Source organism: Dyadobacter sp. LHD-138, assembly GCF_030929615.1.
GTDB lineage: Bacteria > Bacteroidota > Bacteroidia > Cytophagales > Spirosomataceae > Dyadobacter.
The window spans coordinates 1-57,671 of sequence record NZ_JAVFVU010000038.1 but is presented as its reverse complement, the minus strand read 5'-3'; the positions used below and the strand labels follow the sequence as shown (position 1 = coordinate 57,671).

The window sequence follows — 57,671 nt, the reverse complement described above, 5'->3', positions numbered from 1 at the left end:
TGGGTTCGTCTGGCTGACCTGATTTCTCCTTCTCCCCAGCAGCGCAATGTAGTCCTGCACCCGGAGTTTATCAATGGAAAATATGCCTTTTACACGCGTCCGCAAGATGGATTTATTGATGCAGGTACCAGTGGCGGTATTGGTCTGGGTTTTGCCGATACCATGGAAAATGCAGTCATTGAAAAAGAGATACAGGTGGATGCAAAAGCTTATCACACCATTTATGAAGCGAAAAACGGGCAGGGGCCGACGCCGATTAAAACCGAAAAGGGGTGGCTGCATCTGGCCCACGGCGTCAGAAATACGGCTGCCGGGCTTCGTTATGTATTGTACATGTTTATGACCGATCTCCATGATTTGAGTAGAGTTACGCACAAGCCCGGCGGATATTTCCTGGCGCCGGAAGGAGAGGAAAGGGTGGGAGACGTGTCCAATGTCGTCTTTTCCAATGGCTGGATTTTGGATGAGAACGGAACCGTCTTTATTTATTATGCATCCGCCGACACGCGTTTGCATGTGGCAACGTCAACGGTGGAAAAGCTGGTCGATTATGTGACGAATACCCCCGCAGATGGTTTTGGTGCTGCCCGGTCGGTCAAAACGCTGATTAAGCTGATTGACAAAAATCTTTCTTTATCCGGCAAGTAGGATATTTTTCGGTTTTATTGTTTTTTACAAGTTTAATTTATGATCAAATCCCTTATTTTGACAGCCTCGGCTATGTTTTTAAGTCAGTTAGGTTTTTCCCAGATCGATCCAAAGGCCACCAGAGAGACCAAGGCATTGTATCGTAACCTGGGCGAATTATCCAAAACCAATATCCTTTTTGGACATCAGCATGCGACCGAATATGGTCATGGCTGGGCGGGAGATGCAGACCGATCGGATGTGAAATCGGTAAGCGGGTCGCATCCGGCGGTTATCGGTGTGGATTTAAGCGGGCTTTCCGGAAGGCCTGCGGAAGATATTCAAAAAACGAGTGAAGCACTTCGGCAGCATGTTGTCGATACTTATAACCGCGGCGGGATTACCACTGTTGCCTGGCATTTTTCAAATCCGGCTTCCGGTGGCGGGTTTTACTGGAAAGATTCTGTTTCGGTGCCCGCCATCGCGCTAATCAAACCGGGTGGGTCACATCATGAAAAGTATAAGGAAATTTTAAAAACCGTTGCGGATTTTGCAAAATCGGCCAGGGGTAAAGACGGAACCCTGGCACCAATGCTGTTTCGTCCTTATCATGAATTCGACGGTGACTGGTTCTGGTGGGGAAAGGGGCACTGCTCACGTGAGGACTTTATCGCGGTTTGGCAGTTCACCGTTACTTATTTGCGGGATACGCTTGGCGCGCACAATTTTATCTATGTTTTCTCTCCCGACTGCAAGTTTAACACGGAGCAGGAATTTCTTGAAAGATATCCCGGTGATCAGTATGTGGACATGGTGGGGATGGATAACTATGCCGACTTTGGCCGGGGAGGCAAATACAATCTGCAGGCGGGTGTCAGGAAGCTGAAGATTGTTTCTGACTATGCCAAAAAGGCGGGCAAGCTTGCGGCATTTACGGAAACAGGACTTGAATCAATTCCGGATAAAAACTGGTGGACAGAATCCCTTTTGAAATCATTGAAAGCGGAAAAAGTGAACCTGGCCTATGTGCTGGTTTGGCGGAATGATACACAAAGTCCGACGCATTATTACGCACCGTTTCCGGGCCAGGTAAGTGTTCCCGATTTTATAAATTTCTTCAACGATCCCTACACTTTGTTCGAAAAGGATTTGAAAAATGTGTATCGTTAAGGAACGTTTGTATAGAATTCTGTGTAGGCATACATACGTTTGAAGTCACTTATGATGTTATGATTTTAGCATCATAGGTGACTTTTTCGATTCATATTTTTTCTGCAATGTATGGGACGGATGAGCCAAGCCTGAATGGAATGGTCAGTCAAAAAATGTAAATTGCAGCATTGATGCAAAAGTATAAGATTTATGGAATCCAGGTCACCAATTAATGTATATCTAATTACCGGGTTTTTAGGCGCTGGTAAAACCACTTTGCTTAACCATCTGCTTAAAAATATGGCAGATAGCAGAAATGTGGTGATTGAAAATGAGTTCGGGAAAGCGTCTATCGACGGAAGTTTGATTGCCCGGCAATTCAGTGATTTGTATGAGCTCAACAATGGCTGTATTTGCTGCTCGCTCGATGAAGAATTGTATGATGTGCTAACGATTTTGGCGCAAAGTGAAGAGCGGCCAGATAATCTTTTTATCGAAACCACGGGTGTTGCCGACGCCGGAACAGTTGCCGAAATTTTCAAAAGAGAAGATGTTGGCAAGGTTTTCAAGTTGCGGAAAGTGTTATGCGTCACGGATGCTGAAACGGTTGAAGACTATATTTCGGAAACGGAGGAAACAATCCGGCAGATCGTGATTTCAGATTTGATCATTATCAATAAAACTGGTTTTGTAACGCCGGATTATGTCGCAAAACTGGAAAACATCATTTCTTCGCTGAATCCTTTTGCGGAAATTATTCTATCCGCGGATGGCAAAATTTCTCTGGACGTTTTGGAAGGAGAAAGAAAGGAAGAAACGGGTACGATGCCGGAGATAAACCAAAATTTTACCCATACCAATGTCCATACAATCAAAACGGTAACTTATAAAACCGAAAATGTGTTTTACCGGGATTATCTGATGCACACGCTGAATGTCTCGCTGATGCTGCATTACAAGCAGATTTACCGCATCAAAGGATTTGTGAAATTTGAGGGAAGTGATGAAAGGGTTTTGGTGCAGTCGACCGGCAAGCGGCTGACTTTTGAAAATTACGGAACCTGGGATGATTCCGACCCGGTTTCAGAACTGGTATTTATTGGCGTAGGTTTGGAAATGGCCACAATCCAAAGGCTGTTGAGGCCCGCGATCAAAAAAACGGCCAATGACAAACTAAAGTCGATGCGGCTGGCTATTTCAAAAGGAACAATATGAGTTTTTTTTGCCACGAATACACAAATTTTCAGGAATCACTTTGCGGTAATTATTGAAAAGCGATCTCAGGATTGTAGCGGTGTGTATTTGTGGCAGATTTTTATAATTTCAAATTTCTTTTTTCAAAACAGTGATATTCATTAAATTGGCTTTTGAGAACTCACAAAGCTATTTAATTTTGAAAACAATCACCTTTTCGCAACACGTGCCGGACTTGAAACACCGCATCATTTTTATTATTTTTCAGTTCATATTTCTTCTCATTTTCCTTTCTGCCCCACGGACTTTGTTTGCACAAATTGGCAAACCAAATGTGGACTCTGTGTACATCCGGGAGCATTATACGAAAATTGAGCGTATGATCCCGATGCGGGACGGTATCAAATTATTTACGTCGATTTACGTTCCCAAGGATATCTCGCCTTCAAAAAAATATCCGATTTTACTCAATCGAACGCCTTATAGTTCAGTACCTTATGGAGAAAATCTGTTTAAAACATCCCTGGGGCCGTCGATGAGCTTTGCAAGAGACGGATATATTGTTGTTTATCAGGATGTTCGGGGTAAATATATGTCGGAAGGGGATTTTGAGGCTTACCGTCCTTTTATTCCCAATAAAAAAAGCAATAATGACATCGACGAAAGCGCTGATACTTTTGATACGATCGACTGGCTGATTAAAAATATCACCGATAATAATGGAAAAGTGGGGAGCTGGGGAATTTCCGCTCCGGGTTATTATGCTACCATGAGTGCCGTGGATGCGCATCCTGCCTTGAAAGTGGCATCACCACAGGCACCCGTCACCGACTGGTATATGGGTGACGACCGTCATCACAACGGCGCTTTTTTCCTGATGGGTACTTTTGCTTTCATTTCGTCTTATGGGGCTCCGCGCCCGGTTCCTTCGCCAAAAGGCGCGCCTGGTTTCTCGGCCTATGGAACGCCGGATTCTTATGAATTTTACAAAAATCTTGGTCCGCTAAAAAATGTAAATGAGAAAATTTTCAAGAATCAAAACCGTATCTGGAACCAGTTGATGGAGCATGAAGTGTACGATGAATTCTGGCAGTCACGTACCCCGGTTCCACATCTGAAAAACATCAAACCGGCGGTTATGGTCGTGGGTGGATGGTTTGATCAGGAGGATTTGTACGGACCTTTGAAAACCTATGCGGGTATTGAAAACAATAAACCAAAATCTCCGAATTTGCTTGTGATGGGGCCGTGGATACATGGCGGTTGGTCGCGTGGGACGGGCGAATCGCTGGGGAATATTCGTTTTGGGGCTAAAACAAGTGCTTTTTACCAAACAGAGATCGAGCTTCCTTATTTTAACCATTTTCTGAAAGACCAGCAGGATCCTGCGCTGCCGAAGGCTTATATATTTGAAACGGGTTCTAACGAATGGAAGAAATATGATCAGTGGCCTCCGAAGAATACGGTTGAAAAGAAATTGTATCTGCATCCGAACGGGAAGTTATCCTTTGAACCGACGGTCCGTAAATCTGCTCCGACGTTTGATGAATACATAAGTGATCCTGCGAAACCGGTACCTTATACTTCCGAAATACGGATTATCCGGGGCAGCGACTATATGTACGAAGACCAGCGTTTTGCTTCCACCAGGCCCGACGTCCTGGTTTATGAGTCGGATGTTTTGAAGGAGGACGTGGCGATTTCCGGAAATGTTTTTGCCAATCTTTTTGTGTCAACAACAGGAACTGACGCAGATTTTGTCGTTAAACTGATCGATGTTTATCCAGGTGATGCGCCGAATGACAGTCCTGTTAATCCCAACATGAAAATGGGCGGTTTTCAGCTTTTGATCAGGGGAGAGGTGATGCGCGCCAAATTTCGGAAGAGTTTTTCAAAGCCGGAAGCGATGGTGCCGGGCAAGGTGGAACACGTGAAATTCGATATGCAGGATGCTGCGCATTGTTTTAAGAAGGGACATAAAATAATGATACAGGTGCAAAGTTCCTGGTTTCCTTTGGTGGACCGCAACCCGCAGAAATTTGTCAATATTTACAAGGCAACCGAAGCTGATTTCCAATCGGCGAAGCATAGAATTTATACGTCCGGAGCAAACGCATCATACGTAGGCGTTCGGGTTATTGAATAGGCTGACGTGGCGGTTGGGAATATCTCAGGCCGGGATATTTTCAATCGTCCTTGTTAAGCTTATGCAGTTTGTCGATCAAACGGATCAGATCTTCTTCTGCCTCACTCAATTCTTTAAGTTCACCTTTTTCGATCACGTGGCCAGCCGGGTCGTAAAGATTTTTGTGTTCTTTATGGATATCGGGGTTTTGCCGGTTATCAGGTGAAAATTCCGTTTTTATAGCCATGTTGGTCCGCTCAAATTCTATCTGTTGTCTTTTGGCCATAATTTTCTCTTCAAGCTCCTTCCTTTCCCGCTCTTTTAAATCTTCCATTTTCTCGTTGTTTGAATCACAATATTCTTTGCTCAAAAACTGCGCCAGCGTTTTTCGGATATTGTGAACGGTATCCAACCTTTGGAATGATTGATGTAAAACCTGCTCATTTTGGTAAGCTGGTTATCGTTTTGATACCCTGTTTCCACAGATCTGATTTTTGCTCGCGGGTTATTTTATTGATATAGAATTGATTATGTATTTGTGTCCGACTTGGAATGAAATTAGTAGCATTGTAGCATGACTTTAAAGCTACCATGATGATTACACAATATCAGATTATCGGTTTATTAAAACAGGAATTGCCAAGGATGAAGGGGAAGGCTTATTTTTCAGAAATTCCGAGGGCTTTTTCTTCTATCCACGCTTCAATTCATTGTTTGTCTGACTTCACCAGACGTAATCTTGAATTGAAACATTTCCGGACCGCACGAAAGTGTTTTGCTTTGGCTGAGAAAATTTATGTGGAAGGCGACATCATGGTACAACTTTTGATCGAACGTGTTTTTATTGATTCCTTAATTTTGGTTGAGACGGTGAAAGGGAAAAATCGCCTGGAAGTGCTGATTCCTCCTATACTTCATAAAATTTACCTCAGGCAGCGGGAGCCGCAAATACCTCCCAGCCATATTTGAAAATCATAATAACGACGACGACCAAAAAGATCAATCTGACAAAATCGTTTCCTTTTTTTAGCGCAAGTTTGCTGCCAGCAACATTTCCGGTCATGTTCAGTGCGGCCATCAGCAGTGCGAGTTCCAGCATGTAATTTCCCTGACGGACAAATACGATCAGTGCGGAAATGTTGGTGATGCAGTTTACAATTTTGGCATAGGCCGACGCTTGTACAAATTCAAAACCAAGAACGACGACAAAGGCCAGAACAAAAAAACTACCGGTGCCCGGGCCGAAAAATCCGTCATAAAATCCGATGGAAAGCCCAATGAAGGCTCCATAGAACAGCTGTTTCTTAAAGGATAATTCTTTTGATTGATATGTGCCCAGATCTTTTTTGAGAAAGGTGTAAACAGCGATGGCAATAAGAATAAAGAGTATCAGCGGTTTAAGTAAATTTACGTTAATGAGGCTGACGATTCGGGCGCCTGCAAAAGACGAAATAAAACAGGAGAAGGAAATGACGAATAGCAGCCTGAAATCGAAAACGATCTTTTTTGCATAATGATAAGCTGCAACCGATGTTCCGGCCAGCGCAGCAATTTTGTTTGTACCAAACAACGTGGCAATGGGCGTGGAAGGAAAAGAGATAAGCAACGCAGGAATCTGGATCAATCCACCGCCACCAACGACTGAGTCAATAAATCCGGCTATGAACGCCAGGATTCCCATGATGAGCAAAGTAGAAAAAGTGCAATCGGCAAAAAAATCAGAAATCATTGGCGGCATTTCAAACGTGGGGAGATGCCGCGAAACTAAACATCTCTATTTTAAGAAAAAAGCAGGCCAGGTTATTACCCGTTAAATTATAAAAGGTTCATCGGGAGATCATATTATCATCGGTAACAATGGGTTAATGGCAAGGAGACGGTCGCAAATGAGGTTCCAAAAAGAAGAATGTATGAAATTTTGCACCGTTGAAAAATTTGTTCTTAATCATGAATAAATTTTATTTATTTTAGTCGGGTAAATGCGCTATTTCTCAGCAGGTAAGACTGGGTAGTGACATGATTTAACAATCAAAACAACTTGTAGGACAACATGAAAAAGGAATTGAACAGAAAAGGATTTATGCTGACGCTGGCAGTCGCGTTGATGTCGACAGTGGCATGGGCGCAGGGAACGAAGCCAAGTCCGCCGCAAACTGCTTCGGGGAAAGTAGGGGCGGCAACCATTACCATCAATTATTCAAGTCCTTCGGTTAAGGGGCGTAAAATATTTGGAGGCCTGGTGCCTTTTGACAAGGTATGGAGAGCAGGTGCCAACGAGGCAACTATTTTTGAAACGGATAAACCGATTAAGGTAGAAGGAAAGACTTTGGCAGCGGGGAAATACAGTCTTTACGCCACACCCGGTGAAAAAGAATGGACGATCATTTTTAACTCGGAAACGGGGCAGTGGGGTATCAAACGCTCTGGTGAAACATCCAAGGACCCCGCAAAAGACGTGCTGAGTGTGAAAGTGAAACCTGCGAAAAGTGCTTCCATGAACGAGAAATTGAAGTATGAAGTAACTTCAAAAGGTTTTGCCCTGCTTTGGGATAATACCCAGGTACCAGTGGCGGTAAAATAATTGGAGCGAAATAATAAAAAGCCTGGCAAGGATTTCCATAAACGGGATCTTTACCAGGCTTTTCTATTTTAATACCATTTTAAGTTAAATCAGAATCACTTTGTGTGGCTCCGGATAACTCTCTACCGGTGCTGCCGGATACTCCAGCGCAACACGTTTTCCCGTTTTTTCGGCTTCTTCCAAAAGCTGAAAAATTTTCTCTTCCCCTTCAATTTTCAATGCCTGATACAAAAGGTTTCCGTACTGGAATTCATTGGAACCAAAACCGTTGATCTGTGCAACGAATTGGTATTGATCAAATAACTGTTTTCCTGTCATGGCCGTGCAATATTTTTTGGAGTGTTTCTTTGCCTGAACAACAGATGCAATTAATAAATCAAAGGTTGCATGATAAATTTTGATCCGAAATAAAATTATGATTAACGGTAAGTCGTTTAATTACTTCCTCCACCCAGGGCCCGATAAAGCGAGATCGCAGCCTGCCATTGCTGTAACCGGTCATTAACACCTTCCATCTGTGCGGCCAGCAGATTTTGTTCCGAGGTTAAAACGTCGGTGTAATTGGTGGCAGCGCTATACCGCAGTAACTTTTTGTTGAAATCAACCGATTTTTCCAGCGATTCCAGCTGTTTTGTACGGATAACTTGCTGGTCTATGGCAGTCTGATAAGAAAACAGCGCATCGGAAACTTCCTGTCCCGCCATGAGTAAGGACTTTTGAAGCGCCAGTGCTGCCTGTTCCTGACGCGCCTGTGCTGTTGCCAGCCGGGTTTTATTCAGTCCTTTGTTGAAGATAGGCTGGGTGATACCGGCCGCGATATTGCCAAACAATCCGAGGGAAGTAAGCCAGTCTTTAAAATTGAAACTGGTAAAGCCACCGGCGGCGGTCAGTTGCAGCGCCGGATAAAACATGGTTTTCGCGATGTTTGTATTTTCAAAAGCCATCATCAAACCATATTCGGCCATTTTTACATCAGGCCGGTTTTGTAAAAGCTGTGAAGGGATACCTGTTTGCAGATCAATGTACACTTGCTGACCGATGATTGAGGATCTTTTGATAGTTCCTGATGGTTGGGCAAGCAAAAGACTGAGCACATTTTCGGTTTCCCGGATTTGTTTTTTGATCCGGGGAATGGCTACTTCAGCAGCGTATTGATTGGCTTCACTTTGCACGACGGCGGCTCCGTTTACCACGTTCGCTTCTTTTAATGCCTTCACTGCACGGACATCGGAGATTCTGTTATCCTTTGTTTTTTCTAAAATTAACAGTTGTTCATCCAGCGCCAGCAGATAGTAATAATAACCGGAAATGTCGGCGATAAGTCTGGTTTTTACTGCTTTTGGAGCCTGCTCACTTTGCAACAAACCGGCCAGTGCGCCGCGCTTGGCACTGCGCAGTTTCCCCCAGATATCCGCTTCCCAGCTCGTCGTTAACCCAAGATCATATTGTGTTGTTGCACTTATGATGCCGTAGCCTTGTGGAAATGCGAGTTTGGATTGCTTGATCGATGTACTGGCGTTCAGATCAGGCAAGAATGCCGACTTGCTTTGCTGCCAGGATGCGTGGGCGGCATTGATGTTTTGAACGGCTATTTTTAAATCAATATTATTGGTTAAGCCTGTTGATATGAGGTTAAGCAACAAAGTGTCAGCAAAGAAGTTTTGCCATGAAATAGCAGCGATGTTTATCGTATCTCCGCCAACTTTACTCCTGTACAGATTTTCTGTAATCAATTCAGGTCTCTGATATTGTTTGGTGACCTGGCATGCCGAGGTAAGAACCGCGAGCATGATTAGCCATTTATATCTTCTTATCATGATTTTTTTAGTTAAAAGTCAATTCTTCTTCCTGTATTTTCTTCGGTGCACCACTAATTTTCTCGTGCAGTTTTTGGAAAATGATGAACAACACCGGGATAATGAACACGCCGAAAATAGTTCCGATCAGCATACCGCCAACGGCCGCCGTCCCAATCGAGCGGTTGCTGATGGCTCCCGCTCCGGTGGCAACCATCAGCGGAAATAGCCCGAAAATGAAGGCGAAGGAGGTCATTAGAATAGGGCGTAACCTGGCCGTTGCCCCTGAAACGGCGGATTGAATCAGGCTTTCACCATTGGTCCTGTGCAAGAGTGCAAACTCTACGATCAGGATTGCATTTTTTGCCAAAAGCCCGATGAGCATGATCAAACTGATTTGCAGGAAAATGTTGTTGTCCAATCCAAAGATGCGCGCGAATAAAAACGCACCCGCCAAACCGACCGGTAGAGAAAGTAAAACGGAAAATGGCAGGATGTAACTTTTGTACTGTGCACTTAATAAAAAGTAAATAAACACCAGGCTGAGCATGAAGATCAGAAGCGTCTGATTCCCGCTGGACAGTTCTTCTAGGCTCAGTCCCGAAAATTCAAAGGTATAGCCTTGAGGCAGGGTTTGTGTCGCTGTTTCCTGAATAGCGCGGATCGCGTCACCCGAGCTGAAACCAGGTTTCGGTGCTCCGTTGACGGCCGCCGCTGTAAACAGGTTGAAGCGGTTGACGAATTCTGGCCCGTATACTTTTTTCAGGGTTATAAATTCAGAAATTGGAGCCATCGCGCCCTTGTCGTTCCGGACATAGATTTTATCCAGTGCCTCTTTGTTGGTTCGTTGTGCAGCTTCCGCCTGAATCATTACCCGGTATTGTTTTCCAAACCGGTTAAAGTCTGAAGCATAAATTCCTCCCAGATAACCCTGTAAGGTAGACAGGACTGCATTCACGGGGACACCGGCTTCCTTAGCTTTGGCTACATTAACCTGAACCTGATACTGCGGAAAGTTTGTGTTGTAGGACGTAGCGGCGTACATGATTTCCGGGCGCTGGTTAAGCGCTCCCATAAACTTGCCGATCGCCGCGTCGAAAGCTTTGTAAGTTCCACCGGTTTTATCCTGTAACTGAAACTCGAAGCCATCGTTGTTGCCAAAACCCTGTAACGTAGGTGCGGCAAAGAAAATAATACTGGCACCTTTGATTCCGGCTGTTTGGGTAAACAGTTTTCCGACAATACTCTTGATATCCTGCCCCGCTTTCGTTCTTTCCTTCCAGGGTTTTAGTTTAATGAAAATTGCCGCATAGGAACTGCCGACGCCGCTCATTAAATCCATTCCTGCAAGTCGGGAAGATAATTCCACCTCGGGGATACTTCTGGCTATGCTGTCGATCTGGTTTGCGATTTTTTCCGTGCGCTCCAAGGAGGTTGCCGGTGGTAGAATCACGTTGCCATAAATGGAACCGCTGTCTTCGTTTGGGACAAAACCTGTGGGCGTAGTTTTCACCAAAAACCAGAACAACAAGGTAAATGCGCCGACTCCGGCAATGGCGATCCATTTTTTACCGATCAGAAAATGGACAGATTTTTTATACCGTAAAGTCATAACGTGGAACGAAGCGTTGAAAGCAGCATAAAACCTTTGCAGGAATCCTTTTTTGACCTGCTTGTTTGGATCATGGGGTTTCAGCAGAATGGCGCATAAAGCAGGGCTCAAAGTCAATGCGTTAACGGCTGAGATAATGATGGCAACGGCCAGTGTTAAACCAAATTGCTTGTAAAATATACCCACAGAGCCTGTCACAAAGGTCACCGGGACAAAAACAGCAGCCATGATCAGGGTGATGGAAATAATGGCCCCGCTGATCTCACTCATGGCATGGAGGGTTGCTTTTTTAGCAGATTTAATGCCTTGGTCCAATTTGGCATGGACTGCTTCAACGACCACAATGGCATCGTCCACCACAATTCCAATGGCCAGCACCAGTGCGAAAAGCGTCAGCAGGTTAATGGTAAAACCGAAAAGTTTAAGGAAAAAGAATGTCCCGATGATGGCAACCGGAACCGCGATGGCCGGTATCAGCGTCGAGCGGAAATCCTGTAAAAAGATAAACACGACAATAAAAACAAGTACAAATGCTTCAACCAATGTCCAGATCAGTTTCGAAATCGATGCATCTAAAAATTCATTGGCGTTGGAGAAGACGCTGTATTTTATTCCTTTTGGAAAATTTTCAGAAGCTTCTTTCAGTACCTTTTCACATGCTTTGATAATCTCATGTGCATTGGAACCTGCTGTTTGGTTGATCGCCACATAAGGCGACTGGCGGCCTTGTGCTGTAATCGTGCTGGAATAGTTAAATGCACCCATATCCACCTCGGCAACATCTTTTAATCTCAACATCTTTCCGTTTCCGTTGGAACGCAGGATTATGTCGGAAAACTGTTCCGGTTTTTCGAGACGGCCGGTGTATTTGAGTGTATACTGAAAAGTCTGATTGCTGTTTTCTCCCACTTTTCCGGGTGCCGCTTCAATATTTTGCTCAGCCAATGCCGTGATAATATCCTGCGGAACCAGCCCGTAAATGGCCATGACATCGGGTTTTAGCCAGATCCGCATGCTGTAATCCATGCTACCGTACACAGAAGCTTGTCCAATGCCTTCAATCCGTTTGATCTGCGGCATGACATTTATTTTCAGATAATTATCCAGAAATTTTTGGTCGTATTTGCCGTCTTCGCTGTATAACAAAAAGCTGAAAACCTCACTGTTCAGGCGTTTGGTTGTCGTTATCCCGACTTTGATCACTTCCGCCGGCATCAGGCTGGTGGCTTTGGTGATCCGGTTTTGCACATTGATAGCCGCCATATCGGGATCCGTTCCCTGTTTGAAATTGATCGTGATCGTCGCGCTGCCGTCGTTACTGGCTTTGGAGGTCATGTAGGTCATGTGCTCCACGCCGTTAATCTCCTCTTCAAGCGGGGTTATGACCGTTTTCATAACTACTTCCGCGCTTGCCCCCTGGTAGGTTGCGGATACCTCAACAGCTGGAGGGGCAATGTCCGGGTACTGCGAAATAGGCAGGGAATATAGTCCCAGCAGCCCCAGCAGGACAATGATAATCGATATTACCGTTGATAATACCGGATTTTCTATGAATTTTTTTAACATGATTATTGCATATTTTTGACAATGGGTGACAGAAAAGAGCATAGCTTTCCTGTGTCAGTCATGACTGATTTTTTCTGGTAAAGGATTTGAATTCGGAGAGCGAACACCTCAAATCATAGGAATGATCTGAACTTTGTTACCTGGACGTGGCTGAAATTTTAGGTTTGATAATCATTCCGTCTTTTAGCGAACCCATGCCTTCGGATACAATATGCTCGCCCGCGCTTAACCCTCTTTTAACAACATAAAATTCCCCCGCAGGGATATCCTCAACCTCTATTTCTGTATTTTTCACCGCGCCATTGTTCCCCATCACGTATACAAAAAGCTTCTCCTGCATCTCGTACGTGGCTTTTGATGGAATAATGACGACATCCTTCAAAGTAACCGGGACACGGATCACGGCACTGGAACCGCTCCTGATCAGCCCGTTGGTGTTCGGGAAAAGTGCGCGCATCTGAATGGAGCCTGTTTGGGTATCAATCAACCCGCCGACGGTTTCCAGGCGGCCTTTGTTTTCATACTCCTGCTTGTTTGCGAGCAATAAAGTAACCTCAGGGAACTTGATTAATTTTTCTTTAATATTTTTACCTTCCTGGTTATACGTAAAGTCCAGAAATTGTTTTTCATTCCAGGAAAAATAAGCGAAAATTTTACTGATATTCGATACGGTCGTGAGCGGTTGCGGCGACGAACTGCTGACCAGACTACCTGTTTTGTACGGAATGCTACCGACAACGCCGTCCGCAGGGCTCGTTATCTGCGTATACCCCAGGTTGTTCCGCGCGTTGATGAGGCTGGCCTTTGCTTGTGCCAGGGCTGCTTCTCTGGATTGCAAAACCAGTTCGGCAGATTTAAGCTCATACGCGCTGATGATTTCTTCTTTTACCAGCGGTATGGTCTTTTCAACCTGGATTTTAGCCGTATTGACTTCCGCCTCCGCATGTTTTATCGCTGCCGTTGCGGTCCTTACTTCCTGTTCGTATTGCGGCGCATTGATTTTGAAGAGCAATTGGCCTTTCTTGACTTCGGCGCCTTCATCGACCAGTATTTTCTCAATAAAACCATCCACTTTTGGGCGAATCTCAACGTTTTGCTGTCCTTGTAAATTGGCCGGATAGTCTATATGTACAACCGTTGTTTTAGAAACGACGGTTTCAACAGGGTATTCTTGTGGCTTATCGGCAGTTACGGCCTGGGAAGGATTACTGCCGCAAGAATATAAAAATGGCAGAATAGCCATACTGGCAAGCGTGCTTGTAAATGTTAAATTTTTCATGGTAATAGATTTTTGTTTGGGTATATATTTCCTCGCTACCTGGTGATTATCAATAGGTAGTGCTAGTTTTTTGAAAGATGTGAAATTTTGAAAAAATGTTACAGCATATGGTTTAGCTGATCAGGTTTGCTTTTAATTTTTCATAGGCTGGCTTATTAATTTGTCTGGCAAAAGTACTATCTTTGTTTATTAAACCAAATAAATACTTTGTTTATTATGAAAAATAATTTGGCCGGTAATGACAGGGTGATCTGGATGCTGAAAACGCGGGGGCCTCAGCCGTTGACGGCGATAGCAACGGAGATGAAAGTGACCACTGAGGGAGCCCGTTTTCAACTGTTAAAACTGGCGAATGAAGGTTTGGTGGAGTCGGCAACGGAATCAAAGGGGAGGGGGCGTCCGCAGCAGATCTGGTCGCTGACGAGTACCGGGCAGGCACGTTTTCCGGACACACATGCGGAGCTCACCGTTAAGCTGATCAGGACGATCCGGGAGACTTTGGGACAAAAAGCGCTCGACACGATCATCGAAGCAAACGGTCAAAGCGGCGTTGATAAATATTTACAGGAGCTGAAAGGGATTCAGGGACTTGAAAATAAAGTGGCACAGCTGGCGGGGATCAGAGATCGGGAAGGGTATATGGCCGAATACGAAAAGGACGGGGAAGGGTATCTGTTAATTGAAAATCATTGCCCGATTTGCGCCGCCGCCACGGAATGTCAGAATTTTTGCCTTTCAGAATTAAATACATTCCGTACCGTTTTGGGTGAAAATGTGATGATCAAACGTGTGGATCATATTTTGTCGGGTTCGCGCCGGTGTGCTTACAGGATACAGGAAAAATAGTTTTAGCAGGTCTGAATGCAGTTTTGTGACGGGTGTAACTAAAAAATTAAATTAGTTATGCCCATGGTGAACGGAGCTTTATGGTAAACTGTTTACCTGTGACACCCGGCAGCCACCCGAACAATAGCGTAAGAATGACAGATTATGGTTCAAAGAATTATACAAAACTACAAGGTCTCATTTAGTGGTCTAAGCAGGGAAACATGGTTGCTGAGTTTGGTTATTCTGATAAATCGTTGCGGTTATATGGCCGTGCCCTTTATGAGTATGTACATCACGCAAAGCATGCACCGAAGTATTGCTGACGCCGGGTTAATCATTACGCTTTTTGGCGTGGGTTCGGTAGTTGGGGCTATGGCCGGTGGTTATTTTACCGACCGGATCGGATTTCGGACGGTACAGGTAATCAGTCTGGTTGTGAGTGGACTGATGTTTGTTCTGTTCGGGCAAATCGATGATTTTAATGGGCTATGCGCGCTCACGGTTGTTTTGAGTTTTTTTGTGGAAGGTTTTAAGCCTGCCAATAATACGGCCGTCGCGTCCTATTCTTCACCCCAAAATTTAACACGTTCTTATGCACTTAACCGTCTGGCGCAAAATGTCGGTTTTGGTTTCGGGACTTCCGTAGGTGGATTATTGGCTGCCATTAACTATCATTTATTGTTCTGGGTCGACGGCGTGGTTTACACCTTTGCCGGGATATTGATTCTGGTTTTGCTGCCTAAAGGCCGAAGTATTCAGAAAAAATCCGAAGAAAACAGCGACGAGATTCCAACGCTTTCTCCCTGGAGAGACCCATTTTTCGTCCGCTTTATCTTTTTGGTTACCATATACATGGTCAGTTTTGTCCTGCTGTTCAGGCTGGTTCCGGTTTACTGGAAGGAGCAGTTGCATATCGGAGAATCTACCATCGGAATTTTGCTTGGCATGAATGGCGTCATCATCGCACTTTTTGAAATGGTGCTGATACAAAACCTTAATGGGCGAAAGCCTGAGACTTTTTATATTGTTGTTGGTGTCGTGTTTACGGCTTTTGCCTACTTGTTTCTCGTGGTGCCTGGCGTTGGGCCGATCATGATCGCGGCGGCAACGGTATTGTTTTTTACGACGGGAGAAATGCTTACGCTGCCCTACATCAGCACCATGATCATGAGCCGGGCTACTGAGCTGAACCGCGGGAAATATTCAGCGGCTTATTCCATGTCCTGGGCCGTCGCGCAGATCATCGGACCAGCTGTCGGCGGGTTTATTGCAGGACATTGGGGATATGACACGCTTTGGCTCGTCCTGGTGGCTTTGAGCAGTATTTGTGCATTGGGTTTCAGATTTCTTTTCCAAAAGAGGGTACGTCTGGGATGAAAATCCGAACCCAATGAACAGTTGTGGTTTTTGAGGAAACTGTTTTAACTCGGTCATGATAAATTCAATGATCCAGTCACCTGTATTTTCAAGATCGTGGATTGCACTTCCGTTGGCCAGAATATTCTGGAATGAAATACTGTTTGGGCGTTCGGTTTAGCATCCTGTGCGGGTTTATCGGGATACCCATTGCCGTTTATTTTGTCAGATTTTCCAGTGCTTTTTTCAATTCATCAAACGCATAGCCCTCAATATAAGCAGCCACATTTTCTGATTTGTCTATGACGATAAAGGAAGGAATCGCCGTAATTGCGAATTTTTCATTGAATCCGTAGGAGTTAGGCACTGGAATAAAGGGTAATGGCTGAGAAACGATGAATTTTTCAAGGTTTTCTCTGGATTCATCCAAAGTGCCCAGAGAAATAAAATCGCCCGCCCCGAGATAAGGTTTGAGAATGTCCTGCATTTTCTGGGTTATACCGACATCCCAGAATGGTCTTTTCAATTGAAGCCAGAAGCTTAATACAACAATATTTCCCTTTAAATCGGAAGAGCGGTATGTTTTTCCATCCAACCCCTTCATGACAAACAGCGGCATTACCTCCCCGATCTTTGGTCGCAGGGTTAAATCCTTTTCGTAAGTGCGATTGTCGCCACGCTCCTCCGTTGTAGCCGGACGAAGTCTAAAACTGTCTATTTCACCAAACTCATTGTAAAGATTTTCGAGACGATAGGCGTTCATATCGTTTTTAGTAAGTGTCCGATATTCGTCATAGGAAATTTTTCGCCCCGTTGCTTTGTCAATAATCAGGGCATTTTTATCAATTGTAACTTTTTTTACAATCGCGCCTGAGCTGATGTGCAGTTCCTGTGAGAAAACGGGAGTATGTGAGATCGCAGCGAGTAGTAAAAACAGGTTTAACTTTTGCATAGCTATTGCATTTAGATCAAGAAACGGGTGTATATAAAAAGCGGCGTCAAAATACGAAATTGACGCCGCTTTGGCAGACTTAACTATTACTGTTTTATTATTTTATAAGTAGCCTGTTTTTCCTGGCTTTCAATTTTTAAAATGTAAATGCCGGGGGATAAATTTCGACATTTCACTTGAACTTAATGTATTGAGTTTAATTGGCAGGTCATCTCCGGCATTGATCGTGTCTGAGTTGACAGACGACAGCTCGATGGTCCCTTTGGAATAAATTTGAAAGGAGTACCAGTTGCTCTCTGTTTTAGGCGAAGAAGTGACTATTCTTAGCTGCAAATAAATGGATGAAGTCAGGGCCGGATCGGTATATCTGACTTCCAGTTTGCCGTCTTTCAGTGTCGCAGGAACCTCAGCGAGGATTTGTGTCTCGTTGGACTTTCTGACCTGGACTGTAAATTTGTTGTCGGACTTAACTTCCCCGGCCATTGTAAACTGAATCTTCTGAAGGGCTTCGAGGCAAATATTATCTACGTTGTAGATTGAAATGGTTGGGGTTTGGGCAGTAGTAATGAAGGGTAAATATACTAGCAATAGGATAACGAAATAAACTTTTTTCATAGGGAGTCGGTTTTTACCCCCAAACTTAACAGAAAAAGCAGTCTATGTCACCATATTGAAATTTATCCGTTTTGCTCTTCTGCCATATCATTGCGCATAAACATATTTCGCTCTGGCATCAGCGAATTTGTTTTGAACTAACCGTGAGCATGCGATGGTGGATTGGAAGGAAATAGTCACGATGTGATGAGATATCTATGGAAAGATGCTTTTGTATACAAAAGGAATCTTAAATCTCGGTTTAAATAAGTTGGGAAGGATAAAAAGTTTGTTTGCAGCAGCATTCCCGGTCATCAATAACGATCAGTTCCTGTTTTTACGGCGGCTGACGAAAAGATAGAATTCATTGTAGTCTGAGTAAAAGGAGAAGCAACTTGTTTCTCTTTTTCTTTTAATTAGATTGAAGGATTCTTGAAAGCAAAAAAATCAAAATCATTTATTTACTTTTCGGTGAAGCAATCCATCACACATTTTAGTCGCTTCTTGCAGATGCTATTATTTTGTAAAACCATTGTAAAAAAGCGGCTTCTCTTTATCTTCTTTTTATTATCCTTAACGGGTTCTGCACAAGCCATTTTATCCGGTCAGGCCGAGATTGCTGTGATAACCTGCGGGCCGTCGCAGGAGGAACTTTATTCGGCATTCGGGCATAGCGCTATTCGTGTTCGGGACTCTGAGTCGGGGTTGGACCTGGCCTATAACTATGGTGTTTTTAAGTTTGACACAAAATTCTATTTCAACTTTACCCGCGGAAACTTGCTATACAACCTCGGTGTCTATCCGTATACCAGATTTCGTGACGATTATATCCGGCAAAACCGATACATAAATGAGCAGATACTAAATCTAACGCCTGCGCAGAAGCAGCAGGTTATGGATTATTTGCCGAATAATACCAGGCCTGAAAATGCGACCTACCGCTATGATTATTTTTACTACAATTGTGCTACGAAAGTTCGGGACGTATTGGTGACGTTGTTCGGGGATCGCATGCAATTTAATGATTCATATGCTGGCGTAGGCCATACAATCCGGGATCTTACAGCTATGTACCTGACCCGCCAGCCATGGGGGAAACTGGGCATTGATATTTGTCTGGGGTTGCCTATGGACAAAAAACTAACAGCGTTAGAATGTATGTTCCTTCCCGACTTTATAGAATCCGGGTTTGACCATGCTACACTTAACGGAGTCCCGATCGTGAAAAAGAAAATTTTAATTTATAAGAGCAGGCCGGAAGTTCCCGACATAAGCATGTTTCATCCCTGGGCGGTTTTTGGTCTGTTTCTGTTGATTACCACATGGCTGTCTTATCACGACTGGAAAAAGAAAAGGCTTACAAAATGGTTTGATTGCATCTTATTTTCAATTTTGGGATGGGTGGGAGTTTGTCTTGCCATGTTATGGGTTGCCACCGACCATCAGGCCGCTGCCAAAAACTTTAATTTACTCTGGGCTTTCCCCTTTCATGCAATCGCTGGCATTTGGTTGGTCGGAAACCGGAATTATCCGTTTTTGGTGAAATATTTTATGGTTGTGACGATCCTTTCAGCGCTTACTTTATTACTTTGGTCCATCCTGCCACAGCATCTCAATGTATTTTTAATTCCGCTTGTCCTGGCTTCAGGAATCCGGGCATTTGTTATATCCGCAGTGTTAAAGCCTTGAGACGGACCGATTCCTATCTTTGAATTTGCCAAAATTGATTTATATTACGGTATAAGCGCATCTATGATTGACAGAAATACCATAAAGCTCCTGAGAATTCCGTTCTCTTTTTTTTTAATGCCGCTGTTTCTGTTTGCCCTCAGCCAGGCAGAAACAATTTTATTTCCCGGGGCAATACTTTCATTTTTAGTTATTCATTTCCTGGTTTATCCGGCCAGCAATGGTTATAACAGTTATATCGACCGGGATGAGGATAGTATTGGTGGCATTGAAAAACCGCCGATGCCTACCAAAAAGTTATTTTATCTAACGATTTTTATGGACAGTCTTGCGCTGATATTAGCTTCGGTTTTTGTCAGTTTGTTGTTCGCTTTTTGCCTTGCCTTGTACATCGCCGCCTCACGGGCTTACAGTTCCCGGCTCATTAGACTGAAAAAATATGCCATTCCCGGTTTCCTCGTTGTCACGATTTTTCAGGGCGCATTTACGTATTACATGTCGATTGTCGGCATAACCGGTGGTACGTTGCCATGGGATAAACCAACGATGTACATCCTCTTAGGTTGTTCATTTCAGATCGCCGGCGCCTATCCGCTCACCCAGATTTACCAGCATCAGCAGGATCTACGCGACGGGGTGGTTACGCTAAGTTATAAGCTCGGCTATCGCGGAACATTCTTTTTTACTGGCCTGATGTTTATTTTATGTAATATTTTTTACTATTTATACTTTGAAAGCATCGATTCTGGAACGGTTTTTTTTATTATCCAATTGTTCTTTTTGCCTGTTGTCGCCTATTTCGGCTATTGGTTTTATCTTGTAAATCAGGATACTCGTAACGCCAGTTTTAAGAACACGATGCGGATGAACTGGATTGCAGGGTTGTGTATGAACAGTTGTTTTTTAGTACTCATTATTATAAATTATTTCCGTTGAGTTATATCACCGCTATTGAAACCGCAGTTCCTGGAAATTGTTTTTCGCAAGACACACTGGCCGCATTTTATATGGCCACCACAGATGATGAAGCAGACAAACGCAAGATAAAGATCGTGTCTGCCAAGACCGGAATTCAAAAAAGATATTCGGTCGTGAATGATTTTGGAGAGAAATCATCCGAATTTGAATTGTTTGACAGGAGCCGGGATAGGGAAGCAGGGCTTTCTGAGCGCATGCAGGTTTACAAAAAATATGCAACGCAGCTTTCCCTGGACGCGATAAGGCAGATCAGGGATTTTGATGAAAAGAAGCAAAGTATTACCCACCTGATCACGGTAACCTGCACGGGGTTGTTCGCCCCCGGGCTGGATATTGAGCTGATCCGGGAACTTAACCTGAACCCCGAAATACAACGCAGCAGCGTCAACTTCATGGGCTGTAATGCTGCGATTATCGCGTTGAAAAACGCTGACGCCATATGCCGAAGTCAGCCCAATGCGAACGTGCTTGTGATTTGCACGGAGCTCTGCACGATTCACTTTCAGAAAAGATACAATGACGATTACCTTCTTTCCAATCTGATATTTGGAGACGGCGCCGCGGCCGTTTTGGTAAGTTCAGGACCTGATGCGACGTATTTTGGAAAGAAAATAGAGATCAACCGGTTCAATTCGATGGTGCTCCATCACGGATACCGCGATATGGCCTGGCAATTGTCTGAAACAGGGTTCATCATGAGCCTGACCTCTTATGTGCCGGGGTTAATCAAGGAAAATATTCTACCACTGTTAGGTAATATAGGCCTTGTGTCCTCTGATATAGCACATTGGGCGATTCATCCGGGTGGAAAGAAGATCGTTGACGATTTTGCGGCTGCGCTGCAACTGGATAAGACCTTACTTGCCGAAGCCTATGATGTGTTGAAAAACTACGGAAATATGTCGTCGCCAACGGTATTGTTTGTGCTGAAACAGGTTTTGAAAAAAGCTGAGTCGGCTGCCTTTGGAGAAAAGCTTTTTGCCGCTGCTTTCGGTCCCGGACTGAGTATAGAAACCATGCAGCTTCAGTATGTTTAAAAACAGAAGTCAAAAAAAGGAGCTGCTCGACCAGGAAAATATCCCGGAGCAGGATTTATTTCAAAATCTGCGCGAACTGGATTTTATAAATCACTGGCTGGGTGGATATGATATCTCTTTTGCAGGATTGAAAAAACTGATCGAACCTGAACGAAAGTATACCTTTGTTGACATTGGCTGTGGGGGAGGGGATACGTTAAAGCGGATTAAAAAGTGGCGAGCGAAAAAGGGTTATCATATTGATTTACATGGTGTTGATTTGAAATTGGTTTGTATCCGGTACGCCGAAAATAATCCTGAAAATGACGGAATTAATTTCATTTGTGATGATTACAAAAACATTTTCAATCACATTCCCCAAATCGATATCATCCACGCCTGTCTGTTTTGTCATCATTTGTCAAATGATGCATTGATCAGGTTGATCAGGTTTGCTATGGAACGCAAATCTATTTTACTGATCAATGATCTGGAACGTAACCGTTTTGCTTATTATGCCATAAAACTGCTGACGGGATTGTTCTCAAAATCTTATCTCGTAAAAAATGATGCACCGCTTTCAGTATTAAGAGGTTTTAAAAAGAGAGAATGGCTTGCGATCCTGGGAGAAGCCGGTGCGAAAAAATATACCGTGAAAAATAAATGGGCGTTCAGGCATGAAGTCATCGTATATGGAGCCGGGCATGAAAACCTATGATTGCGCGATTATCGGAGGCGGGTTGGCCGGGCTTTGCCTGGCTATCCAGCTTGCCGAGAAGGATATTGATGTGGTGTTGTTCGAGAAAAATGAGTATCCGTTTCACAAGGTTTGCGGCGAGTATATTTCAATGGAAAGTCTGGATTTTCTGAAACGGCTAGGCCTGCCATTTGAAGCGCTGAACCTCCCTGTGATCAATGAACTTGGCATAAGTTCTGAAAAAGGGTTTATACTCGATCATACGATGAAAATGGGCGGTTTTGGTATTAGCCGGTATAGTCTGGATCATCATTTAAGTCGGATAGCCATCTTAAAGCATGTGACGCTTTTGCAAAATTGCAAGGTGAATGCCGTTGAGAAAAAAGACGGGCAGGACTACGAAATATATACCTCGCAGGGCATTTTTAGCGCCGGCATTGTATGCGGGAGTTACGGAAAGTATACGCCCTCATTTATTCAAAAGGACGAGGATTACGCTGCCGTGGAAAATAAGGACGGGGTAAATTACATCGGTGTTAAATATCATATCAAAACGGATCTTGCACAAAACCGTATCGAGCTGCACAATTTTAGTGACGGTTATTGCGGTATTTCCAAAGTAGATAACGGCTGGTATTGTTTGTGCTACCTGACGACGTCAAGAAATCTTCAAAACCATGGCAAGGATATTAAGGCCATGGAAGCACAGGTACTTTACAAAAATCCTTACTTAAAGCGTTATTTTTCTGAATCCGAATTTGTTCATTCTGCACCGCTCGCCATCAGTAATATTCATTTCAGCAAAAAGCAGACGCATGTAAGAGACATGTTTCTGTTGGGCGATGCTGCCGGGACCATTACGCCCTTATGCGGGAATGGCATGAGCATGGGCATGCGCGCTTCGTTTTTGCTTGCGACGGAGCTCGTCCGGTATTTTCAAAAGCAAAGTTCATTGGAGGAGGCGCTGGCAGGATATAGTTTGGCCTGGAATAGAAATTTCCGGCAGCGAATTACAGCCGGACATTACCTGCAAAGTCTTTTTGGGAAGAAAAACACAACGCATTTTGCTTTAAAGACACTGGCACAAGTTCCGGTGGTCATGGATAAGCTGGTCGCCTTAACGCACGGCCAGGCGTTTTAAAGTTTAATTTTACTTAATACATCATCCAGACAGATTTTGAACCATTCGGTGTACAAATCTGGCCTTTGCTTCATGTCCAGACGCAAATCATCCGGCGAAATATATTTATAATCCAACACTTCTTCGGGATTGATACGCGGTGTTTCATCAGAAACCGCCCAAAAAATGTGATCGAGTTCGTGTTCGATAAGTCCGTTATCCACGGCGGCTTCATACCGGAAGGAGTACAGGAAATAAAGTGGAGAATGGATGCCCATTTCCTCCTTGAGCCGCCTTTTTGCGCCCGTTAACGCGCCTTCATTTGGGAATGGGTGGCTGCAACAAGTATTGGACCAAAGTCCTTCTGAGTGATATTTTCCGTAAGCTCTTTGCTGTAATAACAGTTCGCCGTTCGTATTGAAAATAAAAACAGAAAATGCACGGTGCAACGCCCCTTTCTGATGCGCCTCCAGCTTGGGCATTAAACCGATTTCGTCATCATTCTCATTTACTAAAACAACCTGATTTTTCATTGCTAACCTGAATTTAGGGTTTGGCCGGGAAATATTATTCCCCTGATTTATAAGTAGCTGTTGGCAATTAGCTATATGCGATTAGCTCAGTAACCGGGTGATAAATAGCTTATTATAAAAATCAATAATATGAACTCATTTTTCACTACTACTTACTACGGATATTGATAACAAAATATTGCCATAAAAGATCAATTTGATGGATTATTATTGCATAAAAAGGTTAGTTGACCCCCTTTATGCATCCAGGTATGGTCTGGCTTTCATTATTTTAGATAAAAAAAATTTGATGTAAAAAGTAGGATGTATTAAAAATATTCCTACATTTGATATTGAAAATATCTATTGATTGATTTCAAAAGTATCTGATACGTTATGGCAACTCAGCAATTATTTTGGTCAGGAAACATCAGGCATCTCCGGCTTAGGAAAAAAATGAGTCAGGAGACATTGGCTGAAAAACTGGGAATTTCCCGTGTGAAGCTCAATGCGCATGAAAGTGGAAGAACGGTGAATCCGACGGTGGAGGATCTGGTGAACACTTCAGAGTTTTTTAAAATGAGTATCGATTGCCTTCTTAAAATTGACCTGTCGAAGCTCAGCGAGCAAAAGATTCAGGACCTTGAAGAAGGAAGTGAAGCGTACATGTCCGGAAGCAAGATCAGGGTACTGGCGATTACGGTAGATAAGGACGAAGCGGAAAACATTGAGTATGTGCCCGTGAAAGCGAAGGCAGGTTACCGGTCGGGGTATAACGATCCCGAATTCCTTGCGGGGCTTCCTAAATTTAATCTGCCGAACCTTCCCAAAAACGGGACATTCAGAATGTTCCCGACGATCGGTGATTCGATGTTGCCGGTGCCGGAAGGTAGTGATATTGTTACGCGGTATGTTCAGGATTGGCGGATACTCAAAAAAGGAACACCCTGTATCGTGATTCTGAAAGGCGATCAGGACTTTGTATTTAAGCAGGTGACGATCAATGCTGACGGAACCATGCTGCTGCAATCTTTTAATAAACAGTATTTTGCCTATACGGTGCCATCATCCGAGGTGCTTGAATTATGGGAGTATTATAGTTTTCACAGCAAGCAACTTCCTGAACCGCAGACAGATATGCAGCAATTGCTGAAAATGTTGCAGGAAGTTCAGTTAGAGATTAAAGATTTGAAAAAATAATTGAGATTGGGTGTAGTAAGGAATAAAGGCTCCGGGTTTTGGTTCAACCTGAGAGCCTTTATTTTTATGTTACCGGCCAGTTTTTCCGTTAAATTGTTAATCATTTCAAACAGTGCACCACCAAACAAATAGTAGGCAATCGCGTTCGTCCTGTCTGTAAGCTTTTTACAGGATTAAAATTAAATAAACAATACTAAATGTTACCATTTGGCACTTTTGCAGTCTAATATTCGTTGTATAGGATTAATGGTGTAACGTTAAATAACTTTTTGTGCATAAAGCATTAGAAATATACCGTTATTTTTTTTAATTAAACTATTTTTAGGTCTGTAAAAAATAAAGACAAAGAAGCCATGGTACATGAAAAAGTTTTCATACTGAAAAACAGGAGAGAGGTAAAGGTAATTTTCAAATCGATACAGAATTCTATCGCTCAAAAATTGAAATTCGATTACGAAATATTGATAAGAGAACCGGGCGAAAAAGCATTCCGTCTTCCTATTGGCGTCAGTCACCCCAAATATTGGAAATTGCAGAAGGTAAGTAAGGAACAGGGGCGTGAACTTATTTTAATGTACAGCGGAATAACGCGGAGGCATTTGCAGGAAGCAGAGCAGGAGTTTAATAATCTGGTTTTGGTATCGGCCTGATCGGCAAGCTGTCATTTTATTGCACCAGCTTCTTTTCTTACGAAAGGAAGCTGGTTTTTTATTGCTAATAAATACGTTTCACAACAACTTTACTGTTGGTCAGCTGTGCGGCATAGGCACGGGCATTTTCATTGGGCTGCGAAATAAAAGTTTGTTTCTTTTTCTTCCCGTCCGTTGTAACCCAGTTGGCAGAATAAATCTCAAAGGGAGGTGCCCCTGCATAAATCGGACGGTTATCGGAATGAACAAAATTGTCTTCTTCTTCGTAGGCCAGTTCCAGGTCGCTTCCTTCTATCACTTCACAAATAATTCTCAATTTTCCAAATTCATCATCTGCCAGACCTTTGATCCGGGCCTTTCCGAAAAAAGGTTCTTCTCCAAACTCCCAACGGTCGTAGTATTCTATCACATTTCCTATCTGAGAATCAATATAATCTGCACTTAACTTTGTGTCCTGGTCCATGGTAGTAACGGCTTTGTTTAACAATTCTTTTTCGGGCAATCTTATCACTGATTTTAGTGATTTAGACTTATGGGCAATCCTGTATATTCATGTCATTAAGCTCAAAACGGTGACTTTATTTTTACGAATATTTGCAAATATAGGAACGCCCGTATATCTATAACACAAAGCGTAAGTTTTATTAATCTTTTTGCAGGTAAAATAGAAATAAATTTTATTATTAGGTGTGTAATTCAATAAAATTCAGCGCTAGTAAGTTAACGACAGATCTGTAAATTATTTTATTTCAATACTTTATATTGATTAACGGGTAATAAAAATATTTTTGAAAAAGTAAGATTTGATTGAATCTAAATTAGCTTGCCGAAGCAAAAAAATCCCGCCGATGTCAGTATTGCGCTGAGATCGGCGGGAAGAGCAGTTTTTATTGATTTTCAGGATGATCTTTTATTAGAAAATAAACTTGGTGCTCAGGAAATTAGAAGTATCATTTTTAACCACTTCATTGATCAGATTTGTGTTGCTCTCATTCATTTTAAAAGCAACCAGTGAACGGATCGAGAACGAGCGGATGGCATCAGGAATGGAAAGTGTGCCTTCTGCGCTGTCCTTACGCCCGGTGAAAGGAAAGGCATCCGGTCCGCGCTGCGATTGCGTGTTAATATTCACACGACTCACAAGGTTCACCAACGGATCGATAAGCCAGGCGACTTCCTCAGCATTATTGCTGAAAATACTTACCTGCTGGCCATGCGTTGATTCGATCAAAAAGTCGATGGTTTCTTCCAGATCATCAAAAGGAACGATCGGAATGATTGGCCCGAATTGCTCCTCGCGATACAGTTTCATTTTATCATTTACCGGGTAAACAACCGCAGGATAGAAGAAAGACGCCGCTGAAACACCGCCGTTTTCGTTCATAACTTTGGCGCCATGCGCTTCGGCATCAGCAAGGCACTCATTCAGGTAATCCACTTTATTAGGTTCTGGCAGGGGCGTCAGCGATACACCTTTTTCCCATGGCATGCCATATTTCAGCTGCCCGACAGCTTCATTGAATTGTTTAATGAATTCGTCTGCAATGCTTCTGTGTACCCATACAATTTTCAGGGCAGTACAGCGCTGACCGTTGAATGACAACGAACCGGTAATGGTTTCTTTTACTGCCAGGCTGATATCCGCATGAGCGGTCACGATCGCGGCATTTTTTGCATCAAGCCCCAAAACTGCCCGGAGACGGTTCACTTTCGGGTGCTGCTTTTTCAGTTCATTAGCCACTTTACTTGAACCGATCAAAGTAAGCACGTTGATCTTCCCGGATTGCATCAGGCCAGGGACAATCACGTTTCCACGGCCGTAAATGACGTTTACGACACCTTTGGGGAAACAATCCCGGAATGCTTCCTGCAATGGATAATGCAGCAATGTTCCGAATTTCGGAGGTTTGAACAGAATCGTGTTCCCCATGATCAGCGCGGGGATAAGCGTCGTGAAGGTTTCGTTCAATGGATAGTTAAACGGCCCCATACACAATACGACACCCAGCGGAGACCGGCGGATCTGGGCTGCAATGCCATCCACAATTTTAAAACCCGACGAATCCCGGTCCAGATGTTTCAGTGAATCGATGGTCGCATAGATATATTCGACAGTACGGTCAAATTCTTTGGTCGAGTCGGCAAAAGATTTACCGATTTCCCACATGATGAGTTTGACAATAATTTCCTTTTGTTCGATCATTTTACCTGTGAACTGCTCAACGCGTTTGATACGCTCTGCAACGTCCATGGTTGGCCATTCGCCGCGGCCGTTATCGTAGGCCTGCACAGCCGCGTCCAGTGATTCCTGCGCCTCCTTTTCAGTACTTACCGGATAGCTGCCTATCAGCTTTCTTTCGAGTCCGTTTTCAGTTTTAACGCAGATCGGAGAATATACTTCATGAACCTGTCCGTTCCACTGTTTCATTTCGCCATTGCTCAAATACTCGCGCTGATGAATTTCCCCGGGAAGAGAAAACTCAGCAGGCACGTCTTTGGCTTCAACAAAGAGGTTTTCTAATGTTGTTTTGAAATCCATTGTTAAGATTTTGAAAAAATAAATACAAATTGAAAATGCAATATTACATGTCTAAATGACAATTAAAAATCAGGGCACAAAAATCTAAACTCAATTTAAGCCGATAATTTTCCTGATTGTTAATTTGTTCCAAAACTATTTTTAAATATTAACTATTCCAATGTTTAATATGTATTTATAAATAATTTTAGCTTAAATGACTGTAACAGAGAATAATAAAGTCGCATCGGTTACATGTGATTTTTGCATCAAATTCTAGTTAATCATATAACAGTTGAATAAGTAAATGAAGTTGTTTGAACTCATCGGTAATCCCGAAGAGATGATATTATTGTAGAAAATCCGATCAAACATTCAGCTCATGACCCTGAAAGGGTTACATAACGATTTCAAAAATCAAAATTACAGCGCCGCCAAAAATTCTTATACCGCAACGAATCACAAATAGAAGCGTGTTTCATGTAGTTTTGATGTGAAAAAAATAGTATTATATTTACAATAATTACTAATTAAACACAGTGGAGGTATGGCCAGAGCAAATAATCTTAGCGGCCTTGACACAATTGCAAGGCGAAAAACATCCAACCGGGCCTTTGAGGACATGAAAGCGGGAAAAGTTGATGCGGCCAAAATTCATACGCAGGAAGTTCCGGAAAAGCGAACGGAAGTAAAAACGAAGCAGGCAGATAAGGTCAGTATCATGGAAGCGCCAACTTTTAGGGCCAGGCTTACCGTCCGTGCACGTAAGGTGAGGCCGGTGAAAACGGGTGTGAGCATTGCGGAGGAATAACATCTTGATGGTATCTGACGATTAAAAAAACGGATAGTTGATTTTTCAGCTGTCCGTTTCTTTTACAATATGGAACAGGGAAAGCTGTTAAGATTCCCGGAAAGCTGTTGGTGTGGCGCCTGTTTTCTTTTTGAAGATTCGGGAAAAGTAAAATTCCGATTCAAATCCGGTTTTATAGGCAATTTCAGAAACCGATAAAGTGGTTTCTTTTAACATCTGGCCCGCTTTATCGAGCTTTAATTTTAAATGGTACTGGCCGGGGGAAATGCCAATCACTTCTTTAAATGCTTTGCGAAACCACACATAACTGACATGATGCTGCGAGGCAAGTTTTTCCATATTCAGGGGCTCAACCCAGTTTTCATGAAGCTGATAACGGATGTGGTGGACAATTTGTTCTTTCCGCGATCTGACGTTATCAGCCATTAATGCTGATGCATAAATCAGGCCGAGAAGCTGGATGACCAGGCAAGATGAGATTTGCTTAAAGGCAATTCCTTCAAATTTAAGCGTGTCGATCAGTCTGATAAACACATTCAAAAGTTCGGCATCAAAACCGATGTTGATGATGGGATTATCCGCTTTGAAACAGTCCTGACGCATTAGATATTCGGAATAATGGCCTCCGAAACCAACCCAAAACTCTTCCCATCCTGTTTCCTGGGAGGGGCGGTAGCGATGCCAGACACCGGGGAAAAGTAAAAAGGCCGTACCGGCTTCTACGATGGTTGGCGGAACATGCTCGCTTTCAAAAATACCGCCGCCATTGGAAATATAAACCAGTTGAAATTCGTGGATAACTCTTCCCTTTTCCCAGTTAAAACAGTATCCGTCCGGATGATTTCCGTCCGGATAATTCCGTTTCGCCTGATGCACATTATGCCCTATATTGAGAATAGACACACCCCAATTCGGTTCCGATTCGACCAATTGCTGCAACTGCTGTGGACTGAAGTACTTTCTATATAGTTCCATATCAATAAGTGTAAACAAAGCATCAAAATCTCTATTGATAACAAGACTGACTTTATCCTATTTTTGCGAGGTAAATTACTAAAATAAAGTATTTTATAAAGAATTATACTGCTATACTGATTTTTTTTAATTATTTCAACAGCGCACACCTCACGCTGTATATGTATTTTTTGATATGGCCAAAAGAAATAATTACTCGTTAAAAGTGGGTTTGTTTGGGATTGGTTTGGAGGCATACTGGGACCAGTTTGAAGGACTCGAAAGTCGTTTGAAAGGCTATGTTGGTATCGTGGAAAATAACCTTGCCGGATTTGGAGCCGAAATTATAAATCTGGGGTTAATAGATACCCCGGAGAAGGCGGTTGAAGCCGGACATCAATTCAGACAGGAGGACGTGGACCTGATTTTTTTATACGTTACAACCTATGCTTTGTCTGCGACGGTATTGCCCGTTGTGCGTCGTGCAAAGGTTCCGGTGATCGTGCTGAATCTTGTCCCGGAGGCAGCGATTGATTACGAGTGGTTTAATCGGTTGGATGATCGTACACGCATGACAGGTGAGTGGCTGGCTTATTGCTCAGCTTGTCCGGTTCCTGAAATTGCCAATGTTTTCAAGAGGGCCAGCGTACCGTTTTATCAGGTCACGGGTATGTTACATCATGATCCCGTGGCGTGGGATCAGATCAGGGAGTGGATTGAGGCCGCAAATGTCGCGCATAAGATGGCACATAACAGGCTGGGGGTGATGGGTAATTATTATAGCGGGATGCTGGATATTTATTCGGATCTGACTTTGCAGTGTGCAACCTTTGGAGGCCATGTCGAAGTTATTGAAGTGGACGAATTGTCGGCCCTGAAACAGCTGGTGGAGGATTCGGAAGTGGAAACCATGCTTGCTGAATTTCATTCAATTTTTGACATTCAATCTGACTGTTCTCAGGAAGAACTGGTTCGCGCGGCGAAAACGGCCGTGGCACTTAATAAACTCGTAGCGCAGCATGATCTGGGATCGATGGCTTATTATCACAAGGGAACGGGCAATCCCCTTAATGAAGATACCATGAGTGCTGTAATCCTGGGTAATTCCTTGCTGACTGCGCGAGGGATTCCGGTTGCAGGGGAGTATGAAATTAAAAATGCTCAGGCCATGAAAATTATGGATTTGTTTGGATCAGGAGGTTCATTTACAGAATATTATGCGATGGATTTTAACGATGATGTTGTGCTGATGGGGCATGATGGCCCGGGGCATATTGCAATCTCGGAAGGAAAAACGAAGGTTCGCCCGCTGTACGTATATCATGGAAAGGTAGGGAACGGGCTTTCCGTAGAAATGTCGGTCCGGCTTGGAGCCGTTACACTTTTGTCGGTGGTAGAAACTTTCGAGGGGAAGGTATTATTTCTGGTCGCCGAGGGGGAGTCCGTGGCGGGTCCAATCCTTGAAATTGGTAATACCAACAGCCGTTATAAATTTTCAATAGGGGCGCGGCGTTTTGTTGAAGAATGGAATAATCAGGGTCCTGCACATCACTGTGCCGTTGGTGTTGGCCATATTGCCTCAAAAATTAAGAAACTGGCTGAACTTTTGCACATCAAAACGGTTCAGATTTGCTGATCTTGAAAGTAAGCAACGGGAAGTTGTGGTTACCCTTGTGCGTGAGTGAGTGAGTGAGTGAGTGAGTGAGTGAGTGAGTGAGTGAGTGAGTGAGTGCGTGAGTGCGTGAGTGCGTGAGTGAGTGAGTGAGTGAGTGAGTGAGTGAGTGAGTGAGTGAGTGAGTGAGTGAGTGAGTGAGTGAGTGAGTGAGTGAGTGAGTGAGTGAGTGAGTGAGTGCGTGCGTGAGTGAGTGAGTGAGTGAGTGAGTGAGTGAGTGAGTGAGTGAGTGAGTGAGTGAGTGAGTGAGTGAATTTCTTTAATACTGAAAGTTACTTTACTCAATATTCCGGATCTTTATTTTGATGTCGTGCGGAGCAACTTCGTCTCCGCCAAAAAATGGAAGCAATTTATAGGCTATTCCCAATCCTCCCGAGCAATGTCTGGGCATGATGGTCGTGTTGTCATTAAACACAAAGACATAGGTATGATTGAGCGTACTCAGTCTGAAACTTGCTGTTTTGCCAAGTTCGACAGTGCCAAGTTCTTTTTCCTGCCGCTGGCCGGCTACATAAATATAAGCATAGATATGTAAGGCATTTTCCTTCCAGTTCCAGCCAAACCGGGCACTGTTTTCATGATGCTGCGAGCTGCAATCCGAAAAACCCAGCAGTTTGTTAATATCAGACTGATTGCCCGGATCCGTGGTCTGATAGATGCACGTGCTGTCAAAGATCGCCTGAAATTTCAACGCATTGCCCGTGAAAAGTCCATTGGAATTGTTGTCGATTTCATGATTGCCTTTACTGATCTTGTAAGTAATGTAATCATCACCGAAACTGGGTGTATTTCCCAGCCATTGGCAGGAAGCACACCCAAGCAAAATGAACAGAAATCCACAAATGATTCTCATCCGATGTTATTAAAGTCTGATAATTGAAACAGGCATAAAGCCGTAAATGAATACTTCAACCAAACTTTATAGTAACGACGGCGCGGAAGAAATAATACATAGCTTTCCATGATCATGATGAAAATGACATTATTTCACGGCTCTTGTTCCCTCATAAAGTTCATATTCGAGCAAACGGCAATCAATCGTGCTGGTGTAAAACTCTATTCTGCGCTTGGCTTTCAGCCCGATTTTTTTGGCCAGTTCAAGATTTCCAGTAAATACATAACCGAAATAACCCTTGCACTTTTGCTTCATGAAATCACCGATGCGGGCATAGGTTTCTTCCAGTTCTGCAACCTCACCCAATCGATCGCCATATTCAGGGTTTACAAAAAAAACACCTTTGGCTCCTTCCGGCACTTCGGTATCGGCAAAATCGCAAACGGCAAATTCGATCATATCAGCAACACCAGCGGCTATTGCATTTTTACGTGCGTTGTTGACGGCCATTTCGCTTAGATCTGTCGCCAGAATCCGCAAGCCGGGCACTTCAATAATCTGATCTTCCAGTTTATACATTTCGTTGTAATAAACCTCCTTATCGTATCCCTGAATATGCATAAAAGCAAAATTATCCTTGAAAAGCCCCGGGCGTGTATTACTTGCGATCAGCGCTGCTTCAATAGCCAGTGTTCCCGACCCGCACATCGGATTCACAAACGGGGATTTCTTATCCCATTGGCTGGCCAGAATCGTAGCCGAAGCGAGTGCTTCGAGCATTGGCGCACGTCCCGGTATTTTCCGATAGCCATGTCTGGCCAGAGAATCTCCGGAGGTATCCATGAATATCTCGGCGTTTTCATGTTTCCAGAAAAGGTGAACAACCGCGCCGCTAAGCTCAGAGCCTGTGGATGGACGCGTGCCGCGTTTTTCTCTCAATCGGTCAACAATGGCGTCTTTAACCCGGAGGTTGGCAAACATACCGTTGTTGATGGTCGGGTGCTGTACGTTGCTGGTTACCGAAAAATATCCCGGATCATGCAGAATATTTTCCCATTCCATTTTTAACAAATGGTTGTAAACATCGTCCGGATTGTTTGCGTAAAATTTTTCAAGACTGTATAAAACCTGGCTTGCACAGTACAAATTCAGGTTTAAGGTAATACAATCATTCAGGGTTCCTTTAACCCTTACGCCGGTGATAAAAGCCTCTTCAATCGTATAACCCAGATCCTTCACCTCCTGTTCAAGATAAGGCGCCAGGCGCTTGTTGCAGGTGATGATGATCGGGGCTTCGGTGGTATATAATGACATAATTCTGTTTTAGCAATGCAAAAGTAAAGCGGCAAAGGTAACGGTTCGCAGCGGAGTATTAATGCCCGACGGCTAAATGTTTGGCAGGAAGCCCTTGAAATACCTGTGAAAATGCGGTAGGTTTAGCTAAATTTTAACCAGATCGTCTTCTGCTCGTTCATGAACCTACTTTTTGTATGCAGCCGAAATCAATGGAGAAGCCCTACTGCCGAAGAAATATATAAAAACAATTCCGAGCATCAGGTGCGCTCTGCCGGAACAGAATCAGGTGCCAGAATTAAACTGACCGCCAGACTGGTCAGTTGGGCTGATATTATTTTTGTGATGGAGAAAAAACACAAACAGCGGATCACTGAGAAATTTCCGGATAAAGCCTGGCAATCAGAAATTGTTGTGCTTGATACCATGGATCACTATCAGTTTATGGATCCGGAACTGATGGATATGATTCAGATTTCAGTCGCTCCCTACCTGGATGACCATAACAATTAGAATATAATTCTTATTGTTATCACTTGGTTGTGTGATTTCAAGTAATTTTTGTCTATTTTTCGACCTGAACGAAACAATCTTCTGATGACACAGGAAATTAACAACCCTTTACCTTATGCCTATCAGGCTATCGACCTGGCTACCAAAGCTTCGGGCTTTAACATGGCGTCTGATATTCAGACCTGTTCACTTTTAAAAACGCTGGCTGCTTCAAAACCGGCAGGGAAATTTCTCGAACTCGGTACAGGCACAGGACTATCTACTTCATGGATTCTGGAAGGGATGGATAGCAATTCAACGCTGATCTCGATCGATAACGATGAAAAATTTCTGGATATCGCAGAAAATCATCTGGCTGGTGATTCGCGACTGACGCTGGTGCTTGCGGATGGTGAGGATTGGGTTGAAAATAACCTGGAAATGAAGTTTGATTATATTTTCGCGGACACCTGGCATGGGAAATATCTGATGCTGGACGAAGTGATTGAAATGTTGAACAAAGGTGGATTGTACATCATTGACGATATGCTGCCACAGCCCAACTGGCCCGAAGGACATGATCAAAAGGCCAAAAATCTTATCAAGGATCTGGAAGCCAGGAGGGATCTCGTTCTTACGAAACAGGTTTGGGCAACAGGAATTGTGATAGCGGTTAAAGTGTAACAACATATAAAAAAGCAAAAAGCCTGAGAAGGAATTACTCCGGTTCTCAGGCTTTTTGTTTATAATCGGATGTTGATTACATCCCGTCTAACTCTTCAACGGTAAATGCTTTCTGACGATTGTTTAATTTTTGTCTGGTTGCAGCGACTTCTGCTGTTGTGATTTTATCGCCGTTATTCCGCCATGATTTACGAATAAAGCTCAGTAACTCTGCCACGTCCTCGCTCGGCATGTCTTTGTCGTAACCAATACCCGGCATATCGCCACTCACTTCCGGTGTTTTGTAAACATGGCCATTAACTTTTACAGGACCTGTCAAACCGAAAAGAACAATGGAGATAAGTTTTCCTTTGCTACCAGTCACCCATTCCGATTGGTTTAGAGGCGGCCCCAATGATTTCACCCCGTTGCCATCAGGTCCGTGACAAGTCTGACAAATGGAATTAAACAGTGCCGCACCTTTTGGATATTCTTTTAACAACATCTGGGGATCACGGTTCCCGCGGGTATTGGCCGCCTGGGCAATCGCACGGTTTAGTTGTTTCTGAATGACAAGGGTTGTGTCCGGCAGTGAAGCAGTCAATTCATGTTTGAAAGTTTCTTCACGGTCTTGCAGATTGCTGATAACAGCGTCCGTTACGTAGCGGTTTTTAGGGTATTTTTTCGAAAGATCCAACAAAAGCCCGTTGGCAGCAGATTTGTCAAAAGGCTCAATATGACTGGCTAAAAATGCCACGTACGGAGCCGCCAGTGTATCGTTTTGCACCACCAGTTGATTTAACGCAGATGCATATTGTTTGTAAGTATCTTTGCTGATCACGGAAGGTAAAACGGACAAAGCTTCCATTCTTACCGGCCATGATGTTTGTTTTAACAGCGTCAGTACATCATCGGTTTTTAATGCATGAAGTCCTTCCAGTGTCCACAAGGCGTGAATGGCCAGCAATACGTTCGTAGTTTGTTTTGAAGCAGCTTCCAAAGCAGGGATTACCTGAGTCATTTTACCGTCAATCAGCTTTTGCTGGGCATAATCACGGATCCATCCGTTGTTGTTGCTTAACAATTTTACCAGTCCGTGCGCGTCCGTTGCAAGTGCCGGAGCCTTTGGATTAGAATTTTTTGGTACAACTTTATAAATACGTCCGGCAGAAAGTGGCTGCGTCAGGTTTCTTTTACCGATCTCACCTTTCAAATAAGGCGTCAGATACGTTTTGTGCTGAATAATACCGCGGTACATATCAACAATGTACATCGCACCATCCGGGGCATTGTACAAGCTTACGGGACGAAACCGCTCATCCGTACTGGCCAGAAATTCCTTATCCTTGTAAGCCTGCTCACCTTTTACGACATAGCCTTTGTCATTAAGAATATTACGTTTGATCAAATTGGCAGACGGTTCGGCCACAAACGCATTGGATTCATAAGCTTTACCGAATAGGTCGCCGCGATAGACGATAGGGCCGCAGGCAGCAGTAAAATCCACCAGACGAAGACTGGAGTCCACCACACCTTTCATATAGGCACGGTTGATCCCCGGTGTCGGGCGTATCGGATATACGTGGTTGTTAGCGACTGATTTTTCATTAAAACCTGCAATGCTGCGCTGGTTTTTGTTGGTCGCGCCAAGGCCCGGAGTGAAAAAATCACTTAGCAAATTCTGCGAGTTGTTGTTATAATAAAGTCTCCCGTAGTTATCCTGTGAAATTCCCCATTGTCCGCGGAAATGCGTTTGTTCAATCAGCCATTTGTCTCCCTGTTTACGGTAACGTTTGCTGGATTTGGCATTATAAATCCAGTTGTCCATGGCACGAAGCAATCCGTTCGGCTGGTGTTCCACATTGCCACCCTCCGTATAGGCCCCATCAACAAGTGTTTTGCTGACCGGTTTGTCATTTTTGATTTCGTAAAACCATAAATTCGTAGGCTCTCCGATCAATACTCCGTTTTCAATCAGACATAAGGCACGTGGCAACACGAGTGAATCCAGAAAAACCTTGCGGTCGTCCATAACGCCGTCTTTGTTTTTATCTTCCAGGATCACAATTTTTCCGTTCGGTATATCTTCGCCCGTTCCAACCGTGTCGGGCATATACCCCGTCATTTCAATCACCCACATCCGCCCTTTGGCATCGAAAGAAAAAGCAACCGGCGTGCTGATCAAAGGTTCAGAAGCAACAAGTTTAACTTCAAAACCGTCTTCGATCTGGATTTTTTTCAGAGATTCTTCTGCCGAAAGGAAAGGAGATTTACTGAAATCCGGTTTTTCTGAGTCTTTTGAAACTTGCGCCGTTGTTGCAGATAACTGTGTTCCACGCTGCTTGTTTGACTTGCAATAGAACATGGTTCCGGCCAGAGCCAACAACAGAACGGGGTAACGTAACTTTTTCATTTTTAATATTATACAGGTTAATGGCACCGGCAGATTCCCGAAAATAATCTGCCTGAACTAATACGTTTATTTTTTACGAATAGTATGCAAATCAGTCTTTCAACAAATCTTCTACCGGCTTCAGATTTTTTGTCAGCAAATGTATGCACAACCAGGCTATCAGATAAGTGCAGCCACAAATAATAAACAAAATGTTGTATCCCGCACCGATGTTGCCTGCTGCTTTGTAATAGTCCAGCAATGACCCAACGACCAATGGGAAGAGGGTAGAACCCATAGAACCGACAAATCCACCTATCCCAACGACCGAGCTAACGGCACGTTTTGGGAAAAGGTCTGAAACCACAGTGAAAATATTGGAACTCCATGCCTGGTGCGCGGCGGCGGCAACGCTGATAATGGCAACGGCAGTCCAGATATCGGTTGCATATTTCGCCAGCACAATCGGCATTACGACGATGGCGGCAATCAGCAGGGAAGTTTTTCTTGCCTTGAAAGGTGTCCAGCCTTTTCTGATTAAATAAGACGATAAATAGCCGCCACCAATACTGCCAAAGGTTGTAGCCGTATAAATAACCACCAGATGGATGCTTGGCTTTTTCAGATCAAGTGCAAATGTTGTTGAAAAATAGGAAGGCAGCCAGAAAAGGAAGAACCACCAGATTGGATCGGTAAGGAACTTTCCAATGATGAAAACCCAGGTTTGCTTGATTTTTAGAAGTGCAGCCCATTTAATCGGTTTAGCGGTTTCATCTTCAACGACTTCGTTGTCGCTATGGATAAATTCATATTCCTCAGCAGACAATCTCTTTTGTTTAGAAGGGATTTCATAAAAAAACCACCAGAAAATGAGCCAGACAAAGCCAAGCGCACCAGTAATTATAAAAGCCTGCTGCCAGCCATAGGCGCCCAAAAGCCAGGGTACCAGGATGGGGGCAACCACGGCCCCGATACTCGTACCGGAGTTAAATATTCCGGTGGCCAATGCACGTTCTTTTTTTGGAAACCACTCGGCTACGGCTTTTACGGCAGCAGGAAAGTTCCCGGCTTCACCCAGACCTAAAACCGCCCGTGCGGCGCCAAATCCAAAAGTACTTTTTACGAAGGCATGGGCAACAGCTGCCACACTCCAGATAATGATTGAGACGGAGTAACCAAGTTTAGATCCGATCCGGTCTATGAAATTTCCAAAGATAACGTACCCGAACGCATAACACGCAGCGAATACCATGACGATATTGGCGTAGTCGGTTTCGGTCCAGTTGAACTCTACTTCAAGCGTTGGTTTAAGGTAGCCAAGTATTTGTCTGTCAACGTAGTTAATGGTTGTTGCAAAGAAAAGCAGGGCGCAAATTACCCAGCGGTAATTACCGGTTTTGGTTTTGTCCATGATGTGAATTAAATGGAATTACTAGTTTTTAAGGGTTGGGGTATAATGATCTTCTTTGGTGTAAGACGCCGAAACGGCATTTCTACCCCTTATTTTTTTCACAAGTCTTTTGCGGATACAAAATCAATCGTCTGGACAAATAAAAAACCTGCACTGATCAGATTGTCTGAAAGTGCAGGTTTTTATAGCTATAATTGTCTTATTAACAATTTAATAGTAGAAAGAAAACGTGTTTTCTTAACCTATGAAATCGGGTATTTCAGTTGGGCCTTGACCAGTTCTGCCTCGTTTGTCAGATCAAGCCTTAAGGGTGTAATCGATACAAAATCATTTTCGATGGCCCAGCGGTCGGAGCCTTCTTCGGCTGCTTCGAGCGGTATGACGGTGAACCAGTAGCTTTTTCGTCCCATCGGATCCAGTGCGGGTACGATTTGATTATCATACAATCTTACCGATTGTCGTGTCCATCTTACACCTTTCGGGTTTTTCGGGAAATTGACATTAATCAGGTTCAGATCCGGGTTTTTCAGTAATATATCCAAAGCCTTTTCAACGAAAGGATCAAGCAGATCAAAATCCGGTTCCGCATCTCCAACCGGCGTGCTCAGCGCGATTCCCTTCATACCAAACAACACGGCCTGTTTGGCCGCCGCCAAAGTCCCCGAATGCCACATCGCATTCCCCAGGTTTGGTCCCATATTGATGCCGGACAGCACCACATCGGTTTTTTCCCACAGATGCTGGCCCAACGCCACGCAGTCGGCAGGTGTACCGTTCACCCGATAGGCATCGATACCCTCAAATGTGATGGGGGATTTTTTGTAGGAAAGCGGTCGGGAGGCTGTAATTGCGTGGCCCATAGAGGATTGTTCCACATCCGGCGCCACAATCCTGACTTCCCCGAAACGGGATGCTATTTTTGCCAGGGCTGCAATTCCGGGACTATATATTCCGTCGTCATTTGTTACCAGGATTCTCATAGGCGGATCATTTTTTCTTTTATTCTTAAAAAAATGATGCCTGGTATATTTTTATTAGTGCTGCTGTAACTAAAATCTATGCGATGAAAAGAGCCCAGTTATTACATAATCCGCATGCCGGAGAAAAGGATTTTTCAAAAAAGGAACTGATGAAGCTGATCGGGGCAGAAGGTTTTGAGTGCATTTATTCGTCTATAAAAAAGGATAGCTGGGAAGAATTTGACGATGAGACAGACTTTTTGATCATAGCCGGGGGGGACGGAACGGTCCGGCGTGTAGCCAAGGCACTGGTGAAGAGGAGGTTATTGGATAAACAGTTCCCGATCGCGTTGCTGCCACATGGTACCGCAAATAATGTGGCGGCTACGCTGAATATCTCAGGAGATATCAGTAACATCATCCGGTCGTGGCATAAAGCAACACCAAAGAAGTTTGACCTTGGCAAGGTTTGGGGATTATCAGATGAGCTATTTTTCCTGGAAGGTTTTGGTTTTGGGATCTTTCCAAAACTGATGAAGGTTATGAAAAAGATGGAAGAGGGGCTGATTGAAAATCGTGACGAAAAAATCAGAACCGCCCGGGCTGTTTTGCTTGATGTGGTCATGTCTTATAAAGCACGGCAGTGCACGATTGTAGCGGATGAGGTAGATCATACGGGAAAATACATTCTGGTTGAAGTGATGAACACGACTTCCATAGGGCCGAATCTGGGACTATCCAATTCAGGAGACCCCGGTGACGGGGAATTTGAGGTGGTACTGATTCCTGAAAGCCATCAGAAAAAGTTTGAAGCGTTTCTGTTAAACCGCATTAATGGCAAGGAGGATACTTATTCATTTACAACGCTGAAAGCGAAGAAAATTCAGGTTTTCTGGGAAGGAAAGGATTTGCACGCAGATGATGAAATTGTAAAAATAGAAAAACCGGTGGAAGTAACTATTGAAATCCAGCCCGGAATCCTCGAATTTCTGGTGACTGAGGATATTGCGTGAACAACATCAGATGTAAACATGAAACCCGCTTACAGATTTCATCCGATCTGTAAGCGGGTTTTATAAAAATCGGACGTCTTTATTTCTGGTTGAAGAAATACACGATCAGCATGTGGCAGCTGGCATTACTCCTGTTTTTAGGCACGTGCGGCAATCTGCCGTCGAAGAAAAGGGAGTCGCCGGCGCTCAGGCTATACACATCGCCGTTGATCAGATAATCAACCTCCCCGCTTAGGATATATTTGAACTCAAAAGCCTCAGTATAAACTTCCTCCCGATGCGAATTCGGCATCAGTTCAAGCAGAACGAAGTCGATTGTCGTCGCCTGAAGACTTTTTGTGAATATTCGCTGATACGTGAAGCCCTTTGTATTTTCCTTTTCAAAGGGCTCGTAATTTTCTTTTTTCTGAACGATAATCGTCGGTTCAACCAGGTTCAGGTCTTTGAAAAAATCGCCAACCTCCATTTCCAGGGACTGGATAATGCTGAACATCACCGGGAGCGAGGGAATACTGCGCCCATTCTCGATCTGGGAAATAAGTCCTTTACTAACGTTTGATTTGTCAGCCAGTTCCTGCAAAGTAAGTTTTTTGTCAATCCTTTTTTCCTTGATCCTGCGGCTTACTTCTAATAAAAATGCACCTTCCATATATGTTGGTCTTGCTAGCTTTCCTTTACTCACTCCAAAGTTAAAGCCTTAAACCATTTACCCAGTATTTTTTTTAATACTTCGCGAAATGTTAATCTAAATGTTATCGGTTGACAGGTAAGTGCGCGTATTTTGCAAAGCATTGACGACTCACAACAATTGCTTTACATAGGGAATGGCTTCATCAACCCATAACTGGTGCATTTTTCCGGAGTAATGCAGGTGATCATCAGCCACTAACGTGATATCGTTCAGTGCTTTTCGGGAAATAGGGGTGATATCAATAAAAAGAATTTTCTCTTTTAGACATTCTTCTTTTGCCACAGCATTAAACCGGTCAATTTCCCTGCTGATAACCTCCCGCGCCCCTGAGCCGGCAGGCGTAGCGCCCCAGTCGGGTATGGATAACACAAAAACGTGGTTGGAGCGGCCGCCGGCATAATGAATGCTTTTCGCTAACAGCGCGCGAAATTCAGTTCGGTATTGTTCAAGACTCAGTCCCTGATACTGATTATTAACACCGATCAACAAAGAAACCAGGTCATAGGGCTTTGCCGTATTTACGGAACTGACATTGTTCAATAAATTAGCGGTTGTCCATCCGGTTTTGGCAATGATATCGGGATTGGCTACGATTGTACCATTACTGGTCATACTCCGTGCAAAAAGCACAGGCCATCTTTGGTCTTCCGAAACGCTTTGTCCAATGGTGTAAGAATCTCCCAATGCCAGATAGGTCAGTCCTTTTTTTGTATCGGGATTGTTGTTGATGGGCGGGGTGAGCGCTTGCTCATCGCGCATACAGGCAATGCAGGAACTTATAAAAAGCAGAAATACGATACGAAATTTCATGGTGACGGATGACTTTTTCAAATCATGTTGTTTGGTTCTTGTTGTATATACCTGCTTTCGGCCTTTTTAGATTGAAAATGGGCCGGGATATTTTTGAACTACTGTCTGGTATAAAAGAATCTTAATAAAGAATTCCGGACAAACGGATATGACCGGCTTATTTATCCCGTTTCATAGTTTTCGGGCACTGTTATTTAATCGTTTTAGAAATCATTGAAAAATTGATTAAATAACATAAAATTTATTACCCTGCTTAACTGAATAGCTTGTATATGAAAATAATAAAATCAATTCTGACGATAACACTTGCTTCGGTTTTATATCCGGTCGCAGGGATAGCAGATGTCAATGCCCAGTCTCACGATTCGACGGAAGCGATGACTTACAGGCCTGTTTATCACTTTTCTCCACCTCAAAACTGGACAAACGATCCTAACGGACTGGTTTTTTATGACGGTAAATATCATATTTTCTATCAGTATAACCCCGAGGGAGATACCTGGGGACATATGTCCTGGGGGCATGCCACAAGCCAGGACATGATGAAGTGGGAACATGAGCCTGTTGCTTTGCAGGATTATCCCAACGGCGATGGTACAAGCACCATGTTTTTCAGCGGAACGGCCGTCGCAGATAAAAACAATACTTCCGGTTTGGCGAAAAAGGCGGGAAAAATTCCGTTGGTGGCCATTTATACGGCACATATTGATAGTGCGGGAAGGGGCATTTCTCAAAGCCAAAGTATGGCGTATAGTATTGACGGAAAGTCGTTTACCCGGTATGAGCACAATCCGTTGATTGATCTGCATACGACCGATTTTCGTGATCCGAAAGTTTTCTGGCACGAAGAGTCAAAACGCTGGATTATGATCGTAGCACAGCCGCTGGATCACCGCCTTCAGTTTTACGCATCTCCGGATCTCAAAAAGTGGAGCCTTCTGAGCGAGTTTGGGGATAAACTTGGAGATAAAAGTAAAATTTGGGAGTGTCCGGATGTGTTTGAACTACCGGTGGAAAACGAGAACGGGACAAGAAAATGGGTTGTTACGCTTTCAGGCGGCCATCCGCAGCAAAAGGGGAATTTTGGGATGCAGTATTTTGTCGGGCATTTCGATGGTAAAACCTTTACCGCCGATCCGTTGTCCTATCCTTTGTACATTGACTATGGAAAGGATTTTTATGCCGGCATCATTTTCAATAACCTTCCTGATAATGACCAGCGGAAGATTATGATTGGGTGGGAAAATAGCTGGGAATATGCGGCGGCAACGCCAACAAAGGGTTTTCGGGGACAGATGTCGGTACCTCGCGAGTTATCACTGTATAAAAATGAAAAGGGTGAATACCGGCTGCGTTCTTTTCCTGTGAAGGAAGTGAGCAATTACCGCGGAAATATTCTGGCTACGCAAAATTCGGTAGCCGTCACGGGAAGTAAATTATTGAATTCAGTAGGAGGGAAAGCGCTGGATATTTCGTTTGTGATCAAGCGAAGCGCTGCCGAACAGGCAGGTATCAAGTTGCTGAAACATGGTGAATATCAGACGCTTGTTTATTATAACAAAATTGATAACACTTTGAAAATAGACCGGACAAAAAGCGGAAATGTAAGTTTTAGCCCGAAATTCCCAAGCGTTGAATCTGTGCCGCTGTCCGATGATGTAAGTGACATAGCGATCAGGATCCTCGTCGATCACAACAGTGTGGAAGTGTTCGCCAATGAAGGGAAGCAGGTTTTAACAGAGCTCGTTTTTCCCGTTTCTGATAAGGTGACCTATGAATTATTCTCAACCGACGTGGCCACAACTTTCAAAAACCTGAACGTTTGGGAAATGAAGGCGGCTATGGAGTAATGCTTTGAATTAAAAAAGTCCGTGCCGGAATTATCTTTCCGGCACCGGTTTTTACATTAGAAAGTGATCGGTACGGAAACGACGGTATTTTCCCACCCGAAATTCATCACCGCTCCATTGCCATCTTTGGCAAACTGCAGGGAGAAATTTTCAAGGGTTGTGTCTGTTTTTTTAGCAGGAACTTTCACTCTCAATACATCATTTTCTTCTTTGTATTTATAAGCTCCCCAGAAATCGACGTCCTTGTTCAGGATGACGGTCCACTCGGTTGCTCCGGCAATCGCGAATAGTGAATAACTGCCAGCCTTCACTTTTTTTCCGCCGAAAGTGGCATCCTGATAAAATTTAATTTCAGGTGATTCGTCCGCGCCCATTCGCCATACCTTACCGAAAGGGACAAGTTTGCCCATCACTTCACGGTTGTTTTTAGCAGGGCGGCTGTAAGTAACTTTGATCAATGCTTTTTCGTCGCCTTTGCGATCATGCGCGAAGTTGTCCGGGTAATAGGCCATATCCATCGGGCTTTTGTCCAACCCCCTGAACGTTTGTGCATGGGCAGAAAGTCCGGCTATGCATAGCATAGAAGACAGTAAAATTGCTTTTCTCATTTTTTTGAAAGTAATTAATTGGAAATAGTAATTAAGATTGCGTAGTGGTTATTGTTTTTTTGCCATAAAAGCAGCAAGATTTTCACGTGCCGTTTTCTGTACTTTATTTTTGAAATAGGGTGTCCAGCCCAGTAGAAATCCGGTTAATCCAAATGCCTGTTTTGCCCATACATAAAAATCAAAAGTATCGGTATGACAAATAATTTTGCCATTCTCTATCTCAAATTTTGCCTTTACATTGTTGACAACCATCTTGCCGGTACGGGAAAACAGGTAGCAGGCCGTCCATTCCGCCTTTGCACCGGTTGCTGTTTCCGAGACATTACCAAATGTCAGTTTCAGGCCCTTCCCGTTCTTGCAAAGCATTTCCCACATGGCTTTTACTTCCTGCCCGTTCAGATTTTTAAATACTTCATCATTAAATACCGCATTGTCGGCATAACAATGCTGCATACCCTGGTAATCCTTTTTTTTGAAACTGCTGTAAAAACTTGTGATCAACTGTTCATTGGACATGGAAGTGCTTTTGTTTGGTGATGGGGTTTGAGTAAATAAACAACGCTTACCAGGATTCCTCGCATAAATGTACAAAAGGCTGTGAGAAAGACTAAATGTACAGGTTATATTAATTGAAGTTGTTTAAACTTATAGATAACCCCAAAGGGGTGCTATTATTGTAGAAAATGCGGGCAAACATTCAGGCCATGCCCTGAAAGGGTGACATAATCGTTTCAGAAATCAAATTTACAACACCGCCAAATATTCTTATTCCGCGGCTAATTACAACGAATCGGCTGCCCCGACGGGTTTTGATGGAACGGCCTGACATTTACTTGCTACAATCATTCCTTCCCTCCGGGATTTTGTGGGATTGAGGAATTTTTGCCCGATTGCAGACGGCAAAACGGTCTTACTAGACAATTTGTGTAACGTATGTTGACTTATCTCAAATAAGTTTAAACAACTACATTATCCGATAAAGCTTAAAGTAGCCTTTTGGATTTGGTATTTTTGTCCGGAATTGATTTAATTGCGAAATGGGAGGAAGTTTTTTGCTTGTAGAGCCTTCCATTACTTAAAGTTGGAACTGAATTATGACTTATTGCTTAGGGATTAAGGTAAAAGAAGGATTGGTGGCTCTTGCCGATACACGTATCACAGCCGGAACCAGTACGACGACAAAAAAGAAAATGTACATCGCTCAGAAGGACAATTATTCGCTTTTCATTATGACAAGCGGCCTGCGTTCTGTGCGGGATAAAGCGGTGCATTATTTTGAGGAACTGATTGAGGAAGGTGTGGTTTATAATAAATTGTATAAAGCAGTCAATGCCTTTGGCGAGCAGGTTAAAAGAGTGGCGGTGGAAGATAAAGATGCGCTGGAAAGGGCTGGTCTTAAATTTAACCTCAACACCATCGTTGGAGGCCAGTTGAAGGATGATGCCGAGCATAAGCTTTTTCTGTTATATTCTGAGGGCAACTGGGTTGAATTGGACGAAGGTTCACCCTATGTAATTATCGGTAATTCGGGGCAGGGGAAAGCCATTTTGAACCGTGTATTGGAAGAGGATTCTTCGATGAAACAGGCTTTAAAGGCCGGATTTTTGTCTTTTGACTCGACGCGCGTGAGCAATAACGACGTTGATTTTCCGATTGACGTGGTGCTTTATAAAAAGGACAGCTTCGCCATTGTTGAGCATCGGTATGAGATGAAGGATATGGAAAAAATCTCCGAGCTTTGGGCGCAGAAGCTGAAAGAAGACCTGGACGAGATTCCGGAAGACTGGATGGATGTATCGTTTGACAAAATAAAAGCGACACAGGAGTAAGTGGAGATATAAAACAGTGGCGGCCGGAATCAATTGATTCCGGCCGCCACTGTTTTATAGGATAGTGTTTAAATTTTATTCAACACCATATTTATCCAGCAAATACATCATAGCCGCCATAGCAGCACCACCTAGTTCCAGTTCGCGTTTGCTTACTTTGTCAAAAGTGTCGTTAGCAGCGTGGTGATAATCGAAATAACGCTGTGAATCGGGAATAAGACCTAACAAAACAGTCCCTTGCTGGGCAAGTGGGCCGATGTCTGCGCCGCCACCGCCGGGTCCGATTTCATGTAATCCGTAAGGAGCAAACAATTTGCTCCACGACACGATTTTTGCCTTTTGCGTGGGCGTTGCCACAATACCAAAGCCAAGCGGCGTAAATCCGCCACGGTCTGATTCAATTGCGGCCAGATGTTTTTCATTTTTTGATTTGGCAGAATCTGCGTACGCAACGCCGCCTTTCAAACCGTTTTCTTCATTCATATACATCACGGCACGCAATGTATTTTTGGGTTTGTAGCCCAAATCTTTCAAAAGACGAACGGCCTCAATCGACTGCACACAGCCCGACCCGTCGTCATGTGCACCCTGCCCGAAATCCCATGAGTCCAAATGTCCACCGGCAACGATATATTGAGCCGGGGTTTGCGATCCTTTTAATTCGCCAATCACATTGTGAGAAGGCGCGTCGGGGAGGGTTTCACAATATTGTTCGAAATAAATTTCGGTATCAGGATTTTCTTTGAGTAGTTTGCTAAGCAGCTCTGCAGCATTGGTACTGATGGCCGCCGCCGGGATAATCGGTGCGCCGCTCGCATAACGCATGCTGCCCGTGTGGGGGATGTCATCCAGTCTGGTGGTCATGGAACGGACGATCGCGCCAACAGCACCTAGTTTTGATGCTTCGCTGGCACCTGATCCGCGCTGTTCTACGGCACCTCCGTAAGATACGAAGGTATTCAGCTTGGTCGGATCCAGCGGGCGGTTGAAGAAAACAATTTTCCCCTTTACCTTTTCGGCGCCGAGCGCACGTAATTCCTGGAAGCTTTTTACTTCGATAACTTTTGCTTTGGTCCCGCCTTTTGGCGTAGCAACTGAGCCTCCAAGGGCTGCAACAGGCACATTTATTTTTTGTTTTCCTGAAATGATATAAGCCTTTTCTTTCGAACCGCGTACCCAGTGCGGCACCAGCACATTTTGCAAAAAGACGTTATCAAACTTTTCAGCAGCCATCACGTCGCGGGTGTAGGTCACAGCCTTGGCAGCGCCTGCCGAACCGCTCAGTCTTGGCCCAACTTTCTGGGTCAGGTCGCGCAGCCATTCGTAGGATTTTCCGTCACTTAATGCGGTATCGAAAATCTTACGAATAAATATGGAATCGGCCTGATAGTCCGATTGGGCATAAGTTACAGCCGTCGTCCCAAAGGTCAGCAGTGCAATTGAAAGCAGGGTCTTCTTCATTCGTCTTAGGTTATAGGAGTGTTTACTAAACAAAACAAGCTAAAATCAGGACGGTTTTTCTCCTTTTTTCTGCCATTTCGAAATGGTCAGAAGCAGGGCAGGTAACAAAATCAGGTTGGTACACATGGCAACGAGCAAAGTAATGGAAACCATCACACCCATCGCAGCCGTTCCGCCGAAACTTGATGCCGCGAAAATTGAAAAGCCGCAGAAAAGAATTACAGCCGTATAAATCATGCTCAATCCTGTTCCAAAAATTGAATTCGTTACGGCTTTCGAAGCGTTCAGTCCTTTTTCATAAATTTCCTGACGATACCTGGTAAGGAAATAAACCGTGCCATCTGAGGCGATACCAAAGGTGATACTGAAAATCAGGATGGTGGTTGGTTTGAAATAAATACCGAAATATCCCATGATCCCGGCTGTTAAGGCAAGTGGAATCAGGCAAGGCAATTTTGATAACAGGATGATCGGGATTGACCTGAAAAGCACCATACCAACGATCGCAATCAGCACAATCGCAATCAGCAGACTTTCATACAAATTACCCAAAAGGTAATCGTTGCTTTTCAAAAATACCAGACTGTGGCCGGTGAGGCTCACTTTGTATTTGGATGGACTGAAGATCGAATCAACTTTCGGTCGGATTTGATTCATCAGCACTTTAATACGCTCTGAACCAACATCAGCCATTTGGTAGCTAACCCGTGTTACGCTTTTGTCTTCGTTCAGGAATGAGTTGATTTGCTTGGAAGCACCCTGCTGCCCCTGAACATAGTTGGTCAGTTTGGATAACTCCAGTACGCCCGGCAGTGCATAATATTTTGCATCACCACCCCGGTATGACTGATACAAAAAGCGTGAAGCTTCAACAACGGAAACAGGTTTGGAAAATTCTTTATACTTACCCAGCTCGTTTTGCAAAGCTTTGATTTTATATAAAACCTGTGCCTGATCACCAAAGACACCATTTTTCTCTTTTGTATCGATCATGACTTCAAATGGCAAAACGCCATTGAAGTTCTTTTCCAGAAAGCGCAAATCGGTATAAACCGGGTCGTTTTTCGGTAAATCATCCACCACATAACCAATGGCTTTGATTTTTGTCATACCGAAAGCGGAAACGACAATCAGGACAACCATCGCGATATATATTTCCTTTCTGCGGTGATGCACCAGATAATCAACCTTTTTAAGGAAACCATGAGCCCATTTACCGTCCAAATGTTTGAGGTGGCGAGGCTTAGGTATGTCCATGTAATACAGTGTAATAGGCAGCAGCAAGAGGCAAAGCACATACGTAACCATGACGCTGATGGCTGCCACAATACCAAATTCTACCAGCAATGAGCTATTGGTAAAGTAAAACACCCCGAAACCGATGGCTGTTGTAATGTTGGCAAGGAAAGTTGATAAGCCAATTTGCCTCACCATTTCGAGAATAGCGTCGTTTTTATTCCGGTTTGCTTTAAGCTCGCCCTGGTATTTATTGATGAAAAACACACAGTTAGGAACCCCGATGACGATAAGCAGGGGAGGAATAAGTCCCGTGAGTGCGGTAATTTTATAGCCAAAGAGCTGCAAAAATCCGACTGAGAAAACTACGCCGATCAGCACCACAATGATGGAAAGCAAAGTAAGTCTGAACGAGCGGAAAAATGCCCAAAGGATCAGCAGTGTGACAAAAACGGCCAGTCCCATGAAAAGCTCCATTTCACCGGATATCTTTTTCATGTTAACCGTTCGGATATATGGCATTCCGGAATAATGCAGGTCGGTTTTATATTTAACCGCAAATTCCTCAGCCATCGCTTCGATGTCACTGACGATGGTAAGGCGGCGCTTGGAATTCAGCTCCTTGTCGTTGAAAGTAATAACGATAAGGGTCGCATTCGTTTTGGAGTTCAGCACCAGTCCTTCATAAATGGGCAGGTTGAGGATTTCTTTTTTAAGACTGTCAACCTCTGGCTGGGTTGTAGGAATATCCTTGATAATGGGTGCAAAATCAAATCTGGAAAGACTGTCGTTGCGGACCATTTTTTGCAGGTTTGCGAGCGACAACACATTTTTAATCCCTTTTGTATTCTTGATCTGCTGCGATAACTTACACCAGTCCTGAAACTTGTTCACTTCAAAAAGCCCCGGATCCTGCCATCCGATGACCATTACACTGCCATCTTCTCCGAAAAGTTTCCGGAAGTCCTGATATTCTTTTTCAACAGGGTCATTAGCAGGAAGAATACGTGCAAACTGGTAGGAGAGCTCAATCTTGCTTGCCTCGTAGGCCATCAGGACCGTAGAGACCAATACTAATGCAACCCACCAACGCCGGTAGCGGATAATGTAAGTTGCTAATTTATTCCACATATTTTAGTCAATAGTTTTTTTGCAAAAAGCTGCAAATATAAGCAGCATGTTTAGGAAATGGTCTTATTTGACCTTTTTATCGCTATGGAAAGCCGGAGGAAATTGTTTTTTCTGTGGAGGAATTTGTCTAACAAGCTTTTATTCATGGGTTAATACAAATGCCCGCAGCACCTTTTAAATGCCCAATATTCTTTCCAGATGATGGTGTTCAATCCCAAAATAAGCCTTGGCATCCTGAATCTTTTTCAGGATCTGATCTTTGTCGGCAGGTGTTTTATGATTTTTAATCCCCACAATCATGACATTTTTTGGGGTATGTGCATCGGAGATAAACTCAAAAACCTTGGTTTTATAACCTGAATATTCAAGAATCATAGCCCGTATTCCATCCGTCACCATTTCAGCCTGACGTTCGAGGAAAATGCCATATTTGGTCAGGAAGTCGACGTCGTTATGGGCTTTATGTTTTTCTATTTCCCGGCGAATCTGTTTATGGCAGCAAGGAGCAACCACGATGAGCTCCGCGCCTGCTTTGATCCCTTTAAAAATGGCATCGTCAGTCGCCGTATCACAGGCGTGCAGTGCGATGAGTATATCCGTTCCCGCGCTTTCATAGGATTCGATCGTCCCTTCTACGAAATTCAGGTTAGCGAAAGAGGCGTCACCGGCAATTTTATTACAAAGTGTCACGAGGTCTTCACGGAATTCCACGCCTGTTACTTCTGGTTTCAGGTTTAACACATTTTGTAAATAATCATACAAAGCGAAGGTCAGATAACCTTTTCCTGAGCCCATATCAACCACTTTAAGCTTGCCTTCCGTCGGAATTTCCTTGATCAGCGAGCTTAATATCTCAATGTAATGGTTAATCTGTTTGTATTTGTCCTGCGCGCTTTTAAAAACATTGCCTTCCTGATCCGTGATGTTTAAATCCGTCAAATAACTTTTATTCTGAGCGCTGATCAGCCTTTTTTTATTTTTGTCGTGGTCGAGCGATGGCGCTGCCTTGGCAGTGGCTGCTTTCTTTTTCAGTATCACTTTATCATGATTCTGAATTTCGAACAAGAGATCAAATTCGGTTGAAAAAAGTGTCGAAACGTGAAAACCGTTGGTGAGAAACTTTCCGATCAGGACGATTCCTTCGTCAATGGAGAAATTTTTAACGATGTCGCGGGTTTTGTAGCGGTAAGTAAAGCTGAGTTTTTCTTCTTTTTTGATTAATATCCTCTTGGCGTAAAGATTTTTGAGATTTTCTTCGGAGCCTTTGTAGTTACCAAGAGATAAGCTGACGAAAGTTTGATTGGAAATGGTCTGTGCAAGTATTGTGACAAACTCATGCACTTTTTCGGAAATATTCATTAGATCGGTTTATTGTTTCACCCTTAAAGCTAACGCAGCGGATAGCAATACAGTTTACAGCGTGGGGATTTATTTGTTTAACGATACGTTCAAGCGGCTCTGATTGATGCAGATATGCTTTTTATTTTTCTGAACTTTATAGACTGATACTTTGATCAAAAGTCAGTAAATCTCAACTTTTGGTATCTCGATATCTATTTTTGTCCCGGGATTTTCTTCGTTGGAAATATTTATTTTTCCTTTCAGACTTTGCACGCGGTTTTTCACATTGCCCAGTCCAACGCCATGATTCGACTTATTTTTGATTCCCGCTCCGTTATCAGCAATGGAAAGGCTGATGGTTTTTCCGGCTTCTTCCAGTGCAATACTGGCGGTATCGGCCTTGGAATGTTTCAGGATATTGTTGGTAAGTTCGAGCACAATGCTGTACAATTCAAATTCCACTTTTTTGTCCAACCTTTTATCCAGACCGTTTATGTTTAATGCGAACTGGATCGAATTGTTTTCATTGAGCTTCCCGACCAGCCGCTGCAATGCCATCACGAGACCGTGCTCTTCCAGTTCCGGCGGCATCAGGTTATGCGATAAGCTCCGGACTTCCCGGTAAGCGGCGCCAACCATCTGATGGACGCTGTTGTAAATTTTTTGTTCTTCTTCCGACAGCAGTTTTTTGTCCATGCCGTATAAATACCAGTTAAGGGAAGCGAGTGTCCCACCCAAATGGTCATGAAGTTCAGCGGCTACGCGTTTCCGTTCAATCGTTTGTCCCTGAACAAGGGCTTCTTTGATGGCGGCATTTTTCTGACGCAGTTTTTTGTTATTTAACCATAGAAAGGCTGCAAAGCCTACGATCAGGCATGAAAATCCGATCAGAAAGCGCTGTATGATATTTTGTTCTTCGATTATTTTCTGTTGAATTTCAGAATCCATTTGCTGATTTTCATACATCAGTTTGTACATGCTATACTCCATTGAGATCCTGTCCCGGTCTCTGGTCCTGCGGTTGTAATCCACTTTTTCGAGATAGTACATGGCTTGCTGAGGCTGTTTTTTAGCCTTGTAGGCTTTGTGAAGGCAGATCAGCGCCCAGTTTGTTTGCTGCAAAGAATGATACAAATTAGAAAGTTCCAGGGCTTCTTTTTCGGCTTTTATCGCTCCGTCAAAATTATTCTGTTCAAAATATACGTTACCGATGTCATTAAGCGCGTTGACTATTCCATAACGGTTGTTCATTTTTCTGAACATCACCAGCGCCTGGCTGATATATTTTTCAGCTTTATCAAGTTCTCTCTTTCTGACATACAGATAACCTCTTGACTGAAGCGTAGATGCCATTCCCCATTGAGAGCCCAATTTTTTATAGGCATCATAGGCACTATCATAGTACCGCAAAGCTTCCCGGTATTCGAGCTTTTCCCGGTAAACATTGCCAAGTGTTTCCAGGCACAACGCTTTCAGGCTGTCCTGGCCCAAGGCGGTACAAATCTCAATGGCACTTTGAAGATTTTCCTGGGCAAATTCAAACTGCTTGTGCTCAGAATTTGCTTCTGATAAAAAACGCTTTGCACTCGCGGTGTAGAGCGGCATTCCGGCTCTTTTTGAAAGGGTTAATACCTCGTTGGATACTTGGGTGAGGATGTCATAACTCCCGTCGATGGAGTAATAACTGCTCAAAAGATCATAAGCTATAATTTTTCCTTTGGGCCATTGATGTTTTTGTGCGAGCCGTAAGATTTGCTTCGAATAGATGAATGACCTTTCCGCGTCGTAATGAAGATAATAGGAGGCAAGTTTGTGATATTTGTAAATAAGCAGGGTGTCTGCCGGGAAGTTTTTCGTGTATGTGGTTTGGTCAAAATCAGAATCCTTCCTGGTACTTTCAGCAAAGCCAGTACGTATTCCAATGAGGAAAAAATAAGTAAAAATTACAAATCCAAATCTGTACAATTTAGCCATATATAAATTGAGCATGTATGGCAGGACACTAGGTTAGGCCAAATTAGGTAATTTACAGAATGATATAACGCTGAGCTTTTGGGAATAAAGATCAAATATAGAAAATGCAATCAGGAAAAAAGCAATATCTAGCGCATTCTTTTGCCTTTTTTGTAGAATAAATTTAATCCTGAAATTTTGTAATTGTTTCATTTACTTACAAAAGGATTATTTCTAATAGAATAACGGTACAGCAGATCTGCGCCCTGTGTGATGCCTATTCTTTTGGAGACATCAACTTCAAGTATATCTTGCAACGAAGGTTTGAGGTACAGGTCGCTGTCTGTCAGGGAAAGCCCATTATGGATGGCGCGGTCTATGCCCATCGCCAGGACAAGTTTTCCCGGGCCGCGACATAATTCTCTTGGGGAAACCGGTTTTTGTAAACCAACTTTCCTGCTGTTCTGGCGGCGTATTTCCATTAATTCCATTCCTTCTTTCGGTTCCAATGCCCTGACGAGTACCGCCTCTCCGCAGCCTTCTTCACGACTGACGACGTTGAAGCATTGATACATCCCATAGATTAGATAGACATAAATGGTGCCGGGAGCGCCATACATGGGTTCCGTTCTTATTGTCCTTTTTTGATAGGCATGGCAGGCTGGATCGTCCTGTAAATAGGCTTCCGTTTCAACAATAATCCCGCTGGTGGTGCCATCGGGACTATTGTGAACGAGCTCGCAACCAAGCAGTTTTTGCGCGAGCGAACGGGTATCGTACGCTTCATAAAAGGAAAGTGGTAAACGATTTTCCTCCTGATGCATTTAGATAATATTCATAGTCTGTTCCTTGATTTTTTCCAGCTCATCTTTCATCTGTACTACCAGACGCTGAATGCCGGAATCGTTCGCTTTTGAACCAATGGTATTAATCTCACGGCCGATTTCCTGCGCAATGAAATTAAGCTTTTTACCATTGCTTTCAGGCGACTGCAAGGTTTCTTTGAAATAATTCAGGTGATTTTCAAGTCTGATTTTCTCTTCTGAAATATCAAATTTTTCAATGTAATAGATCAGCTCCTGCTCAAAACGGTTCGGGTCAAAATTATCGTCAGACAGCAAATCGCGCACCTGCTTTTCGAGGCGCTCACGAACTGCCGGAATGCGTAATTTATCCTGTTCCTTCACGCCTTCGAGAAGAGAGGTAATCGTTCCGATGTAGTCAACAAACTTGTCGGCAGTCATTTTACCTTCCTGCTCACGGAAAATGGTACATTTTCTCAAAGCTTCATGAACAGCTTCTTTAATTTGTGCCCAGTCGTTTTCACGGTTTGTTTCACTAACCGACTCCGTGTTGTAAGCGTTTGGCAGTTGCAAAGCCATACGAAGCAGCTCGGTAGAATCGCCGGAGAAACCCAGATCGTTGGCCGTTTCCGACAAGTCCGAGAAATAGGCTTTTACTAAAGGACGGTTCACGGCAGTGGTGGCAATGGCTTTACCCACAGGCTGAACCGTTAACGAAACTTCCACTTTTCCCCGTTCCAGTGATTGCGTTACCAGATTACGGATTTCAATTTCACGCTCCGAATAGTTTCTGGGAACACGACAGTATATGTCTAAGAATTTGGAATTCAGTGTTTTAATTTCAACTGTTACGTTGATCGATTCGGATTCGATGTTTGCTACACCGTAGCCGGTCATTGATCTAAGCATGTATGGGCTTGTTAATTGGGATTAAAAATGATGGATTAAGGATAGTGGGTTTACAACTACTGACTTAATCATTTTATCAATTATTATGTCTTGGTTTTCCTGATTTCGCCGGATGCTGGCTTTCTGACTGCTGCGGCTTGGTGATCAGGGCATTTTTGTCAATCTCCTGGCTTTGGATACGATATTTGGAAACATCACAGGCAAGATAAATCGCTTGCAGCAAAGAACCCGGTTCTGCCTGATTTTTTCCGGCAATGTTATAGGCCGTTCCATGATCCGGCGACGTTCTGACCGCTGAAAGGCCGGCCGTGAAATTCACGCCCTCGTTAAATGCCAGCGCCTTGAAAGGAATCAGTCCCTGATCATGGTACATGGCCAGTATGGCATCGTATTGCTTGTAAGTCCCCGCCGCAAAAAAGCCGTCGGCAGGGAAGGGGCCAAAAATCAGATTCCCTTTTTCCTTAAAAGTCTTTAAAACGGGAATGATCGTATCAATTTCTTCGGTTCCCAGCAAGCCGTTTTCACCTGCGTGCGGGTTAAGTCCCAACACAGCCAGTCTTGGTTTTTTTATACCGAAATCGCCTTTCAGCGATTGCAGCATCTGCTCAATTTTAGCCGTAAGTTTTTCTGGCGTAACCTGCGCTGCAATCTGATTAACGGGTATATGTCCGGAAAGTACACCAACCCTCAAATCACCGGAAACCATAAACATCAGGGCATCCTGCGCAGAAAATGCCTCGGCAAGATATTCTGTGTGGCCTGGAAACTTAAATTCGGCGCTTTGGATATTGTCTTTATTGATAGGCCCCGTTACCATGGCCTGGATTTTTCCGGCTTTAAGGTCTTCAACAGCGCGTTTTAACGAAGATAAAGAAGCCTGCCCGGCTTCCGGCGTTATTTTACCAGGCTGGATCTCTGTCTGGTGGTCATGCCAGCAAGTGATCACATTGGTTAATTTAGGATTGGCCTGCTCCGGACGTTGAATGCCATGCAAAGTCCAGTCTTTCATCTCTAAAAGATTCCGGTACTGGTTCAATACACGAAGAGAACCGTATATGATGGGCGTGCACAATTTTGCTAACTGATTTCCTTCCAATGCTTTCAAAATTACCTCCGGCCCGATGCCGTTGTAATCGCCCAGCGAAATTCCTATTAACGGTTTATCAACTGATAGTTCACTCATTTATTTGATATAGTATTGATTGTTATTTCTCATTTAATGAAATTACTCCGCAAGGTACTGATATTAATAATTTTGTCTTGGTAAGATTTACTTTTAACTACCAAATTGCTGTCGAATATTCGTTTTTTAGCACCCCTTGTCTGTATTTCTGATTACTTTTGTGTTAACTAATCAATCGGCAAGTTACAAAAATTCCTTTGCTCCTATGAAAATCCTGATAGCAGACTCCATGCATCCGTCTCTTTTTAACATGTTAGAGGCGCAAGGCTGGGACTTCGCTTATCATCCTGAGTACCGTCGGGAAGATATTGTCCATGCACTTCCTGACTATGAAGGACTGTTTATCCGCAGTAAAACCTTTGTTGACAGGGTAGTGATGCAGCATGCAAAAAAACTGCGGTTTATTGCCCGTGCAGGAGCCGGTCTGGACCTTATTGACCTGGATGTAGCCAAAGAGCTTGGTATTGAAGTTTTTCACGCAGGAGAAGGCAACAGGGACGCCGTTGCAGAACATATGCTCGGGATGTTGCTGGGACTTTTGGCCAATATTGTAAAGGCTGACAAAGAGGTGCGGAACGGCATTTGGGATCGTGAAGGAAACCGGGGCGTGGAGCTGATGACAAAAACGGTTGGACTGATCGGTTATGGAAATAATGGCGGCGCCACGGCGAAACGTTTAAGCGGTTTTGGCTGCAAAGTGCTTGCTTATGATAAGTATCGGGACCATTATGGAGATCAGTTTGCGCAGGAAGCGTCTCTGGAAGACATCATGCGCGAGGCCGATATCGTTAGTCTGCATGTTCCTTTGACAGATGAAACGAAATATCTGATCGATGAGAAATTTATCGAAGGTTTTGCAAAACCTTTTTATCTGATGAATCTGTCAAGAGGAAAAGTGGCAAATCTTCATGCCGTGGTTGAAGGTCTGAAATCCGGAAAAATTATCGGTGCTTGTCTGGATGTTTTGGAAAATGAAAAATTAAAAACGTTAACGGAAGCCCAGCAAGCGGTGTTTGATTTTCTGATCCATTCAAATCGTGTGGTATTAACCCCGCATATCGGAGGCTGGACGCATGAAAGTTATGTTCGGATCAATGAGGTGTTGTTGCGTCAGATTAAAGACTGGCTGGTTTTAGCGTAAGTTATTCTTTTAAGATGACACTGATATTACCTGTTGCCTCGAGGTAGCAGGTTTTTATTTTTTTATAGTGGCCTTCCTTGAAAATTCTCCAATCGATCTCCTTGGCTCATATTTCCAGGATTGGATTGGGGAGTTTTAATTTACGATTGGGTGCGGCGTATCGGGAAAGTACAATTGTGTCGACTTAA

Annotated in this window: 52 protein-coding genes (1 of these 52 running past the window's edge); 23 read left to right on the top strand and 29 right to left on the bottom strand. The window is 43.6% G+C overall.

Annotated elements, in window-relative coordinates:
- From RB622_RS24290 to RB622_RS24275, 4 genes are all read left to right on the top strand, one after another.
- On the top strand, positions 1-648 hold the 3' portion of the coding sequence (locus RB622_RS24290; RefSeq protein ID WP_308049331.1) for a glycosidase. 531 nt of this gene lie to the left of the window's left edge; the window shows 648 of its 1,179 coding nt (coding positions 532-1,179); its start codon lies beyond the left edge, outside the window; the stop codon is at positions 646-648.
- Between the two features lie 39 nt (positions 649-687).
- On the top strand, positions 688-1,797 hold the full coding sequence (locus RB622_RS24285; RefSeq protein ID WP_409021882.1) for a glycoside hydrolase family 26 protein: 1,110 nt from the start codon (positions 688-690) through the stop codon (positions 1,795-1,797).
- Positions 1,798-1,989: 192 nt separating this feature from the next.
- Positions 1,990-2,994, top strand: a complete 1,005-nt coding sequence (locus tag RB622_RS24280) for a GTP-binding protein (RefSeq protein WP_308049330.1) — start codon at positions 1,990-1,992, stop codon at positions 2,992-2,994.
- 178 nt (positions 2,995-3,172) lie between these two features.
- Positions 3,173-5,119, top strand: a complete 1,947-nt coding sequence (locus RB622_RS24275; RefSeq protein WP_308049329.1) for a CocE/NonD family hydrolase — start codon at positions 3,173-3,175, stop codon at positions 5,117-5,119.
- Positions 5,120-5,159: 40 nt separating this feature from the next.
- Here RB622_RS24275 and RB622_RS24270 read toward each other — a convergent pair whose 3' ends face one another.
- Entirely contained in the window at positions 5,160-5,432 is a 273-nt protein-coding gene (locus RB622_RS24270) for a hypothetical protein (protein WP_308049328.1), read from the bottom strand.
- Positions 5,433-5,689: 257 nt separating this feature from the next.
- Here RB622_RS24270 and RB622_RS24265 point away from each other — a divergent pair, with 257 nt between their 5' ends.
- Entirely contained in the window at positions 5,690-6,067 is a 378-nt protein-coding gene (locus RB622_RS24265; RefSeq protein WP_308049326.1) for a hypothetical protein, read from the top strand.
- Here the strand turns inward: RB622_RS24265 and RB622_RS24260 are convergent.
- Positions 6,027-6,827, bottom strand: coding sequence for a TSUP family transporter (locus RB622_RS24260; RefSeq protein ID WP_308049325.1), 801 nt, complete (start codon positions 6,825-6,827; stop codon positions 6,027-6,029). The genes RB622_RS24265 and RB622_RS24260 overlap by 41 nt on opposite strands.
- 321 nt (positions 6,828-7,148) lie before the next feature.
- Here RB622_RS24260 and RB622_RS24255 point away from each other — a divergent pair, with 321 nt between their 5' ends.
- Positions 7,149-7,679, top strand: a complete 531-nt coding sequence (locus RB622_RS24255) for a DUF2911 domain-containing protein (protein ID WP_308049324.1) — start codon at positions 7,149-7,151, stop codon at positions 7,677-7,679.
- Positions 7,680-7,763: 84 nt separating this feature from the next.
- Here the strand turns inward: RB622_RS24255 and RB622_RS24250 are convergent, their stop codons facing one another.
- The 4 genes from RB622_RS24250 to RB622_RS24235 form a co-directional block, all read right to left on the bottom strand.
- Entirely contained in the window at positions 7,764-7,997 is a 234-nt protein-coding gene (locus tag RB622_RS24250; protein WP_308049323.1) for a hypothetical protein, read from the bottom strand.
- 116 nt (positions 7,998-8,113) lie between these two features.
- Positions 8,114-9,496, bottom strand: a complete 1,383-nt coding sequence (locus RB622_RS24245) for a TolC family protein (RefSeq protein WP_308049322.1) — start codon at positions 9,494-9,496, stop codon at positions 8,114-8,116.
- Between the two features lie 7 nt (positions 9,497-9,503).
- On the bottom strand, positions 9,504-12,653 hold the full coding sequence (locus tag RB622_RS24240) for an efflux RND transporter permease subunit (protein ID WP_308049321.1): 3,150 nt from the start codon (positions 12,651-12,653) through the stop codon (positions 9,504-9,506).
- A 136-nt stretch (positions 12,654-12,789) separates the two neighbouring features.
- On the bottom strand, positions 12,790-13,932 hold the full coding sequence (locus RB622_RS24235; RefSeq protein WP_308049320.1) for an efflux RND transporter periplasmic adaptor subunit: 1,143 nt from the start codon (positions 13,930-13,932) through the stop codon (positions 12,790-12,792).
- A 216-nt stretch (positions 13,933-14,148) separates the two neighbouring features.
- Between RB622_RS24235 and RB622_RS24230 the strand changes: the two genes are divergently transcribed.
- Positions 14,149-14,778, top strand: coding sequence for a transcriptional regulator (locus RB622_RS24230; protein WP_308049319.1), 630 nt, complete (start codon positions 14,149-14,151; stop codon positions 14,776-14,778).
- A 144-nt stretch (positions 14,779-14,922) separates the two neighbouring features.
- Positions 14,923-16,137, top strand: coding sequence for an MFS transporter (locus RB622_RS24225; RefSeq protein WP_409021878.1), 1,215 nt, complete (start codon positions 14,923-14,925; stop codon positions 16,135-16,137).
- Between the two features lie 196 nt (positions 16,138-16,333).
- Here the strand turns inward: RB622_RS24225 and RB622_RS24220 are convergent, their stop codons facing one another.
- From RB622_RS24220 to RB622_RS24215, 3 genes are all read right to left on the bottom strand, one after another.
- Entirely contained in the window at positions 16,334-17,068 is a 735-nt protein-coding gene (locus RB622_RS24220) for a hypothetical protein (protein ID WP_308049317.1), read from the bottom strand.
- An 86-nt stretch (positions 17,069-17,154) separates the two neighbouring features.
- The gene (locus RB622_RS30400) at positions 17,155-17,202 is read right to left on the bottom strand and encodes a hypothetical protein (protein ID WP_409021886.1); all 48 of its coding nucleotides are present in this window, start codon (positions 17,200-17,202) and stop codon (positions 17,155-17,157) included.
- Positions 17,198-17,683, bottom strand: a complete 486-nt coding sequence (locus RB622_RS24215) for a hypothetical protein (protein WP_308049316.1) — start codon at positions 17,681-17,683, stop codon at positions 17,198-17,200. Before RB622_RS24215 ends, RB622_RS30400 begins: the two co-directional genes overlap by 5 nt.
- 411 nt (positions 17,684-18,094) lie before the next feature.
- Between RB622_RS24215 and RB622_RS24210 the strand changes: the two genes are divergently transcribed.
- The 5 genes from RB622_RS24210 to RB622_RS24190 all read left to right on the top strand — a co-directional run bounded on the left by RB622_RS24210 (position 18,095) and on the right by RB622_RS24190 (position 23,183).
- A complete protein-coding gene (locus tag RB622_RS24210) occupies positions 18,095-19,351 on the top strand; it encodes a DUF4105 domain-containing protein (protein ID WP_308049315.1) in 1,257 nt (418 codons plus the stop codon).
- Between the two features lie 63 nt (positions 19,352-19,414).
- Positions 19,415-20,287, top strand: coding sequence for a UbiA family prenyltransferase (locus RB622_RS24205; protein ID WP_308049314.1), 873 nt, complete (start codon positions 19,415-19,417; stop codon positions 20,285-20,287).
- The gene (locus RB622_RS24200) at positions 20,284-21,366 is read left to right on the top strand and encodes a type III polyketide synthase (RefSeq protein ID WP_308049313.1); all 1,083 of its coding nucleotides are present in this window, start codon (positions 20,284-20,286) and stop codon (positions 21,364-21,366) included. The genes RB622_RS24205 and RB622_RS24200 overlap by 4 nt, the downstream gene beginning before the upstream one ends.
- Positions 21,359-22,063, top strand: coding sequence for a methyltransferase domain-containing protein (locus RB622_RS24195; protein ID WP_308049312.1), 705 nt, complete (start codon positions 21,359-21,361; stop codon positions 22,061-22,063). Before RB622_RS24200 ends, RB622_RS24195 begins: the two co-directional genes overlap by 8 nt.
- Positions 22,023-23,183, top strand: coding sequence for an FAD-dependent oxidoreductase (locus tag RB622_RS24190; RefSeq protein WP_308049311.1), 1,161 nt, complete (start codon positions 22,023-22,025; stop codon positions 23,181-23,183). The genes RB622_RS24195 and RB622_RS24190 overlap by 41 nt, the downstream gene beginning before the upstream one ends.
- Here the strand turns inward: RB622_RS24190 and idi are convergent.
- Positions 23,180-23,695 (bottom strand): isopentenyl-diphosphate Delta-isomerase, encoded by a 516-nt coding sequence (gene idi / locus RB622_RS24185; RefSeq protein WP_308049310.1) that lies wholly within the window; start codon positions 23,693-23,695, stop codon positions 23,180-23,182. The two genes, RB622_RS24190 and idi, sit on opposite strands and share 4 nt — an antisense overlap.
- A gap of 375 nt (positions 23,696-24,070) precedes the next feature.
- Between idi and RB622_RS24180 the strand changes: the two genes are divergently transcribed.
- Positions 24,071-24,874: a helix-turn-helix domain-containing protein gene (locus RB622_RS24180; RefSeq protein WP_308049309.1), complete on the top strand. Its 804-nt coding sequence runs from the start codon at positions 24,071-24,073 to the stop codon at positions 24,872-24,874.
- A 353-nt stretch (positions 24,875-25,227) separates the two neighbouring features.
- Complete coding sequence (locus RB622_RS24175; protein WP_308049308.1) at positions 25,228-25,524, top strand: hypothetical protein; 297 nt, start codon at positions 25,228-25,230, stop codon at positions 25,522-25,524.
- Positions 25,525-25,588: 64 nt separating this feature from the next.
- Here RB622_RS24175 and RB622_RS24170 read toward each other — a convergent pair whose 3' ends face one another.
- Together RB622_RS24170 and RB622_RS24165 are read right to left on the bottom strand one after the other, a co-directional pair.
- A complete protein-coding gene (locus RB622_RS24170; RefSeq protein ID WP_308049307.1) occupies positions 25,589-26,035 on the bottom strand; it encodes a hypothetical protein in 447 nt (148 codons plus the stop codon).
- Positions 26,036-26,437: 402 nt separating this feature from the next.
- A complete protein-coding gene (locus RB622_RS24165; RefSeq protein ID WP_308049306.1) occupies positions 26,438-28,063 on the bottom strand; it encodes an NADP-dependent glyceraldehyde-3-phosphate dehydrogenase in 1,626 nt (541 codons plus the stop codon).
- A gap of 526 nt (positions 28,064-28,589) precedes the next feature.
- Between RB622_RS24165 and RB622_RS24160 the strand changes: the two genes are divergently transcribed.
- The gene (locus RB622_RS24160) at positions 28,590-28,853 is read left to right on the top strand and encodes a hypothetical protein (protein ID WP_308049305.1); all 264 of its coding nucleotides are present in this window, start codon (positions 28,590-28,592) and stop codon (positions 28,851-28,853) included.
- Positions 28,854-28,940: 87 nt separating this feature from the next.
- Here RB622_RS24160 and RB622_RS24155 read toward each other — a convergent pair whose 3' ends face one another.
- Entirely contained in the window at positions 28,941-29,828 is an 888-nt protein-coding gene (locus RB622_RS24155; RefSeq protein WP_308049304.1) for an AraC family transcriptional regulator, read from the bottom strand.
- A 175-nt stretch (positions 29,829-30,003) separates the two neighbouring features.
- Here RB622_RS24155 and RB622_RS24150 point away from each other — a divergent pair, with 175 nt between their 5' ends.
- A complete protein-coding gene (locus tag RB622_RS24150) occupies positions 30,004-31,443 on the top strand; it encodes an arabinose isomerase (RefSeq protein WP_308049303.1) in 1,440 nt (479 codons plus the stop codon).
- Positions 31,444-31,756: 313 nt separating this feature from the next.
- Here the strand turns inward: RB622_RS24150 and RB622_RS24145 are convergent, their stop codons facing one another.
- Together RB622_RS24145 and RB622_RS24140 are read right to left on the bottom strand one after the other, a co-directional pair.
- A complete protein-coding gene (locus RB622_RS24145; RefSeq protein WP_308049301.1) occupies positions 31,757-32,332 on the bottom strand; it encodes a hypothetical protein in 576 nt (191 codons plus the stop codon).
- A gap of 129 nt (positions 32,333-32,461) precedes the next feature.
- A complete protein-coding gene (locus tag RB622_RS24140; protein ID WP_308049299.1) occupies positions 32,462-33,628 on the bottom strand; it encodes a THUMP domain-containing protein in 1,167 nt (388 codons plus the stop codon).
- Positions 33,629-33,787: 159 nt separating this feature from the next.
- On the opposite strand from RB622_RS24140, the gene RB622_RS24135 reads away from it, so the two are divergent.
- Positions 33,788-34,120, top strand: coding sequence for a protein tyrosine phosphatase (locus tag RB622_RS24135; protein ID WP_308049298.1), 333 nt, complete (start codon positions 33,788-33,790; stop codon positions 34,118-34,120).
- 84 nt (positions 34,121-34,204) lie between these two features.
- A complete protein-coding gene (locus RB622_RS24130) occupies positions 34,205-34,783 on the top strand; it encodes a class I SAM-dependent methyltransferase (RefSeq protein WP_308049296.1) in 579 nt (192 codons plus the stop codon).
- A 76-nt stretch (positions 34,784-34,859) separates the two neighbouring features.
- Here the strand turns inward: RB622_RS24130 and RB622_RS24125 are convergent, their stop codons facing one another.
- The 3 genes from RB622_RS24125 to surE all read right to left on the bottom strand — a co-directional run bounded on the left by RB622_RS24125 (position 34,860) and on the right by surE (position 39,545).
- Entirely contained in the window at positions 34,860-37,175 is a 2,316-nt protein-coding gene (locus tag RB622_RS24125; protein WP_308049295.1) for a c-type cytochrome, read from the bottom strand.
- A gap of 91 nt (positions 37,176-37,266) precedes the next feature.
- The gene (locus RB622_RS24120) at positions 37,267-38,565 is read right to left on the bottom strand and encodes an MFS transporter (RefSeq protein WP_308049294.1); all 1,299 of its coding nucleotides are present in this window, start codon (positions 38,563-38,565) and stop codon (positions 37,267-37,269) included.
- Between the two features lie 242 nt (positions 38,566-38,807).
- The gene (gene surE / locus RB622_RS24115; RefSeq protein ID WP_308049293.1) at positions 38,808-39,545 is read right to left on the bottom strand and encodes a 5'/3'-nucleotidase SurE; all 738 of its coding nucleotides are present in this window, start codon (positions 39,543-39,545) and stop codon (positions 38,808-38,810) included.
- Between the two features lie 83 nt (positions 39,546-39,628).
- On the opposite strand from surE, the gene RB622_RS24110 reads away from it, so the two are divergent.
- The gene (locus RB622_RS24110; protein ID WP_308049292.1) at positions 39,629-40,537 is read left to right on the top strand and encodes a diacylglycerol kinase family protein; all 909 of its coding nucleotides are present in this window, start codon (positions 39,629-39,631) and stop codon (positions 40,535-40,537) included.
- A 79-nt stretch (positions 40,538-40,616) separates the two neighbouring features.
- On the opposite strand, the gene RB622_RS24105 is transcribed toward RB622_RS24110, so the two are convergent.
- Positions 40,617-41,186, bottom strand: coding sequence for an XRE family transcriptional regulator (locus RB622_RS24105; RefSeq protein ID WP_308049291.1), 570 nt, complete (start codon positions 41,184-41,186; stop codon positions 40,617-40,619).
- A 150-nt stretch (positions 41,187-41,336) separates the two neighbouring features.
- Entirely contained in the window at positions 41,337-42,059 is a 723-nt protein-coding gene (locus RB622_RS24100) for an SGNH/GDSL hydrolase family protein (protein WP_308049290.1), read from the bottom strand.
- Positions 42,060-42,310: 251 nt separating this feature from the next.
- Here RB622_RS24100 and RB622_RS24095 point away from each other — a divergent pair, with 251 nt between their 5' ends.
- Entirely contained in the window at positions 42,311-43,888 is a 1,578-nt protein-coding gene (locus RB622_RS24095) for a glycoside hydrolase family 32 protein (protein WP_308049289.1), read from the top strand.
- Positions 43,889-43,944: 56 nt separating this feature from the next.
- On the opposite strand, the gene RB622_RS24090 is transcribed toward RB622_RS24095, so the two are convergent.
- The gene (locus RB622_RS24090; RefSeq protein ID WP_308049288.1) at positions 43,945-44,496 is read right to left on the bottom strand and encodes a DUF2911 domain-containing protein; all 552 of its coding nucleotides are present in this window, start codon (positions 44,494-44,496) and stop codon (positions 43,945-43,947) included.
- A gap of 48 nt (positions 44,497-44,544) precedes the next feature.
- Complete coding sequence (locus tag RB622_RS24085) at positions 44,545-45,012, bottom strand: nuclear transport factor 2 family protein (RefSeq protein WP_308049287.1); 468 nt, start codon at positions 45,010-45,012, stop codon at positions 44,545-44,547.
- Between the two features lie 578 nt (positions 45,013-45,590).
- Between RB622_RS24085 and RB622_RS24080 the strand changes: the two genes are divergently transcribed.
- The gene (locus tag RB622_RS24080; RefSeq protein ID WP_308049286.1) at positions 45,591-46,325 is read left to right on the top strand and encodes a peptidase; all 735 of its coding nucleotides are present in this window, start codon (positions 45,591-45,593) and stop codon (positions 46,323-46,325) included.
- Between the two features lie 75 nt (positions 46,326-46,400).
- Here RB622_RS24080 and RB622_RS24075 read toward each other — a convergent pair whose 3' ends face one another.
- The 7 genes from RB622_RS24075 to pdxA all read right to left on the bottom strand — a co-directional run bounded on the left by RB622_RS24075 (position 46,401) and on the right by pdxA (position 56,342).
- Complete coding sequence (locus tag RB622_RS24075; RefSeq protein WP_308049284.1) at positions 46,401-47,786, bottom strand: M28 family peptidase; 1,386 nt, start codon at positions 47,784-47,786, stop codon at positions 46,401-46,403.
- A 45-nt stretch (positions 47,787-47,831) separates the two neighbouring features.
- Complete coding sequence (locus RB622_RS24070; RefSeq protein ID WP_308049283.1) at positions 47,832-50,153, bottom strand: MMPL family transporter; 2,322 nt, start codon at positions 50,151-50,153, stop codon at positions 47,832-47,834.
- Positions 50,154-50,327: 174 nt separating this feature from the next.
- Positions 50,328-51,512 (bottom strand): SAM-dependent methyltransferase, encoded by a 1,185-nt coding sequence (locus RB622_RS24065; RefSeq protein ID WP_308049282.1) that lies wholly within the window; start codon positions 51,510-51,512, stop codon positions 50,328-50,330.
- Between the two features lie 162 nt (positions 51,513-51,674).
- Positions 51,675-53,468: a sensor histidine kinase gene (locus tag RB622_RS24060; RefSeq protein ID WP_308049281.1), complete on the bottom strand. Its 1,794-nt coding sequence runs from the start codon at positions 53,466-53,468 to the stop codon at positions 51,675-51,677.
- Between the two features lie 188 nt (positions 53,469-53,656).
- Positions 53,657-54,271 carry a DNA-3-methyladenine glycosylase gene (locus RB622_RS24055; protein ID WP_308049279.1) on the bottom strand — a complete coding sequence of 205 codons (615 nt, stop codon included), beginning with the start codon at positions 54,269-54,271 and terminating at the stop codon, positions 53,657-53,659.
- Entirely contained in the window at positions 54,272-55,159 is an 888-nt protein-coding gene (locus RB622_RS24050; RefSeq protein ID WP_308049278.1) for a YicC/YloC family endoribonuclease, read from the bottom strand.
- Positions 55,160-55,235: 76 nt separating this feature from the next.
- Complete coding sequence (gene pdxA, locus RB622_RS24045; RefSeq protein ID WP_308049276.1) at positions 55,236-56,342, bottom strand: 4-hydroxythreonine-4-phosphate dehydrogenase PdxA; 1,107 nt, start codon at positions 56,340-56,342, stop codon at positions 55,236-55,238.
- 205 nt (positions 56,343-56,547) lie between these two features.
- Between pdxA and RB622_RS24040 the strand changes: the two genes are divergently transcribed.
- Entirely contained in the window at positions 56,548-57,483 is a 936-nt protein-coding gene (locus RB622_RS24040; protein ID WP_308049275.1) for an NAD(P)-dependent oxidoreductase, read from the top strand.
- The last annotated feature ends 188 nt before the right edge of the window (positions 57,484-57,671 follow it).

Coding starts and splice junctions, on each gene's coding strand:
- RB622_RS24285 (WP_409021882.1), top strand. CDS start 688: ATGATCAAATCCCTTATTTTGACAGCCTCGGCTATGTTTTTAAGTCAG.
- RB622_RS24280 (WP_308049330.1), top strand. CDS start 1,990: ATGGAATCCAGGTCACCAATTAATGTATATCTAATTACCGGGTTTTTA.
- RB622_RS24270 (WP_308049328.1), bottom strand. CDS start 5,432: ATGGAAGATTTAAAAGAGCGGGAAAGGAAGGAGCTTGAAGAGAAAATT.
- RB622_RS24265 (WP_308049326.1), top strand. CDS start 5,690: ATGATGATTACACAATATCAGATTATCGGTTTATTAAAACAGGAATTG.
- RB622_RS24260 (WP_308049325.1), bottom strand. CDS start 6,827: ATGATTTCTGATTTTTTTGCCGATTGCACTTTTTCTACTTTGCTCATC.
- RB622_RS24255 (WP_308049324.1), top strand. CDS start 7,149: ATGAAAAAGGAATTGAACAGAAAAGGATTTATGCTGACGCTGGCAGTC.
- RB622_RS24250 (WP_308049323.1), bottom strand. CDS start 7,997: ATGACAGGAAAACAGTTATTTGATCAATACCAATTCGTTGCACAGATC.
- RB622_RS24245 (WP_308049322.1), bottom strand. CDS start 9,496: ATGATAAGAAGATATAAATGGCTAATCATGCTCGCGGTTCTTACCTCG.
- RB622_RS24240 (WP_308049321.1), bottom strand. CDS start 12,653: ATGTTAAAAAAATTCATAGAAAATCCGGTATTATCAACGGTAATATCG.
- RB622_RS24235 (WP_308049320.1), bottom strand. CDS start 13,932: ATGAAAAATTTAACATTTACAAGCACGCTTGCCAGTATGGCTATTCTG.
- RB622_RS24230 (WP_308049319.1), top strand. CDS start 14,149: ATGAAAAATAATTTGGCCGGTAATGACAGGGTGATCTGGATGCTGAAA.
- RB622_RS24225 (WP_409021878.1), top strand. CDS start 14,923: ATGGTTCAAAGAATTATACAAAACTACAAGGTCTCATTTAGTGGTCTA.
- RB622_RS24220 (WP_308049317.1), bottom strand. CDS start 17,068: ATGCAAAAGTTAAACCTGTTTTTACTACTCGCTGCGATCTCACATACT.
- RB622_RS24215 (WP_308049316.1), bottom strand. CDS start 17,683: ATGAAAAAAGTTTATTTCGTTATCCTATTGCTAGTATATTTACCCTTC.
- RB622_RS24205 (WP_308049314.1), top strand. CDS start 19,415: ATGATTGACAGAAATACCATAAAGCTCCTGAGAATTCCGTTCTCTTTT.
- RB622_RS24195 (WP_308049312.1), top strand. CDS start 21,359: ATGTTTAAAAACAGAAGTCAAAAAAAGGAGCTGCTCGACCAGGAAAAT.
- RB622_RS24190 (WP_308049311.1), top strand. CDS start 22,023: ATGAAGTCATCGTATATGGAGCCGGGCATGAAAACCTATGATTGCGCG.
- idi (WP_308049310.1), bottom strand. CDS start 23,695: ATGAAAAATCAGGTTGTTTTAGTAAATGAGAATGATGACGAAATCGGT.
- RB622_RS24180 (WP_308049309.1), top strand. CDS start 24,071: ATGGCAACTCAGCAATTATTTTGGTCAGGAAACATCAGGCATCTCCGG.
- RB622_RS24175 (WP_308049308.1), top strand. CDS start 25,228: ATGGTACATGAAAAAGTTTTCATACTGAAAAACAGGAGAGAGGTAAAG.
- RB622_RS24165 (WP_308049306.1), bottom strand. CDS start 28,063: ATGGATTTCAAAACAACATTAGAAAACCTCTTTGTTGAAGCCAAAGAC.
- RB622_RS24160 (WP_308049305.1), top strand. CDS start 28,590: ATGGCCAGAGCAAATAATCTTAGCGGCCTTGACACAATTGCAAGGCGA.
- RB622_RS24155 (WP_308049304.1), bottom strand. CDS start 29,828: ATGGAACTATATAGAAAGTACTTCAGTCCACAGCAGTTGCAGCAATTG.
- RB622_RS24150 (WP_308049303.1), top strand. CDS start 30,004: ATGGCCAAAAGAAATAATTACTCGTTAAAAGTGGGTTTGTTTGGGATT.
- RB622_RS24145 (WP_308049301.1), bottom strand. CDS start 32,332: ATGAGAATCATTTGTGGATTTCTGTTCATTTTGCTTGGGTGTGCTTCC.
- RB622_RS24140 (WP_308049299.1), bottom strand. CDS start 33,628: ATGTCATTATATACCACCGAAGCCCCGATCATCATCACCTGCAACAAG.
- RB622_RS24135 (WP_308049298.1), top strand. CDS start 33,788: ATGAACCTACTTTTTGTATGCAGCCGAAATCAATGGAGAAGCCCTACT.
- RB622_RS24130 (WP_308049296.1), top strand. CDS start 34,205: ATGACACAGGAAATTAACAACCCTTTACCTTATGCCTATCAGGCTATC.
- RB622_RS24125 (WP_308049295.1), bottom strand. CDS start 37,175: ATGAAAAAGTTACGTTACCCCGTTCTGTTGTTGGCTCTGGCCGGAACC.
- RB622_RS24120 (WP_308049294.1), bottom strand. CDS start 38,565: ATGGACAAAACCAAAACCGGTAATTACCGCTGGGTAATTTGCGCCCTG.
- surE (WP_308049293.1), bottom strand. CDS start 39,545: ATGAGAATCCTGGTAACAAATGACGACGGAATATATAGTCCCGGAATT.
- RB622_RS24110 (WP_308049292.1), top strand. CDS start 39,629: ATGAAAAGAGCCCAGTTATTACATAATCCGCATGCCGGAGAAAAGGAT.
- RB622_RS24105 (WP_308049291.1), bottom strand. CDS start 41,186: ATGGAAGGTGCATTTTTATTAGAAGTAAGCCGCAGGATCAAGGAAAAA.
- RB622_RS24095 (WP_308049289.1), top strand. CDS start 42,311: ATGAAAATAATAAAATCAATTCTGACGATAACACTTGCTTCGGTTTTA.
- RB622_RS24090 (WP_308049288.1), bottom strand. CDS start 44,496: ATGAGAAAAGCAATTTTACTGTCTTCTATGCTATGCATAGCCGGACTT.
- RB622_RS24085 (WP_308049287.1), bottom strand. CDS start 45,012: ATGTCCAATGAACAGTTGATCACAAGTTTTTACAGCAGTTTCAAAAAA.
- RB622_RS24080 (WP_308049286.1), top strand. CDS start 45,591: ATGACTTATTGCTTAGGGATTAAGGTAAAAGAAGGATTGGTGGCTCTT.
- RB622_RS24075 (WP_308049284.1), bottom strand. CDS start 47,786: ATGAAGAAGACCCTGCTTTCAATTGCACTGCTGACCTTTGGGACGACG.
- RB622_RS24070 (WP_308049283.1), bottom strand. CDS start 50,153: ATGTGGAATAAATTAGCAACTTACATTATCCGCTACCGGCGTTGGTGG.
- RB622_RS24065 (WP_308049282.1), bottom strand. CDS start 51,512: ATGAATATTTCCGAAAAAGTGCATGAGTTTGTCACAATACTTGCACAG.
- RB622_RS24060 (WP_308049281.1), bottom strand. CDS start 53,468: ATGGCTAAATTGTACAGATTTGGATTTGTAATTTTTACTTATTTTTTC.
- RB622_RS24055 (WP_308049279.1), bottom strand. CDS start 54,271: ATGCATCAGGAGGAAAATCGTTTACCACTTTCCTTTTATGAAGCGTAC.
- RB622_RS24050 (WP_308049278.1), bottom strand. CDS start 55,159: ATGCTTAGATCAATGACCGGCTACGGTGTAGCAAACATCGAATCCGAA.
- pdxA (WP_308049276.1), bottom strand. CDS start 56,342: ATGAGTGAACTATCAGTTGATAAACCGTTAATAGGAATTTCGCTGGGC.
- RB622_RS24040 (WP_308049275.1), top strand. CDS start 56,548: ATGAAAATCCTGATAGCAGACTCCATGCATCCGTCTCTTTTTAACATG.